Origin of the sequence: Enterococcus montenegrensis (assembly GCF_029983095.1) — a bacterium.
Classification (GTDB): domain Bacteria; phylum Bacillota; class Bacilli; order Lactobacillales; family Enterococcaceae; genus Enterococcus_C; species Enterococcus_C montenegrensis.
The window spans coordinates 345,419-403,089 of the sequence record NZ_CP120467.1; the positions used below are offsets into that span (position 1 = coordinate 345,419).

A 57,671-nucleotide genomic window follows, 5' to 3' on the forward strand; every position below is an offset into this window, starting at 1 on the left:
TCAGTAAAAATGCAAGCCAACGATTTCTTAAAAGTAGATACATTAATCGTTATCGGGTTAGGTTTAGTCGCATTTGTGATGGACTCTGTCGGTGGTGTGTTGTTTGCCAAAGTGTTGAACTTGTTTAGAAAAGAAAAAGTAAACCCTATGATTGGTGCTGCTGGTATTTCTGCATTCCCAATGTCAAGTCGTGTTATTCAAAAAATGGCGACAGAAGAAGATCCGCAAAACTTTATTTTGATGCATGCAGCTGGTGCCAACGTTTCAGGTCAGATTGCTTCTGTTATCGCAGGCGGCCTGTTATTAGCGCTATTAACATAATAATTACAGGTTGAATAGCTTGATAACAAAAGGAGGATAACCATGTTTGAAGATTTAAAAATTGCGTTTGAACTATTAGGTTTTGGTTGGGGCGGCGTTTTTGTCGTAATCTTAATCATTTACGCAGCCTCACAATTATTGGCGAAATTATTTCCGCCAAAATAAAAAAATAATCGGGTGAGAAAAGATGTTAACACTAAAAAGGCTCTGGTTGATCCAAGATGTAAAAGACCATAATCAGTGGAGTGAATTTTTACAAGCCGGTGGGCTGCACCCTGCTGAAGATGCGACGTATACTGTAGGAATTTATGATGGTGAAGAATTAATAGCGACCGGATCTCTGTCAGACAATATCATTAAGTATTTATTAGTATGCAAAAGATATCAATCTGAAAACTTGTTGACACAAATTATTGTTCATTTAATTGAACGCTTGCATGAAGAGGATATTTTTCACTACTTTGTTTACACTGCACCGGATAAAGAAGTTATTTTTCGTTCTTTAGGATTCAAAAAAATCATGAATACTAAAGAAGTATTGTTTATGGAACAAGGAGAACCTAGTTTTGACGACTATTTAAATTATATTGCTCGTTTTGATCATCCAGGTGAAAACGGTAGTATCGTGATGAATGCTAATCCGTTTACCTTAGGCCATAAATACTTGGTGGAACAAGCACGTAAAGTTTGTGATCATGTCTATGTTTTTGTTGTCTCAGAAGAAAAATCAGAATTTTCCAGTCCTGAACGCTTCGCTTTAGTTAAAAACGGCTTAAAAGAGTTTGAAGATGTGACGGTTTTACCGGCCAGAGATTATATGGTGTCATCTTTAACATTCCCAGCCTATTTCTTAAAAGATCGTGCCGAGTTAAATGTTGCTAGCGTTCAAGCCCGTTTAGATGCAACCCTTTTTAAAGAACGTATCGCACCTGTATTGCATATTAAAAAGCGCTTTGTTGGAGAGGAACCTTATTCAAAAGTAACCAATGTTTACAATGAAGCGATGAAAGAAGTATTTCGTCCGGATCTGTCACTGACTATCTTGCCTCGTTTGGCAATTGAAGGTGAAATCGTCAGCGCAACCAAAGTACGACAAGCACTCCAAGATCACAATGAGCCACTTGTCCAATCCTTCGTTCCGGACACTGTTTTAGCTTACTTGAAAGAGAAAAATAAAATTTGAGGTGAAAATTGTGGAAATCAAAAAAAGTGCAGTAGCTGGTACTGTGGAGTCAAGTGACATTATGGTTACTGTCGCTCCAAACCAAGAAGAAAAAATTGCAATTGCGTTAGATAGTAGTGTTGAGAAACAATATGGACAAGAAATTCGTGATTTGATTGAAAACACATTAAAACGCTTGGATGTAACAGCTGCTAAGATAACAGCAGTCGACAAAGGTGCATTGGATTGTACCATTCAAGCGCGGACATTGACCGCGGTTTACCGTGCGAGTGAAGTCGCAGAATACGACTGGAAGGAGATCGACTCATGGAACGCTTAAGAAGAACGATGATGTTTGTACCTGGTGCTAATGCCGCAATGTTGAGAGATGCGCCTTTATATGGTGCTGATTCAATTATGTTTGACTTAGAAGATGCTGTTTCTTTAAAAGAAAAAGACTCAGCTCGGACTTTGGTTCACTTTGCTTTAAAAACATTTGATTACAGCGGTGTGGAAACCGTAGTCCGAATTAACAGTTTGGATACAGTAGGTGCACAAGATATTGCTGCAATGGTCTTAGCTGGCGTCAATGTTATCCGTTTGCCAAAAACTGAAACAGCACAAGATATTGTGGATGTGGATGTTGAAATTACAAAAGTAGAAGAAGCAAATGGAATTGTCGTTGGGACTACTAAAATGATGGCAGCGATTGAATCAGCTGAAGGCGTCTTAAATGCCCGGGAAATTGCGAAAGCATCTACTCGCTTAATCGGGATTGCCCTTGGTGCAGAAGACTATGTAACCAACATGAAGACGCGCCGCTATCCAGATGGACAAGAATTGTTCTTTGCCCGTAGTTTCATTCTTCATTCTGCAAGAGCAGCCGGCATTGCCGCAATCGATACAGTTTATTCAGATGTCGATAATGAAGCAGGTTTCTTAAAAGAAGTTGAAATGATTAAACAACTTGGTTTTGATGGAAAATCAGTGATTAATCCGCGCCAAATTCCACTTGTCAATAAAGTATATGCACCGACTGAAAAAGAAATTCAAAACGCAAAAGAAGTAATTTGGGGAATCAGAGAAGCCGAAGCCAAAGGATCTGGCGTTATTTCAGTTAACGGAAAAATGGTAGATAAACCTATCGTGGAACGGGCAGAACGTGTCATTGCTTTAGCAAAAGCTGCCAAGTTGATTTCCGAGGAGGATATTTAAAATGACAACAAATAAATTAGGTCGCGAAATTCCAACACAATTTGCTGAACAATATGGTGTTTTTGAAGGTGAATTAGCAAATATCAAAGAATACCAAGAATCAAGTCGTAAGATTAAACCTGTTAAACCAAGAGACACGAAACTATTAGGGAGTATTCGTGAAGCGATTGAAAAAACGGGCTTAAAAGACGGCATGACAATTTCATTCCACCATCATTTCCGTGAAGGTGACTTTGTTATGAATATGGTTTTAGAAGAAATTGCTAAAATGGGGATTAAAAATTTATCCATTGCACCAAGTTCTATTGCCAATGTTCATGCACCATTAATTGATCATATTAAAAACGGCGTGGTCACCAATATTACGTCAAGTGGTTTGCGGGACAAAGTCGGCGCAGCCATCTCAGAAGGAATTATGGAAAACCCGGTTGTGATTCGTTCCCACGGTGGGCGTGCCCGGGCGATTGCCACAGGAGATGTCCACATTGACGTTGCCTTTTTAGGCGCGCCAAGTTCAGATGAATACGGCAATGCCAATGGTACGGTTGGTAAAGCAACGTGTGGTTCTTTAGGCTATGCTATGATTGATGCTAAATATGCTGATCAAGTCGTTATCATTACCGATACTTTAATGCCTTATCCAAATACACCAATCAGCATTCCTCAAACAGATGTTGATTATGTAGTAGAAGTAGACGCCATTGGCGATCCAAACGGAATTGCAAAAGGTGCAACCCGTTTTACTAAAAATCCAAAAGAATTATTAATTGCCGAATATGCAGCAAAAGTGATTACAAATTCACCTTATTACAAAGAAGGTTTTTCTTTCCAAACAGGTACAGGTGGCGCAGCTTTAGCGGTTTCACGTTTTATGCGCGAAGCAATGATTAAAGATGGTATTAAAGCCAGCTTTGCTTTAGGTGGAATCACCAATGCGATGGTGGAACTATTAGAAGAAGGACTTGTGGAAAAAATTATCGATGTGCAAGATTTTGATCATCCTTCTGCTATTTCATTAGGCAAAAATGCAAATCACTATGAAATTGATGCTAATATGTATGCTTCACCATTAAGTAAAGGTGCTGTGATTAATCAACTTGATACAGCAATTTTATCTGCTTTAGAAATTGATACAAACTTTAATGTAAATGTTATTACAGGTTCTGATGGGGTTATCCGTGGCGCTTCAGGGGGACACTCAGATACTTCAATGGCTTGCAAAATGAGCTTGGTTATTGCACCGATTATTCGTGGTCGGATTGCAACAATTGTCGATCAAGTAAATACGGTTGTTACGCCAGGTTCAAGTATTGATGTCGTGGTAACAGAAGTTGGGATTGCTATCAATCCAGCGCGCCAAGACTTGATTGAACACTTCAAAAAACTAGATGTACCACAATTTACGATTGAAGAATTAAAAGAAAAAGCATATAGCATCGTAGGAGAACCGCAACCAATTCAATACGGCGATAAAGTCGTAGCTTTAATTGAATACCGCGATGGCTCAATCATCGATGTGGTCAAAAATGTCTAATTATTTTCAAGGTGAAACTGTTGCGCTATCCGAAATGTTAGCTGCTCGTGAACAAAGAGTTGCATTACAACATGAACTTTTAAAAAAATGTGCTAACGCAAGCTTGCTTTCAGCAACAATGAATATTCCAGGGCCGGTTAAAAATACGCCGGCTTTGGAAAAAACATTTATCACTTTGGTCGAGACAGTTCGCAAAGAATTAAAAGATTTCTTTATCATTGAAACAAATTATTTTTCCCGTAAAACTGGTTTGGAGTTTTTACTTTTAGCAGAGATATCCCCGGAGCTGTTAAAACGAAAAATGATTGAAATCGAAGAAAAACACCCACAAGGCCGCTTGGTTGATTTAGATGTTTTGTGGCTAAAAGATGGTAAAATGCAGTCAATTAGTCGGCAAGATTTAGGCTTTCCTGCTAGAAAATGCCTCATTTGCAATAAAGACGCCAAGGTTTGTGGTCGGGCTAGAACGCATACAATTGAAGAAATGCAAGCAAAAATTGCAAGTATAATAGAAGATAGAAAGGAGTAGGGAGATGACCAAACAAATTCGCTTTATGGAAACAGTTTTGCGAGACGGCCAACAAAGTCAAATCGCAACGCGGATGTCCACTGAAGATATGTTACCAATCATCAAAACGATGGATGAAGCTGGCTTTCATTCATTGGAGATGTGGGGAGGCGCAACATTTGATTCTTGTCTACGGTTTTTAAATGAAGACCCGTGGGAAAGATTGCGCAAAATCCGCCAAGAAGTCAAAAATACGAAATTACAAATGCTATTACGTGGTCAAAATCTACTCGGCTACAAAAATTATGCAGATGACGTTGTACGTGAATTCGTCATGAAATCTGTTGAAAATGGAATCGATATCGTGCGGGTTTTTGACGCTTTAAATGATACCCGTAATTTACGAACTTCAATTGAAGCATGTAAAGAAGCTGGCGGTCATTGTCAAACAGCGATTTCTTACACAACTAGCGATTTTCATACCGTCGATTATTTTGTTTCTTTAGCCAAAGAAATGGCAGAACTAGGTGCAGATTCAATCTGTATTAAAGATATGGCAGGAGTTTTAACTCCTGCGACTGGTTTTGAATTGGTGAGCCGCATTAAAGATAGTATTGCTTTACCATTGGAAGTTCATACCCATGCAACCAGTGGAATCTCAGAAATGACCTACTTAAAGGTAGCAGAAGCTGGAGCGGATATTATCGATACTGCAATTTCATCATTTTCAGGTGGGACGAGCCAACCGGCGACAGAATCTGTTGCTATCGCTTTATCAGGTCTTGGTTTTGATACCGGTCTTAAAATGGATAAATTGGAAGAAATCGCAAATTATTTCAATCCAATTCGCGATCACTTCCGCAATGAAGGAATACTAAATCCTAAAGTAAAAGATACAGAGCCAAAAACTTTAATTTATCAAGTTCCCGGTGGTATGTTATCTAACTTATTAAGTCAATTGACTGAACAAGGCAATGCAGATAAGTATGATGAAGTTTTAGCTGAAGTGCCAAAAGTGCGGGCAGATTTAGGTTTCCCACCACTTGTAACACCACTATCACAAATGGTCGGTACGCAAGCATTAATGAATATTTTGGCTGGTGAACGCTACAAAATGGTACCAAACGAAATCAAAGATTATGTTCGTGGCCTATACGGTAAACCACCAGTTGCTATTAAAGAAGATATCAAAGAAAAAATTATCGGGGATGAACCAGTTATCACAAAACGTCCTGCAGATTTACTAGCACCACAATTACCAGGTTTTGAAGAAGAAATCAAAGAGTACGCAAAATCAATCGAAGACGTGTTAAGTTACGCTGTCTTCCCACAACAAGCAAAAGATTTCTTAGGACGCCGTGAAGATCCATTTTATGACGTACCACTTCAAACTGTAAACGTAAAGATTGACGTACAATAAGAAAAAAAGTTAATGACTCTTTTAAAGTTCAATTTTTAATCGAAGTAGTAAAAGCTGTAAAAATCAGTAATGATTTTTACAGCTTTTTTTGTGATGAGATTGGAGTCCAATCACCAAAAAATGATTTTATCATCAAAATTTATGATTGAATGCAAATTTTGATGATAATTATTTTTTTAAATGATTGAGCTTTTTGAATACTTAAGTAATATTGTAAGTGCTTACAATTGATTGCGGCCGGAATTAATTGTTTAGTGATGGATTAGTTAAATAATAGCTGAAGTGAGGTTAGGAAATTGAAAAACTCAAAAATGAAAAAAATCGCTTTGTTTACTTCTTTATTAGTAGTTCCGTTTTTAGTTGTTGGATGTGGAAATGATGCAAAGGAAAGTTCTGCCAGTAAAGATGGAAAAACAGAAATTAAAATTACTTGGCGCAATACCGGGGATCATGATAAGATGCAGAAATTTTTAGAAGAAGAATTTATTCCGAAATTTGAAAAAGATAATCCAGATATTAAAGTGACGCCATCTTCTATTACTGCAAGTGAGGGTGATTATTTTTCTAAAGTTGCTTTATCGATGCAATCAGAGAGTACTGCTCCAGATATTGTTGCAGAGGATTCTTTCATGCTAAACTCGGATGCCAATGCCGGCTATTTGACAGCTTTAGATGACTACGTAGCAAAATGGGACGATTGGAGTAATTATACTGAGAATTTGAAAGCAGGATCTATTGCTCAAGATGGTAAATTATATGCTATTCCAGGAACATCAGACTCCAGAGGAATTTGGTTTAATAAAAATGTATTTAAAAAAGCGGGTTTACCTGAAGACTGGCAACCAAAAACATGGGAAGATATTGTAGCTGCAGCAGAAAAAGTGAAAGAGACGCAACCAAAAGTAATTCCTTTTGGTATGGGAGTAGCAAAAGCAAACGGTGAGTCTGTTTCTATGCAAACTTTTGAAATGTTGTTATATGGAACAAAAGACCAATTATTTGATTCAGAAACCCGAAAATGGGACGTGAATAGCCAAGGTATTTTGGACTCATTAAACTTTATTGATGAAATTTATAATCAGAAAAAATTAGGACCATCCTTATCAATTGCTATTAATAGTAACTACGGTTCAGTAATGTTCCAAGAAAAATTTCCTAAAGATGAGGTAGCTATGCTTTTGGATGGATTCTGGAGTCAGGGAAATTGGACTGAATCAGGAGCAACTCCAGTTGAAAACATGACCGAGCGTTTTGGATTTGCTGCTATGCCAACCCAAAATGGCGATGCACCAGGAACTACTACAATGTCTGGTGGTTGGACATGGGCAATTCCTGCAAAAGCTAAAAATAAAGAAGCATCATGGAAAGTTATACAAGCATTAGGTGGTAAAGAAGAACAAGCCAAGCGTGCAATTGCAGAAGGGAATTTAACAGTACGTGATGATTCCGCTGAATTACCAGAATACAAAGATCAACCGTTCATTGCTGAAGCTACTAGTTTCTTAAAGAATGCGCATTTCCGTCCAGCTGACGATAAGTATCCAAACGTATCTGTCGAAATTCAAAACATGGTGGAATCTGTGGCGACAGGTTCAAAAACGCCAGAACAAGCAGCAAAAGACTATGCAACCAATGTGACACGGATTGTAGGAGAAGAGAATATTAAAAAATAATATATGGGCGGCTTTACAGCCGCCTTTTACTTAAGTAGGTGAAAAATATGGAAAACGGATTAATTGAACCATCAAAACATGAAAATAAAAGAAAACCACTATCTGATAACTTGAAGTCAATTTTCTTTTTATTACCAAGTTGGGTTTTGTTGTTAATCTTCTTTATTGGTCCGATGATTTTAACTTTTATTTTTTCTTTTACAAATCTAGCGTTAACAGGTGCTGAAGCAAGTCAATTGCAATTTATTGGTTTTGAAAACTTTACACGCATGTTTCAAGATCCAGAGTTTCGAACTAGTGTCTGGAATACAATCATTTTTGTATTTTTTTCAGCAGTATTAGGCCAATGCTTTTTAGGATTTCTGATTGCCTTTTTAATGCGAGAAAAAAATAAAACGTTTCGAAGAGTAATTGGTTTGATTATTATTGCTGCTTGGGTCACGCCAGAGGTTGTTGTCTCATTTTGTTGGGTGGCATTTCTTAGTGAAAGTGGCACAGCCAATTGGGTATTGGGATTATTAAATATCGAGCCAATAGCATGGTTGTTCACTTTTCCGATGGCTAGTGTAATTATTGCAAATATTTGGCGAGGCACTGCTTTTTCAATGATGGTCTTTCAATCGGCGTTAGATGATATTCCAAAAGAAGTAGAAGAAGCAGCTATTATGGATGGTGCTTCACGCTGGAAAATTGTGACCAAAATTACAATTCCAATGGTAAAAGGTACAATTGCAACAAACTTGATGTTGGTAACCTTACAGACTTTAGGCGTATTTACCTTGATTTATACAATGACTGGTGGTGGCCCTGGGGTAAGCACGGCTACTTTGCCTGTATTTATGTATAAACAAGCATTTGTGAGTTATCAATTAGGATATGGAACGGCTATTTCCTTAGTTCTCTTAGTAATTGGAGCAATAGCAAGTCTTATTTACATGAAAACTTTGAAAGTGAAAGTGTAGGTGAATGAAATGGTTAAAAGAAGTTATCAAATTGAAACGGCAATCCATTATATCATTCTAACTTTATTAGGAATTTTATTTTTACTTCCGTTATTATGGATGCTTTTTGCATCTGTGGATACAGGTGCAATTCAGGCATTGAAGATGCCTAAAAGTTTTACCTTAGAAAATTTTATTTCAATTATTACTGATGGCGGATTAGTTCGTTCTTTTGGCATTGGTCTATTGATTTCAGGCTGCCAAGCATTATTGGTAGTGGGGCTTTGTGTATTGGCTGCCTATCCACTTTCGCGTTATAAGCTTCGCTATAAAAAATCATTTATGATGACGATTTTATTTATGACGTCTTTGCCAATGACAGCGGTTATTGTACCGGTTTTTCAAATGTTCTTATACTTAAAATTTCAAGATTCACTAATAGCACTTACGTTCTTTCTAACGGCTTCATCACTGCCATATGGAATTTGGATGATGAAAAATTTTATGGACTCAGTCCCGCTAGATCTGGAGGAATCGGCATGGATTGACGGTGCGTCTACTTGGCAAGGAATAAAAAAAGTTGTTGCACCACTGATGTTACCTGGAATTTTTACAGTTGGGATATTTACTTTTTCTGGAAGTTGGGGGAACTTTTTTGTACCGTATATTCTAATCCAGTCTCCAGATAAAATGCCTGCGTCAGTTTCAATTTTTCAATTTTTTGGTAACTTTGGCATGGTTAATTATGGCCGACTGGCGGCCTTTTCAGTTTTATATTCTTTACCAGTTGTAATTTTATATGCTATTTCACAGAACTTCATGTCTAAAGGATTTAGTATGGGAGGAGCAACAAAAGGATGATGAATTTTACATTTGTAGAAGAAAAGCTGCGTAACCGAATTGATAGTTTAAAAGAGCTCCGCTATCAGAGCAAGGTAGAGATTACGAATTGGTTTATTAAAGAAGATGTCACAAAAGAAGAAAAATATCCACCAGTAGATTTTAATGATTGGCAAACGTTCAAATTAGGAGATCAGTGGAGTGGGCGAGATTTTTATCTATGGATTCAGCAAGTGGTGAAGATTCCTGATGGTGGACGATTACTGTTTCTTTTTGATTTTGGCCGAACAGGCGGTGGGTATAATTCTGGGTTTGAGTCGCTTCTTTTTATCAATGGCAAACCTTACCAAGGTGTAGATAGTAATCATCAAGAGGTTTTTTTAGATGAGGCGTTATACGGAAAAGAAGTCACAGTATCCTTGCGGTTGTGGTCTGGTCTTGAAGGTGGCGGACCAGAAAAAATTCAACGGCATGAATTCAAAAAAGCGGAGTTAGTAGTGTTAGACGAACAAACAGATGGATTATACTATCTGTCAGATGTTGTCTTGAATACTATTTTGGAATTAAGTGATAATGACCCAATCAGATATCAATTATTAGATGTGTTAAATCGAGCATTTACGAAGGTTGATTGGTCTTACCCTGGTAGTAATGCATTTTATACTTCAATTGAACAAGCGGAAACTTATCTATCTGAAAAAATTGATGAAATTGAGAAAGATGATAATGTTGAGATTACGGCGATTGGCCATACTCACATTGATGTAGCCTGGTTGTGGCGGTTAAAGCATACACGAGAAAAAGCAGCTCGAAGCTTTTCTACCGTGTTACGCTTAATGGAGAAATATCCAGACTATATTTTTTTACAAACTCAGCCTCAACTATATAAGTATATGAAAAATGATTATCCTGAGATATATCAGAAAATTAAGGAACGTGTTGCAGAGGGTCGTTGGGAAGTTGACGGAGCGATGTGGTTAGAATCAGATTGTAATATTCCCAGTGGTGAATCATTGACGCGACAAATTTTACACGGTTCAAAATTTATTAAAGAAGAATTTGGTCAAGAAGTGAACTATTTATGGTTGCCAGATGTTTTTGGTTACTCATGGGCGTTGCCACAGATTTTAAAGAAAAGTGGCATTGATACTTTTATGACTACAAAAATTAGCTGGAATCAATTTAATCGGATGCCTCACGATACTTTTATTTGGAAGGGAATGGATGGTAGTGAGATCTTAACGCACTTTATTACAACACCAGAGCCCAAACCGCATGCCAGTTGGGCATCTGAATGGTTTTATACGTATAATGGCCTTCTAGAGCCAGAAACAGTTTTGGGAGCTTACAGAGGATACAGGGATAAAGACATTAATTCTAGTCTTTTGATTTCTTATGGACATGGAGATGGTGGCGGTGGTGTTACGCGAGACATGTTGGAAAAACGTAGACAAATGGATCGAGTGGCAGGCCTGCCAAAAGTTAAAACAGGAAGAGCAAAAGAATTCTTTGAAGAATTACAAAAAACTTTTAGTGAGACAGATCATTATGTTCATAAATGGGATGGAGAACTATATTTAGAATACCATCGCGGAACATATACTTCGCAAGGTTACGTGAAAAAAATGAATCGAAAAACAGAGCTTGCATTACGCGAATTGGAAATTTTGTACACATTCGCAGAGTCTAAAGGCTATGATTATCCTAAAGAAAAACTTTTTGAACTCTGGGAGATTTTATTGCGAAATCAATTTCACGATATCATTCCTGGCTCCTCCATTAAAGAAGTTTACCAAGATCATAAAGAAGAATTTATTATGGTCAAAAAGAAAATTCAGAATTTATATCAGCAATTAAACAAGAAAACAGATAAATTACTGCTCGTTAACACTGCTGCTTGGTTAAGAGATACACTTGTTTGTATTCCATTGCAAAGCGCAGATAGCTACCAAGATGAACAAGGAAATATTTTTTCTACAGTCAAAACAAAGGATAAAAAGTATATTTATGTTCCAGACTTACCAGCGCTTTCTGATAGACTTTTAACACCAATTGATGAGGTAGTCGCAACAGAGCACGTAACTGGAGTCGTGAAAGAAAATTATGTTGAAACTCCCCATTATGTTTTGAAATGGAATGAGGATGGTCACTTTACAAGTCTCTATGATAAAGATTTTGAGCGTGAAGTATTAAAAGGAAAAGGCAATCAGTTGCAAATTTTTGAAGATAAGCCTAAGGACTTTGACGCGTGGGATATTGATATTTTTTATCAAGAAAAGATGATGGAGATACCGTTTACAAGTTTTGAGTTGACTGAAAATAACGAGTTTTTTGTAGAAATTACTTTTGATGCAAAAATTGGTAAATCTGAACTTACTCAAAAAGTACGTCTTTATGCGAATTCAAGACGAATAGATTTTATTACAGATGTGGATTGGGTGGAGCGACAACGGCTATTGAAAGTAGCGTTTGAAGTAGATGTACGTGCTGTAGAAGCAACCTATGATATTCAATATGGAAATGTTAAGCGACCTACCCATTGGAATACCAGTTGGGATATGGCTAAATTTGAAACAGTTGGGCACCAGTGGGCGGATTTATCTGAAAGAAATTATGGTGTCAGCTTAATGAATGATTGTAAATATGGTTATGATATTAAAGGGAATATAATGCGATTATCTCTATTAAAAGGTGGTATATATCCTGATCCAGAAGCTGATCAGGGGCATCATCGTTTCACTTACAGTATTTTTCCTCATAGTGGGGATTGTATTTCAGGAGGAACGGTTAGAGAGGCGTGGGAAATCAACAATCCTATTACCGTCTTAAATCAAGATGATCATTTGCTACCAGCACTACAGTTATCTGTTGAAGGTGGCGTTGCAATTGATGCAATAAAAAAAGCTGAAAATGGAAAAGGCTTTATTTTACGAGTACATGATTATTCTGGCGGTCGTAGTAAATTTGAAATTTTGGGAATGAAGGATGTTAATTGGAATCCGACGAATTTATTAGAACTAGATGAATCTGATTGTAGTAAAGGGCATGTAGCTTTTGAAATATCACCATATGAAGTAAAAACAACTCGAATATACTGATAAAGTGACAACGGTATAAAAATGAATCGAAAAATAAATTTATTATTTAATTTTTGATGAATGATTTATGAAACCGTTGTCTTTTTGTCTTTTTTTAGCATAAAAACTGTGCCATAATTCAATGGGGGTGTCAAATGAGGAATACAATATACAAAAAGATTTTTTTCTCTTTTTCCATCATTATTGTTTTATATACAGTTTTATTACTTTTTGTTTTTATTTCCAAAGAATTGAGCCGTCAGCGTTATGAGTCTGCCGTTGAGGTAGAGTTCTATTTGGAAAGAGAAGGTGCACGGATTGATTCACAGATTGAGACGGCAATTGATTCAACACAAATGTTAGCCGACAATAAAAAGATCCAAGAATTAGCCAATGTAAAACAAAATAATTATGCATTATTTTCAGATATCTTCGACCAAATGAAAGATAATCTTTTTTCAGGCTATCAGTTAGGTTATAATCTCGGAATCACACAAGGGATAAATCAAAAAGTTGTAGGATTGAATGGTTATTTTGATTTTGATGATTATTTAAGTTTTATTGGGATACCCAAGGACAATCCTGAAATTCAAGAATTTTTTAATGATGATGATCGGTATAGAATTCGTATTATTACCGTAAATCAAAGTATTTATCTACTAAGAAAAATTTATCAAGCAGATAATCCCGCTTCGTTATATTTTATTGTAAATTGGGATAAGCAGCGCCTTCACGCACAAGAAAATATTAATGAGTTAGGAAAGTTATATTTTCAAGATTCAGAGGCGAGCCAAAAGAACCTTGGAGATGGGATTAGTATATTATCTTCTTTAGTTCCGATAAAGCCACAAAAATCGAATCTAATTGGACATAAAGTAGAGTCAGATAATTCTATTTTTTGGAAGTTTTCCAACATCGTTCCTTCGTTGGCTTATGTCTATATTGTGCCGCAAAAGAACTTAAGTCGTTTACCCTTAGATACTGTGTGGGTTATTGTCGCTGTTCTAGTTGCCTCTTTGTTGTTGGGTTCATTACTGACGCTATATTTTAGTCGAACAAATTATCGTCCTTATCGCAAAATAATCTCAGAAATTCAACATGATGATAGCGGTAGTGTAAACGTGGAAATTCTCTTGAAAAAAATTGAAGATTTAAAAACGGGTCGTGCGGACTATGATCGCTTTCAAGCATCAAATATTGAAGACATTAGAGAAATGTTTTTCAAAAATGTTTTACTGGGGAAATATCCACCTAATGATCTTCAAAGAATCGCTTCTAGTGTGGGGTTAGAGTCACTAAAATCAGGTGGTTTAATTGCAATTTTAACGATTAAGGGACGTTCAACAGATGAAGAGAACTTAAAAGAAAGAGAGCTGCTAAAAGCACGACAAAGGATTATTGAATATGGGACAGATACGAAAAATATTAAGTTATACGTCCAACCGATTGATTCCGGACGATTTGCTTTAATTTATTCTACGAAAGAACAAGCGGGGGTCTTAAGGAGAATTGAAGATTTACGTAACCTCTTGGCAAATAATCTTCATTTAGAAAGTCAGTTTTTCCTATCAGTTCCATTTGATACGATTACAGATTTTGCATCGGTTTTTAGAGACGTTTTTAGTTTAAATACAGACAGCTTATTTAAACCTGAACAAATTATTATTAATCGTTCTCTAGATAAAGGCAATGACTTTGTTTACTCTGTTGAAGCTGAGCAGAGACTTGTTCATCTTGTTAAAGCGCGAAAAATTGAGGAAGCACGTAATCTGGTTGAGAATATTTTACGAACAAATTACATTGAAAAAAGACTTACGACCCACGCGTTAGAAGATTTAAAGCAGTCTTTAATTAATACAATAAAACGAATTACGCAATTGTTGGGTGTAGATTTTGCTGATTTCTATACGAATAATCAAACACTATTTGAACAGCTAATTAGTACAGATTCCAAAGAGCTCTATAGAGTGTTTTTGACATTATTCCAAGAAGTATTTACTGCTGCCAAAGAGAGCGAAGAAGAGGCGCAAGATATTATAAAACGTGTGCTGGAATATATTGATATAAATTATAAAGAGGATCTATCTCTATCTGATTTAGCTGAAAACTTTAAATTAACAGAATCCTATTTGTCTCGTCTAATTAAAGAAGGAACAGGGATTACATTCAAGAGTTATTTGAATCAATTGAAAGTAAATTATGCGAAAAAATTATTAATGGAGAAAAAAATGAAAGTTAATGAAGTTGCTGAGTCTGTAGGAGTCAAAAATGTCAACACATTCATTCGCATGTTTAAGCAATATGAAGGTGTCACACCAGGCAAATATCAAACTTATGGCAATGAAGAAAAATAAAAGTAAATATCACTGTGTCGTAAAAAAATATTATTTGTAGAAAGAAATTCTTTGATTTTGTTACCGATCGATAGAAAGTAACGAGAATTAAAAATAGGAGCGTAAGTATGGAAATAAGTGAATTTAATAGTATTACAGAGCAGCATTTAACCTTGTTATTAGAGGCTGATCCGGCAGAAAAAATAGTGAGAGACTATACAAAACGAGGGACAGCTTTTGAATTGCGACAAGAAGGGAAATTGGCAGGGGTTATCGTGTTATTGCCGACACGGCCGGAAACCGTTGAAATCATGAACGTAGCAGTTGCCAAACCATTTCGTAGACAAAAATTAGCACAAACGCTGTTAGGCCATGCTCTTTGGTGGAGTAAGAAAAATGGTTTTCGAACAGTTGAAATTGGTACCGGATCAACTGGGATGGAACAACTTTATCTGTATCAAAAATGTGGCTTTCGGATGACCCATATTGAGCGTGACTTTTTTGTGCGCCATTATCCTGAAGAAATTATTGAAAATGGTCTGGTATTAAAAGATATGGTCCGTCTGGCCCAAGATATAGAGTAAAAGGAGAGTTTAGTATTGTTAGATAAATCAATTCCTTATAAAGAAGTTTGGATGAAACGTAAACTGACGCTGCCGATTTTAGCGGTAGCTTTGCCAAAGGGATTTTCATTTCAATTTTATCAAGTTGGTGATGAAAAAACGTGGAGTGAAATTGAAACGAGTGTTTTAGAATTTGAAAATACAACCGAAGCAATGCGCTATTTCAAACGTACCTTTGCACCCTACAAAGAAAAATTAGCGCAGCAGATGTTGTTTGTGGTCGATCCCAATGGTAAAAAAGTTGCAACCTGTACGGCGTGGCAAAAAGAAATTCAAGGGCGAAGTTATCCTTTATTTCATTGGTTGGCAGTTGATCCTAATTATCAAGGACTAGGACTGGCAAAAGCGTTGGTGGCACGGATATTGCAAGTTTTTCAAACCATGATGCCAGAAGAAGCGACAATTTATCTGCATACACAAACATGGAGTCACGATGCTATTGGCTTGTATGAAAAATTTGCCTTTTCCTTAATGGCAGAAAATCTTGATGGCACAGTTAATGATGATTACCCAGCGGTTATAGAAATATTAAATCGTTTAAGAAAATAGACGTTTTCGTTTTTTATATAGAAATTTTAAGCTACAAAAAAAGAAGAACAGGTAAGGAGGAAAGAAAATGAGGGAATTGACGTTTGTTAAAAGTGCTGAAGAGGACAAAGTATGCCGAGTTTTAGAAAATAAAAAGGAAGTTTATTTTTTGTCAGAGGTTTTGACCTTGCCTACACGTAAAAGATACCGACTGTATAACACTGATGGGCAAGAATTAGGGGAAATAAAGCGCAAACGCTATAGCATGGGGTATGTCGACTTACCACGGCTGTTTTTGAAACTAAGAGCCTATAATGAAATTAGTATCGTCAAGGATATGAAAAATTTCCGTACGAGTTATGAAATTAAAGGAGAAAGTTTAGCACTTACGGGAACATTTTTAGGAGATAGCTTTGCTATCATTAAAGGTGTAGAAAAAATTGCAACAGTGCAAGTTGGCAAAGAAAAAGAAGCCTATACTTTTACAGTTCAAGTGTTAAAAGAGAACTTTGAAACCTTGATTGTCGGTTTTGTAACCCTCTTAATCTTTGTATATGACCATGAGAATGTTAAATTAGAGCAAAGGGAGTAACATGCATTAGCGACATATGATTTAGCAGTGGCAGAAAAAAGCATTTTGTTGCATTTTTTTTCTGCAATAAAAGATAAACTGCCACACAAAAAAACAGGAACTGCCTACTTTTTGTAAGGCAGTTCCTGTTTTTTTCTGACGCAATAGTTAGGGGGCTAGTGCGTACTTTTGAAATGTTTCATTTCAAATACCAGCTCTTTAAAAAAATGCAAGAATCAGTCTCTGATAAAGAGCATCAAAATACAAATTTCTGAGATTTTGCAAAAGAGCTAATCGGTATTTTCTGCATTTATAATTATCTACTCAAGGCATGACGAAGTACTTGTTTTTGCCAAGCATTTTCGTAATGAGCCAATTGTTCATGGTAGCTGCGACTTCCTTTTTGAATCCGGACTTGCATGAATTTGATCAAGAGTAAAAATGCGGTGATGATACTAAATAAAATAATAAATTGTAACATCTTCCTCACCTCCTGAAACTAGTTTAGCGTCTTTTAGTTTTATCCAGATAGGACATATGTCATAATGAAAGTGATTGGAGGCGGATACATTGCAAAAAAAGTCGCTAAATGTTAAACAAGAACAAATTTTGGCAGAATGGAATTTAGCAAAAGACCATTTACGAGGGTGTGAGTTGTGGCAATTTGAACAAAGAGAAACCATCATTACCCAAGGTGCGTTGTTGGATCGCTTGCTTTTTGTTTTATCCGGCAAAGCGAAAGTTTGTACCTTAGCTGATAATGGCAAAAATTTGGTTTTAGCCTACTATATTTCTGAAGGTATTATTGGCGATATGGAGTTTGCTATGAGAAAAGATGAGGCGGAAACGACAATGGTGGCATTGTCTGATTTTCAGTGTATTGCCCTGCCGATTTTGCCCAATGAAGCTTACTTGCGACAGAATAGTCTTTTTATGAACACAATGGCACAAGGCTTGGCCGAAAAACTACAGCTTAGTTCGGAAAATTTTTTATCGGCGGCTTTTTATCCAGGAAAACAGCGTCTATGTGATTATATCCTGCAATCGGCATATAAAAATTTCTTTAGCGATAATCTAACCGATGTGGCGGCGACAATTGGAATGAGCTACCGTCATATGTTTCGTTTGCTAAATGATTTAATAACAACTGGCGTTTTGACAAAGGTTGGCAATGGCTATGAAATTTTACAGCCGGACCAATTGCAGCGTTTTGCGAAAGGATATTTATAGTGGGACATATGTCCTAGTGATAGAAAAATTTTAGCGAGCTTTTAAAAGCGCATTGATTGTCCTCAAGTTACATTCCAGCTAAAATAAAAGCAAAGAAAAAAGATGGAGGCGTTAGGATGGACTTGGAATTAGCGGTAAAACTTACAGAGGATTTAAGAGAAATCTATTGGGAAAAATGGCAAAGCCACTTGTATTTTGTACCAACAAAGAAGATTTTGCCTAAAGTGGAGCGGGGAATTTATATAACGACAGAAGAAAGACAGGTTAAGACAATAGAACTTACGGCTCCAAAGTCAGTTACCCAGCCAACTATTGTCATTGAGGTGCCTTGGGAAATCGAGCCAGTGCTTTTATTGCAACATTTAGTAAATGTTTGGAAAGAAAATGGCTTAGAAGTCATCACGAAAGCCCCGACTGAAAAAATTCCAAGTAATCAATATGATAACCTTGCAACATTTCAGTTGGATCTTTTTTCTGTCTTTAATTTTTTAGGCTATCCAATGGCCAAAGTGAAGAAAAAACCGGCCAAAGCACAACACCGCTGGAATAAAAAAGTCAGTGACATCACGTTTCACATTAACCATGAAGGCGCTACAGGAGAGGCAATTTGGCGTAAGCGTAATGAATTAGTCTTATTAAAAGGAGCGAAATTAAAAGCCGAAGCACCTTTGAATAAAGATGGTAGCGTAGGCTTTGCGGTACGATTTGCCAATCAATTACGGGATGAAAATGCGGATAAGGTGAAAGACTTTACGACGATTGCAGATATTGTTTTTAAAAGTGTGAATGAGTTGGGCAATTTTTTATATTTTGCCGGTACCAATAGTTGGTTGGTGCTAAAAGATGATGAGGGCAACACCATTGATAGCTATACAGTGGTGAAATAGCTCAGAAAGGACAGTTATGTCAGAAAAAATTTTTACCATGCCTGTTGCTAAAGTATATCCCTTATATGTAAAAAAAGCAGAGCGCAAAGGCCGCAGTAAAGCTGAAGTGGATGAAATTATCATGTGGCTGACGGGCTTTGACAAAGAACAATTAGCTAGGGAGATACAAAATGATACCGATTTTGAAAACTTCTTTTTAAAAGCGCCACAACTTAATCCAGCAGCAACTTCCATTAAAGGTGTGGTTTGTGGCGTACGGGTGGAAGAAATAAAAGACCCTTTGATGCAAAAAATTCGCTATTTAGATAAGTTAGTTGATGAGCTGGCAAAAGGTAAAGCGATGGATAAAATTTTACGTAGCAATTGAGGAAAGCAAACCTTTTTAACCAGATAACTATTTATATCCAATGTATTGTGTTAAATTTCATGCAGTAAACATAGTCTGGGACATAACTTTTTGAGTTATGTCCCAGACTATTCGTATCTGAATAAACGGTGGAATCAGCAGCAACTCCTCGGAGTTAGACGCTTCTGTTCCAACCTCTTTTTTTGCTATACTAAAAAAATACTTTAGTCTAAGGCGGGGATAGGATGAAAATTGCAATTTTAGGTTATTCTGGTAGCGGTAAGTCGACTTTAGCCGCCTATTTAGGCAAGCAGTATGGTATTAGTTACCTGCATTTAGATCAAGTGCAGTTCACTGACAACTGGCAAACGCGTCCAGAAACTGTTGCCAAAGAGATTGTCGAAGATTTTATGGGAAAACCAGATTGGATTATTGACGGCAATTATACCCGTTATTATCAAGCAGAACGTTTGAAACAGGCAGACCAAATTGTACTCTTATTATTTCCCTGTTATGCCGCTCTTTGGCGGATATTTAAACGAACAGTGCGTTATCATGGTAAATCTAGACCGGATATGGCAGCTAACTCTCCAGAACATTTTAGTTGGGAATTTTTCTGGTGGATTATCTGGAAAGGACGAACTTCGAATGTGAGAAAGCACTATCAAACCATTCAAAACCAATACCCACAAAAGGTTATCGTTATTAAAAATCAGCAGCAATTAAATGCTTTTTATCGCCGGCCAGAAAATAGTGACTGACAATCATAGTTTGAATGTAATCGTCTAGAGTTAATTCAAACTATGATTTGTCACGATTTCAATGATTTATTTTTCTGGTGGATAAGTAAATCCGGGCAGCTGCCCACTTTGACTGGTGAGGGGAAAGACATCTACTTTAGTTACAGTGGCGCTTTTTACCGCGTCATCTGTTAAAATCTTTTCTAATTCAAAGGCGGGTAAATATAGGGTTACGCCATATATTTTGAGGCCATTTTTGTTCACATCTGCTAAAACATTTTTTAACGTCGCAGCTTGAATTTTACTAGGGTCTTGTGCTAGAAAGCTCTCGTTTTTGATTAAGTATTGCAGTAATGATTTAAAATGGGTGGTTTGGCGTTTTTCTTCTGACCATTGATTTTGCTTTGTGTCAGCTAGGTGGCTAACCAATAAGGGAAAATCATCATTTAATTGCTTTTCATTTTTAATGCCGACGCCAATACCCGAAAAGCCGCCAGCAGGATTAAACCCTACGACAACAGGGTTATTCGTGTCATCAATTGTCTTTTGTGAAGGGCGCACAGCCTGCCACAATGTATTCACGTTATTAGTATTGAGTTTTAGCCACTCTTGGTAGGCGCTAATACTTTTATCTGCTTTAAAAACAAGATTGACATTTACATAGGTGCTTTTTGGCAGAGGCTTGATATTTTCTCTCAGATTGCTTTTTGCAAGAGCGGTATCAGCTTTGACAACTTTTGTGTCAGCTAGTTGGTTTGAAGGGAGCATTTCTTGGCTAAATGTGGGCGTGAAATAATGAAAGTCAGAATTATTCAAGTAAAGTTTATTCCGCTTAATTTCAAATGTCTTAGTACCGATTGTTTGGTTGCTGTATTTAGAGCGATAGGTTTCGTTGATTTGATAAGTTCCAATTCCTGTTTGTTCCATCGTCAAATCCGTCATGTCATAATCTGGGATTGTCAATTCATTATAAATTTGGCGATCGAAAATATACTGGTTACCTTCTACATAGGCGTTTTGACCAGTTGGATTATAAAAGAATTGATTCAAAACTTTGGGTACTGCTAAAAATAGTAGGATCGTCACAAGAACCGCACTAAAAACAAGCAGTATTCCCCGACGATGATTTTTTTGTTGTATTTTTTTTTGCACTTTTTCAAAATCAAAATTTTGTTGGGTCATCTTGTAACATCTCCTTTAATTGCTTGCGACTGCGATACAGACGGGTCTTTACTTGTCCAAGGGATAAATTTGTAAGTGCAGCAATTTCTTTTATTGGCCAATCGAGAAAGTAAAATAAATAGAGCAGCTCTTGTTGGTCTTGCGGCAAGGTATCTAGTGCGTGATAGAGCTGTATTTTTTCCTCAGTTTGTAACAGCTGCTCCAAAGGTGAAAAATCAGAATCAGAAATTGTCTGTGCCGTCGTTTTTGTTAAGGGGATAATGTGCCAACGCTTTTTCTTACGGGTAATATCGATATAATGATTTTTGATCACACGTAACAACCAAAATTTTACCCTTTCTTCTGGTAAAGTAGCAAAAGCGTCTAAAAGTTTAAAAAAAGCATCACTTACTAAATCTTCTGCGAGCGTTACATCTTTTGTCAGGCTCAAACTATAAAGCCAGCATTCTTTGGCGTAGCGCTCATATAAAATTGCCAATTCTGACTTCATCTTTTTCACCCCTTCATTATAAATACGTTTTTTCTTAGCTTTGGTTACAGTTTTTCTTTAATTTTAACATTTCTATTAACTTTTATTGAAAGTGCTTTTTTGAAGAGGGAATAAAGGTATAAAAATGGGATGTTTGTTACACTTATTTAAGTAGCAACCTTAAAATAAGTTTTTTTTGTGAAGGGGCGAGTAAGTATGACGGGAAAAATTGCGGCAGTAGGATTTTATGAAGGATTACCACTAAGTGATCCCAATAGTTTTCAAGATATAATGGTGCCACGTCCCCAGCCGTTAGCCAATGATCTATTAGTTGCAGTTAGGGCGGTTTCTGTGAATCCAGTCGATACCAAATTGCGACAAAATGCTCAAAAGACGTTAACGCCACAAATTTTAGGCTTTGATGCAGTTGGAGAGGTAGTGGCGACAGGGGCAAATGTCCACGATCTTCAAGTGGGCGACAGAGTGTATTATGCAGGGACAAAAAAGCGTGCTGGTAGTAATCAAGCATTGCAATTGGTTGATCGCCGTATTTGTGCCTTAGCTCCTAAAACATTGACTGAAGCAAAGGCTGCCGCCATGCCGTTAACAACGTTGACTGCCTATGAACTATTATTTGAAAAATTTGGTTTAGTGGCAGAAAAAAATGCTAATGAGGGTAAGAAGATTTTAATTATTAATAGCGCAGGCGGGGTGGGTTCAATTATGAGTCAACTGGCGCACTGGGCCGGCTTAAGTGTTTATGGTACGAGCAGTCCGCATAATTTTGAATGGCTGCGCTATAATTACGTCGATTATCCGATTGATTATCACGGTGATCTGGAACAAAATTTACAAGCGACTGGCACAAATAAGTTTGATTATATCGCCGTACTCTACGCCATTACCCCTTATTTTGAAGCCGTTAGTAGCTTAATTGCGCCCTTAGGACATGTTGGCGCCATTGTAGAGGTGAAAGAGGCACTGCCATTAGTTGCATGGAAAAATTTATCGGTTAGTTTTGATTGGGAATACATGTTTACTAAAACGGATTTCAACCAAGAAATTGAAAGTCAAGGGAAAATTTTAGCTCACGTGGCGCAATTGATTGATGAAGGAGAGCTTCACACAACGTTAACCAAAACAATTTCTGGCGGAATTAATGCAAAAAATTTGAAAAAAGCGACTGCGTTAGTTGAAAAAGGACATATGATAGGTAAAGTCGTCGTAACGGGACCTTTTTAGAACGTTATTTTAAATTCTTTAAAATAGGAATTCGCATTTTTTAAAATTTGTCTTCTTGTTTTATAATATTAGTGTCTTAGTAATAAATGTAATGGGTTACATTTTTTAAGACAGTTTTTTTTAGTTTGCTTTTAGTAAATTTGAAAATATTCAGATATGAAACTGTTGTTATAATTTGAAGATGATATGGTGGATGCTATTAGAATTTTTTTTAGGTTGCGTGGGGTTAAAAACGGAGGATACATCATGGAACAAAGAAAAATAATTGGAAAGATTCTCCAAGTTGTGGTCGCGATTATTTTGGGCTTTGTTGCCTATTGGGTGTTAATAGTATTAACAGGAGGAACGACACTTTAAAAGCGTGAAGTGAGGGATTAAAAATGGGGAAAGTACAGCGGTATTTTGGATTAACGTTACTCGGTTTTTTACTCGTGTATTTTTTTGATTTTCATGATTGGCGTCTTTTTTTATTTTTGGGACTTCCGGCTACGTTGACGGGATATTATTTGGCGGCCTATCATCAGCGAGAATTTGCTAAGCAGTGAGAATAGATACGACAGCTTCGTTTTTTAACGCTAGCGTGGCTACGCAAAAATAAAAAATGGAATGGTGAAAAGTTAAGGTAAAATGGGATTTTCCTTAACTTTGAGCAATTCCATTTTTTTTATGCTGTCTTTCCCATATAATGAGCATGAAACTAACTAAAAGGAAGCTGCTTATGAAAACATTTAAAGAATTATTGCATCAAGAAGCGGTACAACCCTATCTTTGGCAAGCCCGCTATGGTGTCGAAAAAGAAAGTCAACGGATTACAGCAGAGGGCACCTTGGCCAAAACAGATCATCCCTCAGTCTTAGGTAATCGTGCGTATCACCCGTATATTCAAACTGATTTTTCCGAAACCCAATTGGAATTAGTCACACCTGTAGCTGAAACAGCAAGTGAATTGATGCGATGGTTAGCGGCTATTCACGACGTTACCTATCGTTCAATGTCGCAGGCAGAATTTATGTGGCCAATGAGCATGCCACCTCGTTTACCGGCAAAAGATGAAGACATCATTATTGCGAAATTAGACACTTTTGAAGATATTTTATACCGTCGTTATTTGGCTAAAGCTTATGGTAAAAGAAAACAAATGGTCTCAGGCATTCATTTCAACTTCGAATTTGGCGCAGATTTGTTACAAAATTTATTTGCAAGTCAAAGTGAATACCCAGATTTTACTGACTTTAAAACGGCAGTCTACTTGAAAGTTACGCGTAATTATTTGCGTTATCGCTGGTTTTTAACCTATTTATTTGGTGCTACACCAACGAGTAACGAAGGCTATTTTGTGGCAGAAGATGCACCAAATGAACCTGTGCGTAGTATCCGCAACAGTCGCTTTGGTTATACCAATCACAATGATGTGCATGTTTCTTATGAAAGTTTAGCAAAATATTTAGCCGATATTGCACAGATGGTGGAAAGCGGTAAACTTTCAGAAGAAAAAGAGTTTTATGCGCCAGTGCGCCTGCGGGGTGGGCAAAAAGTTTCAGACTTAGCGCAAACTGGTATTCGTTATATTGAACTACGCAATATTGACTTAAATCCCTTTACGCCCTTTGGCATTAGCCAAGAGCAAGTGGAATTTTTCCATGCCTTTATGTTGTATATGCTTTATTTACCCGAAGAGGCAGCCGCGGATGAATGGGTAGCAAAAGGAGATGAAATTAATAATTTTGTGGCCTTGGAGCGACCTGATCGCGTGACCGATTATGTCGAAGAAGGAATGGACTTGGTGGCCGGACTTAAGGCTATGGTGAAAAAATTGCAGCTACCATTACCAACGGACTTTTTTACTTTTGTTGAAAATGCTTTTGTAGATCCTAGCGAAACTTTTGCGGCACGTTTGTATGCAGCTACAAAAGAAAATCCTATAAACTGGGGACGCGAGATCGCCAAAGAAAACCAAGCAAAAGCGTGGGCGAAACCCTATCAATTGGCTGGTTTTGCTGATATGGAATTATCAACCCAAATCATGATGTTTGATGCAATTCAAAAAGGTGTCCAAGTTACTGTTTTGGACGAGCAGGATCAGTTTTTACAATTACGTTTTGCTGGGCGCACCGAATATGTCAAAAATGCGAATATGACCAGTAAAGATAGTTATGTTGTACCGTTAATGATGGCCAATAAGACGGTGACAAAAAAAGTTTTAGCTAAAGCGGGCTTTCGCGTACCGCAAGGAATGGAGTTTATGGATATCGATGCGGCACTGCTTGCTTATCCGAAATTTGCTAAAAGTGGCTTTGTGGTCAAACCGAAATCTACCAATTATGGTTTGGGAATATCCATTTTTAAAAACGGTGCCAGTCTAGAAGATTTCAAAGAAGCCTTAACAATTGCCTTTGCTGAGGACACAGCTGTTTTAGTAGAGGAATTTATGGCAGGAACTGAATATCGTTTCTTTGTTTTAGACGGTGAGGTTAAAGCCATCATGTTGCGAGTACCTGCAAATATTGTCGGTGATGGAAAGCATACCATTGCCCAATTAGTGGCTGCAAAAAATCAAGATCCGCTGAGAGGAACACAGCATCGTTCGCCGCTAGAATTAATCCAGTTAGGCGAGCTTGAAAAATTAATGCTAAAAGAACAAGGCTACACAACCAACAGCGTTCCAGGAGTTGGTGTAACGGTTTATTTGCGGGAAAATTCTAACGTTAGCACAGGTGGGGATTCTATCGATGTGACCGATGACTTTGCAGCAGATTATAAAAAAGTTGCAGCAGATGCGGTAACAGCCTTGGGTGCTAAAATTTCCGGGATTGATTTAATTATTCCGGACAAAGAAAAACCCGCCAATAAAGAAAAAGCCTATGGCATTATAGAAGCCAATTTTAATCCCGCCATGCACATGCATGTCTATCCCTTTGGCGGAAAAAGCCGGCGTTTGACCATGGACGTGTTGCGATTTTTATATCCTGAGATCAATTAAATTAAAAAAGTCAGATACGCTGCGTAATTTTAGCGACAGCGTATCTGACTTTTTATTTTTTAATATTCAAAACTTTTAATTTCAATGGTTTGCTTGGTTTCTTCCACTTTTAAGCCAGTCGTAGCTTCCCACCAGTTTTTCATTTCTTTCTCGTAAGTTGTAGGAAAAGCATCGACAATTTCTAGTAAGCTTTTATTATTGATTTTGGCATAAGGAAAATTCAAGGTTAAATTGTACTTCAGCTCCGTTAACAAACTGTAATATTGGAACATTAGGTAATTCATTTCATCTGGATCATCACAAGATAAAACTTTTGGTGCACGGTCCAGCATAAAGCCGAAACTGCGCATCATAAACATAATTCCATCCAAATGATCAGGTTGAATATAAGAAGCATCCTTCAAAATATCAATATGCGTATCAAGGGCTTCTAGTAATTCCGTTTTTAAAGCAGTGTACTCTGGTTGTGTCATAGCAATCCCTCCTAATTAAGCTGTTTTAAATGATTGAGTTATCAAATCATTTAAAACTCATTTTTGTCAGCAGATCATCAGCTGTCTCATCGCTTTAATTTTGATTTTAATGAAATAAGCGCTCAAAAAAGCCGGTTTTTTTCTCCGGTTTTTGTTCTGTTTTTTCTTCATTTTCTTCAGGATATTTTTTTTCCACATCAATTACCGGCTCGTTGACGGCTTCTTTAGCAACTAATAGCAAACCAAAGCTGTCGGGATTAGCATCTACAAAATCATTCACGACTGTAAATTTTGCATTGTTTTTAGTGGCCAGTTGAATATATTCGCCTTGTAGACTTTCTGGCATTTGGCCATTTAAAAGAATCGTGGCATCTTCATGTTTTTTTAATTCAGTTAAAAAACTGTCTTTATCAGTGGGATTTTTCATTTGCGCAATGGTCATGCTTAAGTAGCAGCGTTCACGAAATGTTCCCATATATTTATGTTGTTCATCAGGATTAACTAACGGCGTACCATAGCGCCCCTTATCCAAGTGCTGTTGTAATTCGTCTGTCATCTCGTCTCCCCCAATAATTCTGATAAGCTAATTATAGCATGTTTGAAAGAAAAGGTAAGAAAATGCTTGCATTCTGATTATTTGCAGGATTTCATTGGAAATCGCCTTTTTTTCTGAAAATGAAAGGGGTATACTAATTGTTAGTAGATGAACAACAAAGAAGAAAGAAGGCGACTGTTTTGGAAAACTTAGGGGAAAAAATGCTGTTACCGTTGATTATTTTATTTTTATTGGTTAGTACATATATCGACAGCCTTTCTCTTTTTCAAATCATTGGGGGAATTTTGCTGGTGATTTTAATACCAGCTGGCTTGAAATTTTTAAAAGTGCGCCAGATGGAGCGTTCATAATTACAAAAAAGCACGTCACCAATCTGAAGCTTGGGGGTTGTTTACACCAGTTCTCCTAAGCCTATTTAGATTTGTGACGTGTTTTTTATTTGCTTGTAGTTTATGGTCTATGCTTATTTCAGTTGTCGATTTGGAGGTAGCGTTGGTATTTTTACTATTTTAAAGCTTTTTTTGTACTATAATAAAAAGAAAAGGACGAAGAAGGGATTTTTGTGAAACGAATTTTAATAAATGGTAAAATTTTTACCGGTGAAAAATTTGTCTCTGCCATGGAGATAACAGATGAGACAATTAGTTGGCTTGGGGATAGTCAAACCGCACGCAAACGTGCTGCTGATGAAGTAGTGGATTTAAAAGGGCGGTTGACCTTACCGAGTTTTTGGGATGTCCATACTCATCCGTTGTGGATTTCAGAAACATTAGGTAGTGTTGCTTGTACGCCACCAAATGTTTTCAGTATTGAAGAGATGATTGCAGCTTTAAGAAATTCCCCTCAAGTAGGCAAAAAAGATGCGTGGATTGAAGGTTGGGGGTATGATGAATCAAAACTTGCAGAATCCCGCACGCCAACACGTCACGATTTAGACAAGGTATCCACTACCCAACCCGTTTATGTCTTGCGTTCAGATTGTCATTCTTGTGCAGTTAACTCTGTGGCGCTAAAATTAGCCGGCATTACAAAAGAGACTCCCGATCCTTTTGGGGGCATGATTGGACATTTTGAAAATGGTGAACCCAATGGCGTAATGTTGGAAAATGGCGCCAGTAAATTAATTAAAGCAGTCAAAGAAAAGGACACCTTTGAAAATGTCGTCAAACGCACCTTGAAATTGGCCGCACATTATCGTAGTCGTGGTATCGGTGTGATTAGTGACATGATTAGTTTGGTTGCGCCATTTGATTATGCTGAAATTTATTCAGAAGCAGCTCGTCGCACCTTGGAACAAGAAGTCTATTTGTATTACTCCATTGATGAAATTAAACGCTTCAATTTGACTAAATTACCGCAACCTACCCATCCCCACGTGCATGTTGCAGGAATTAAATTGTTTATGGATGGGACGATTTCCAATCGAACTGCCAGAGTTAAAAAACCTTATAAAAATGCGACTACCACCGGATTTTCCATTAATACTGCTAAAGACTTACAACTGGCATATAAATTTGCAAAAGAAAATAACTGTCAAATTGCGATCCATGCGATGGGGGATGCCGCAATTCAGCTGATTTTGGATACTTATGGTGATTTACAACCGTGGTTATCTGATCGTCCTTCGGTCAGAATTGAACACGCAACATTACTAGATGATAAAATATTAAAACAATTTCGGGATGCAAAAATGAATTTTGCCTTTGTTACACAAATTATTTTCTTGTACGCTGAATATGCTGCTTATTTTCAAAATTTAGATGAAAAACGTTTGAAGGAATGTTATCCCCTAGCTTCCATGTTACAAAGTGGGGTGCCGACAGCATTATCTTCTGATGCTCCTGCGACCGCTTGGATTAAACCAGATGATGTTTTTGCCAGTCTTGCTTGTGCGGTTACACGTCTTGGCGCAAATGGGGAGGATTTAAATCATAAAGAGGCAATCGATCTGGTTACTGCCTTAAGCATGTATACAAAAGCTGCAGCAGGTATGGTAGAAACAGCGCAAACAGCGATGCTTACAGTTGGTCAAAGTGCTGACATCATTGTTCTTTCCCAAGACTTATTTAACGTCGATCCGCAGCAGTGGCAAAAGACAACAATTGAAAAAATGTATCTCCGGGGAAAAGAACTAAACGCATAAAAACAAATGAAATAGAGGTGTAAAATGGAAGAATTCGTTAATATTCCTTTGATATTCGCTGAAAATACCGTATTGGAGACCAATCGTTTACGATTACGACCGCTTAAAATAACGGATGCAAAAGATATGTATGAATACGCAAGTGACGAAGAAACAACCCGCTATGTTTTTCAAACCCATCGCAGTTTAGAAGATAGTAAATTTGCTATTGCCAACTATTTTATGGCAGATCCCCTAGGCAAGTATGCCATTGAGGAAAAAAAGAGCGGTAAAATGATTGGCACAATCGATCTACGGGTGGAAGCTAATTATGGTCGAGGCGAGCTAGGGTATACGTTAAATAAAGCTTATTGGGGGCAAGGTTTAATGCCAGAAGCGGCTTTTGCTTTACTCGTTTTAGGTTTTGATAAAATGAAGTTAGTCGCAATTAGTGCCTATCATAATTTGGAAAATGCTAAATCTGGGCGTGTGATGGAAAAGATAGGGATGAAAAAAGTTACCGAAATCAAAAGTAGTCGCCTATGGAAAGGCGAGCTAATTGATGAGGCTTTGTATCTGATTACTGCTGCCGATTGGCAAAAACGCGTCATGTAAGCTGGGCTAGTAAAATATACAATAGTTAAAAAAACAGATACTTTGAAAGGAAATGATAATATGAAACTTTCAATTGATACTGAAGTTGTGAAATTAATCCGTGATAAAATGCAGCCAGGTGATTTAGTTTACCTCGATTTTGAAGATGGAGATGGCCCTTTTGCTAACACCGCTCTTAGCTGTCGCTTGGATTTAAGTTTTCGGATCATTATCACGCCAGCTGATTATCCTGCGGTGGGACTAAATGTCTACAACGAGACCTTAATAACAGATATTGGACCGCTAAAAATTAAAAAAAGCTCCGAACGGTATTTGGAAGAAAATACGCGTCTAGTGGTAAATCAAACACTCCAGACATTGCAATTAAAAGGAGATAGTGGAATTTTAGCGAATAATATTCCTATCTTACGAATTGATAAAGTGATTGCAGGTGGTAATGATGGGAAAATTAGCGGTTGTTAGTGATCTTCATGCAGATATCAATCGTTTTACAACGGAAGATTTAGCACAGTTATTGTCCGTTTTAAAAGAAAAAAAAGCAGATCGGCTCCATTTTGCCGGTGATTTGGCCAACAAAGTGGAAAAAGCACAAGCAATTGTCGCCTATTTTGAGCAATACTTACCGACTACTTTTAATTGGGGCAATCATGAAATGGCAGATTTAACTGCTGCGGAAATTGAAGATTACCCCAATCCAGCTTTTTTAAATCAGAAAGCTTTAGCTTTAAATCAAAAAACAGTTTTAGTGGGCTATAATGGGTGGTATGACTATCGTTTTTCAACGCTAAAAGATAAAGAAAAAATCGAAGCGATCAAGCGTCTTTATTGGTATGACCGCGTGATTAAACGAGAAGAAAGTGATCAAAAAGTAGATGCGCAATTGCAAAAACGTTTAAAAAAATTATTGGATGCTTTAAAAAAAGCCGATAAAAAAGTCATTTTAGCAACGCATTTTGTTCCTAAAAAGGAATTTATTGTCTATCAAACAGATCCCAAATTAAAACGTTGGAACGAGCTAAACGCTTTTTTGGGTTCAGAAAAATTAGGGGAGCTTTTAGATCACTATGATAATCTTGAACAAGTGGTTTTTGGCCATACCCATCGTCGCTTTGATGATAAAAAAATAAATGGGACACGCTATAGCTGCCGTCCTTTTGGCTACTTTTTTGAATGGCAGCTGACACGAGAGTTTGTTTTAGAAAATCAATTAGTGGAAGAATACAACCCGATGAAATTGCGAGGCGTATTAAAAGCTCATGAAGCCCAGTTTAAAGAATATCAAAAGCAACATTTAAAAAGCGAATTTGAACAAGCCGTCACCATGATTGACTATTAAAAAAGTAGTACCAAAACACCTGATAAAGGGCCTTTTGGTACTACTTTTTATTTGTTGCAATGATTCAAGTAAGATTATAAAAATAAACCTTTGTATAATAAAATTGCGACGATACTTGCTAAAATTGGTGCTAAAACGGGTACCCAGGCATAGTCCCACTGGGAAGAACCTTTATATTTTAAAGGTAAAATACTGTGAAGAATTCGAGGCCCTAAATCACGAGCAGGGTTTAAACCAGGCCCGGTTGGTCCGCCTAATGACGCAACCAAGGTCCAAACTAGAAAACCTAAAGCAAAATGAGCAGTTCCTAAATTATTTTGGAAAAATGGTGCTTTGGTAATTCCGATCGCTCCAAAGAATAAAATAAATGAACCAAAAAACTCATTTACAAAACCGTTTAATTTTGAACCAACACTGTTAATCGTTGAAAATGTTCCCAAAACATGATTGGTATCTTCTGTTTGATCGTAGTATGGTTTATAACACGCTACGACGATTAATTGTCCCACAATGGCACCAAGCATTTGCGCTACGATATATGGCAAAACTTCGCTCCAAGGGAACATGCCGGCAACAGCTAAACCAATTGAAAAAGCTGGGTTGATATGGTTACCGCTGATAGAGCCAAACATCATGGCAGGGATCATAACCCCACACCCATAACCAACAGCAATTAACATCCAGTCACTGCCGTACCCTTTTGTTCCTTTCAAGTCGACGTTTGCAACAGCGCCGTTACCTAGCATAATTAAAAAAGCTGTACCGACAAATTCGGCTGCTAGGCGTGTCATTAGTGAATAATCCAAATAAAAAACCTCCTCAAATTTTTGTTTGCGTTTAAAATAAGTGCAAAAAAGTAAGCTAAAAAACTCAAACATTACTATAAAAACAGATTTTATTTAAAAAGACAAATGATAACACTTCTGATAATTTCTGAAAAAATGCTGTTACATTATTATTAAGATTATTACAATTATTTTAATAGTAATCATAGAAAGTGTTTTCTATTGCGTCATATCAAGGGTTTTGCTAGAATAAAAGACAAGGATTGAATAACATCCTAATTATTTTATTCCGAGTAGGAGGAATTATTAATGAACAAAGCAGATTTAATTTCAGCTGTTGCTGAAAAATCAGGGGTTACAAAAAAAGACGCGACTGCTGTCTTGGCTGCCATCATCGATACTGTTGAAACAACATTGAAGTCAGAAGAAAGCGTACAAATTATGGGCTTTGGTACTTTTGAAACACGTAAACGTGCTGCACGTAAAGGTCGCAACCCACAAACTGGTGAAGAAATTGAAATTCCAGCATCTGTTACACCAGCTTTTAAACCAGGCAAACAATTAAAAGACGCTGTAAAATAAAAAAATGCCGTGATGAAAATCACGGCATTTTTTTTGCTATTATTTGCTAGAAGCAAAATAACGTTGAGGCAAGCGACGCAAAATGAAGATACCCAAAACACCACAAGCAACAGCCTTGATGATTCCTGGTAAGATAAAGGGAATAAAGCCAGTTTTAAGCGCGGCTAAAAATTCCATACCGGTGCCAAATTTCAACCAAGCAGTACCAAAAAAAAGTGTCACCATGGCACCGACGATATTTGCAATAACTGCCCAAAAATAATTTTTTTGCGTGGCTTCTAAAATAGAGCCGGTTACTAAGCCGTTGAAGATAAAACCGATCAAAAAACCACCCGTTGGTCCGAAAAGTACACCAAATCCAGCGCTACCGCCAGCAAAAACGGGTACACCGATTAGACCTAAGATAAGGTAGATGGTAATCGCCCAAGTTCCGGTTTTCGTTCCTAAAATGGTGACGGTTAAGCCAATGATGAAGGTTTGTAAAGTCAAGGGGATTAAACCCAAAGGTATTGTTACTTGGGATAAAATAGAAATGATCCCTGCAAAAATTGCTGCTAATAATTGTTCCCGTAAAGAAATACGCATTTTTTTCACTCACTTTCGTTAACTCCATTTACAAATGGTTAACAAGATTATATTTCTTGGTTAACGAAAAGTAAAGTGTTTTTTGAAATAGTTAACCAAAAAAATTTAAAATATTGTATGATAGTAAAGAATTCGCTTAAAAAAAGAATTAGAGGAGAAATTATGAAGCAGTTGAAAAAGCAGATGCTGGTAGTTTTTGGTATTGTAGCGCTAGCACTACTCTTATTATCCTTTTATAAACCAGCGGGGAAAGCAGAAAGTGTTAAAGAAGATTTTGCCAGTTCAAAACATTATTCAGAAAAGGAAATTCAGGCGGCTGCAGAAGTTGTAAAAGGTGGCTTTTCTGAAGTCTTTAAAAATTGCCGCTTAGATACATTATCGTATCAAGAAAAATTACAAAAATATGCCCGTCTAAAAAGTGAAAAAGAAGTTGCCCCAAAAACAGAATATTTATTGTTGACCAGTACCCTTTACGTGGGTCCAGCTGGGTATGAAAATTTACGTCCCAATACTTTTTACCGCGATTGGTGTTGGTATTTAAAGCGAATTGATAAAGGTGAGTGGCAATTGTATTACTTTGGAAATCTGGAATAAATTTCGCTTTAAAATAGAAGTGTGATTCATTAGAAATGTGCAGTCGTCTTTTGACGACTGTTTTTTTTATTTAATCCGATACTACAAAAAGTTGTTTTATGAAACTATGAATACGATAGGCATGCAAGCATTAATCTAACTCTAGATACGTACACACACATTAGCGATGAAGCGGATCGGTTAGCTGTAGAAAATCTCATGGATTATGTTGATAATAAGTAAATTCTAAAAAAATCTAAGGTGAAATCGAAGGTAGAATATTTTTTTGACAAATAAAAAACGCAAATCCTTGAAGATAAAGGATTTGCGTACAATGTAATCGTGATTACATTAATTGGTTGTAGAATTCAACGACGAATGATTCGTCAACATCAGGTGTCATTTCTTCACGTTCTGGTAAACGAGTTAATGAACCTTCTAATTTTTCATCATCAAAGCTAACGAAAGCAGGACGTCCGATAGTTGCTTCTAAAGCAGCGCGAACAGCTACGTTGTTTTGAGATTTTTCGCGAACACCGATCACTTGACCAACTTCAACGTGGTATGAAGGGATGTCAACGCGTTTGCCGTCAACCGTGATATGACCATGGTTAACTAATTGACGAGCTTGACGACGAGTAGTAGCCAAACCTAGGCGGTAAACGACGTTATCCAAACGTTGTTCTAACAAGATCATGAAGTTAACACCAAGTTTACCTTCTTTGATTCTGCCAGCTTTAACGAATAAGTTACGGAATTGACGTTCGTTCATGCCGTACATGTGGCGTAATTTTTGTTTTTCAGTTAATTGCAAGCCGTATTCAGATTTTTTGCCGCGGCTGTTAGGGCCGTGTTGACCTGGTGGGAAAGGACGACGAGCTAATTCTTTACCAGTGCCAGATAATGAGATACCTAAACGACGTGATAATTTCCATGATGGTCCAGTATAACGTGACATTTAAAAATTCCTCCAATAAAATAAAATTGTTTTTTGGAGTAAAATAATCCGATGAAAAATTCATATTCGTGCAGTTCATCCTTCAATCTTCACCTTTGCAGCCGCGGTTACACAATTGAACTGGCATGCCAGCGATGGACTGGTGACGAGCTATTATTCTTCTGCTGCATTATTTTACACAAAACTTAGTATACGATAATTTTCTAGCTATAGTCAAGAAAAATTGTTCTACTAGGCTGCTTTTACAAAATGATAGGATATGGGAATAAAAAACGTTGTTTATTTATCCGCATTTTTAGTATAAATAGATTATTTTAGTGAAATAGGATCAAGATGACTTAGACAACGGTCATTTTACATTGGCAAAAAGAGTTATTTTTCTCTTTGAAAACTAACGATATTTGAAAAAAAGATTAAAGATAATCATCGTCTTGTAATTTTGTTACGTACTTTTTCAGAAATTTCCCGAAAGAACTTTACAAAACCGAATTGCCTCTATAAAATAAGTGGGTATTTATAATTATTCACTTAAAGTAGAGGAGAAAAGAGATGAATCCTGTATCACCGTTATTTTCAAAAATTGACACATCGATTGAAAAGAAAGTTGATTTAATCCAAGGAAGTTACTTTCGTTATGCGGTCCGTGCAATTTTAGCTTGTTTATTTTTAGGTTTGGGAACGGCTGTGGCATTTGCAATCGCAATGAAAGGCGAGCATATCGTGCCAGGTTTGGGCAAAATGTTGTATGCCTTCATGTTCAGTTGGTCACTTGTAATGATTTTGTATTTGAATGCCGAACTGGGAACTTCAAATATGTTATACATGACTGTTGGTGTTTATCGTAAACGTTTGAATTTTGGGTTAGCTGCGAAAATTTTATTTTCTTGTATTTTGTTTAACTTGATTGGCGGTTTGGTAGTGGGCTTTTTAATTGCTCAAACAGGGCCATTTCAAGGTTTAGAACCAGATAATTTCTTCTTTACTTCTATTACAGGTAAATTGGAAAAATCAACGATGCAAATTTTGATTGAAGCGATGTTTGCTAATATCGTGGTGAATACAGCGGTTTTAATTAGTATGCGTATGAAAGATGATGCTGGTAAAGTAGCGGCAATTATCTTTATCATTTTTATCTTTGCTTTTTTAGGCTATGAACACGTTATCGCAAACTTCCCAGCTTTTTCATTAGCTTATTTTGCTTCTGGTGGAGCAATTGAAGGTATGACAGCAGGTACTGTTTTTCATAATCTTATTTTTGCTTTAATCGGGAATTATATTGGTGGAGGCTTGGTGATGGGCTTAGGCTTTGCTTGGTTAAACAATTCGAAATCCATTTATGTTGACTAATTTTTAACAGTTGTAACAAAACTTTTGATTGGCAAATCTTTGCAAAGAAGATTTGCGTGAGATAAGTTTTGTTACAGCTTTTTTTTGTGACAAACTTTAAGTAGTAATAGTCTTTTGAGGTGTAATTTAGTTTGTCTTTTGTTATGTAATCTGATTTTGAAAAATGAAACCTTGCTTGTTTTTCTAATAACTTTTACAATTGACGTTGATAAGAAAGAAAACGCTGCAAATTCATAAGGAGATTTTATGTCACGATTAACTTTTGTTCCTAATCCAAGTCAAGCTATTCCCATGGCTAAATATATGAAAAATAAATTTCCTTTTTTGGGTATTCCAAAACCACTACGCGCTAAGGCGCAAAAAGAACTTTTAAAGGCAAGTCGCCAATGGTCTACAGCCACATTGCAAGAAGAAATTTTTTATTATTATCAGCAAGACGCACGAGAATACCAGTATTTAGCGATTGATTTGTTTAATAAAAATGTTTTGCGGCTTGAATTGTCTGAGTTAAGAGCTTATTTGCCACTAGTGGCGCAAAAAGAGTGGTGGGACAGCATTGATGCGTGGCGTAAAGGGTTTAATGATTACATTAAGGCCTATCCTAAAAGCTTAGCAGAAGTGTTCAGCTGGTTTTATCAGGCAGAAGATTTTTGGTTGCGCAGGATGAGTATTAATCTGCAATTGCAAAGTAAAACTGCGACAGATTTGGTTTTACTAGAAAAAGCGATCTTGTGGGATCTGAGTACGCCAGAATTTTTCATTCAAAAAGCTATTGGTTGGTCATTGCGGGAATATAGCAAAACAGATCCAGTTTATGTAACACAATTTATTGCCCAGAATAATTTAAGTCCGCTTGCTGCAAGAGAAGGCAGCAAGCAGCTAAAGAAAGCGAGTAAAAAATGAAGCGAAAATTAATTGCCTTTGATATTGATGGAACATTGTTGAACAGTCAAAAAGAAGCCTTACCCAATACAATAAAAGCCTTGGAAAAATTGCGCAATAATGGCCATTTGGTCATGGTTGCTACCGGTCGTAGTCGTTTTTTGGCCCAACCGGTCTTGAAAAAATTGGCTTTTCATAACTATGTGGTTTGCAATGGTTCAGCCGCTTTTTTAGACCACAAACAGGTTTATAAGCATTTATTGGATGAAGCGCAACTAACAGCGCTAATTTCTGAACTGGATGAATTAAGAGTCGATACCGCTTTTATTGGGATGGATGCAATGGGTCGCCATAGTGATTTTAATGTTTCCGTCATGGACGAAGCGATGCGCTCTTTTGGCTCTCATGTGCCAGAATTTGATCCTGATTTTAAAAACCAACAAGAAGTGTATCAAGCGTTAGCTTTTTACGACGCTAATTATGAAGGCCGTTTTGATGAAAAATATCCGGCGTTGCGTTTTGTTCGTTGGCATGAAAAATGTGTGGATATAATTCCAGAAAATGGTTCAAAAGCTGCCACAATCCTCCATTTGGGAAGAACTCTCGGCATAAAACAAGAAGATATTATTACGTTTGGCGATGGCCAAAATGATAAAGAAATGTTGGCTGCAGCTGGAATCGGTGTGGCGATGGGAAATGCTGAAGATGATGTGAAAGATGTTGCATCTATTGTAACTGCTTCAAATGATGAAGACGGGATTTTTAAAGCCTTACAAGAATTAGCTTTAATTTAAATAATTTGGAGGTGGAAAAGATGAAAATCGCACTAATTGCACACGATCGCAAAAAAGATTTGATGGTACAAATGACAACGGCTTACCGAGATATTTTAGCGCAACATGAACTGTTTGCGACTGGAACTACAGGTCAGAAAATTGCAGAAGCAACGGGCCTTTCAGTCCATCGCTACAAGTCGGGTCCTTTAGGTGGCGACCAACAAATCGGCGCAATGCTTGCGGCTGATGACTTAGACATGGTGATCTTTTTGCGCGATCCACTTGCCGCGCAACCCCATGAACCAGACGTAACAGCTTTGATTCGGTTGTGTGATGTGTACGAGATTCCCCTCGCCACCAACATTGGTACCGCTGAAATATTAATTCGTGGCTTAGCACTAGGACTAGCTGATTTTCGTGAAATCATCCACGAAAACGATCAACGGCCACTTTCATTTTAATGATGTATTAAATGTGCTTTGTCGATCGACAAGGCACTTTTTTTTACTATCAGAAATTAACAGGAATAAACGAATTTTATCGGCAACAAACAACGATATTTTTTTAATTTTGGCATCCGGTTTAAAATATTTTGTTCTTATGGTGCAAAAGCTAAAGGAGTGCGCGCGCTCTTTTTTATTACCGTTAGTTAACGCTAGTGATGGACACTTTTTTTTCCTTGGAAAAACCACTATAATGGAACAAGACATTTAAGAGAAGAGGAAAATTTGTGCGGGTATTATTTATTGGAGATGTTGTTGGAACACTAGGTAGAGAAACGATTACGGCGTATTTGCCCAAGTTAAAGAAAAAGTATCGTCCGCAAGTAACGATCGCAAACGGGGAGAATGCCGCCGGGGGTCGGGGGATTACAGGCAAAATTTATAAAAAATTTTTGCAAGATGGTGTGGATGTCGTAACACTAGGAAATCACACCTGGGATAATCGCGAAATATTTGAATTTATCGGGGATGCTAAAAAAATGATTCGCCCAGCTAACTTTCCTGCTAAAGCACCCGGTGTGGGGATGGTTTTTGTTAAAGTAAATGAAATTGAGCTAGCAGTAATCAATTTGCAAGCCCGGGCATTTATGACAGCGATTGATGATCCTTTTACGAAAGCAGATGAATTAGTAGCAGCAGCCCGAAAGCGGACACCGTATATTTTTGTCGATTTTCATGGGGAAACGACTAGCGAAAAACAGGCTATGGGCTGGTATTTAGATGGTAAGGTTTCGGCTGTCGTCGGAACCCATACCCACGTGCAAACAAATGATGGGCGTATTTTACCAAAAGGAACAGCATTTTTAAGTGATGTCGGCATGACAGGACCTTATGACGGAATTTTAGGCATGAAAAAAGAAGGGGTCATTGAACGCTTTATCACAGCTTTGCCACAACGCTTTGAAGTGGTAGAAGAAGGAAGAAGTATCCTATCTGCCTGTGTGATTGACATTGATGAAAAAAATGGTCATGCCAAAAAAATAGAGACGATTCAAATTTCAGCAGATCGTCCATTTTATGAATAGGAAGAAAAAATGGAAAACTTTGAACCAGAAGTAACGGCCGCATTAAATGAATTAGTTCAGGCACTAGCAGAAAATGAAGTTGTCAAAGACTATCGCCAAATTGCAGCAAAAGTGGCAAATAATCCCCGCTTAAAAGAACTGGAAGAAAAAATTAAAGCAGCGCAAAAAGAGGCGGTACAATACGATCATTATGACAAGCCAGAAGCACAAAAAGCCGCAATTTCAGCAGCGGATGAATATACTAAAGAATATGAAAATCATCCGTTGGTCATTTCTTATCGCGAAAAACTGGCACTAGCTAATGATTTACTGCATTTTATTACGGAAAATATCTCCCAAGATGTGAATCAAACCTTAGAGAGTCACAACGAACAGGAAAAAACAGAAAATTAGTCTAGAAAATTTTTAAGCTAAAGCTAATAAGTGAAGTAAAAAAATAAATTTTACCCTGGTACAAAACAGTTAGTGTGAGCTACTGAATAACTAAAGGAGGAGCTTTCATGCCTCAAAAGACTAAAAATACACCCATGATGGAACAATATTTAAGTATTAAGGCAAACTATCAAGATGCTTTCTTATTTTACCGTTTAGGAGACTTTTATGAAATGTTTTACGAGGATGCGATTAAAGCTGCTCAAATTTTAGAGCTGACTTTAACCAGCCGTAATCGTAATGCAGATGATCCAATTCCCATGTGTGGCGTCCCGTATCATGCGGCTCAAGGCTATATTGATACGTTAATTGAACAAGGATACAAAGTTGCTATTTGTGAACAAGTAGAAGATCCCAAAACTGCTAAGGGTATGGTAAAAAGAGAAGTTGTCCAATTGGTCACGCCGGGGACAGTCATGGATGCAAAAGGATTGGCAGCAAAAGACAATAATTTTTTGACCGCTTTGAATTTTGACGGTGATACGTATGGATTTGCATACGTGGATTTAAGTACAGGTGAGTTGAAGGCCGCAATACTGCCAGATGAAGAAGCTGTTTTAAACGAAGCCAGTGCTTTGCAAACAAAAGAAATTGTGTTTACCAGTGAAATTACAGAAGAGTTAAAAAAGACGTTGCAAGAACGGTTAAATCTCGTCTTTTCTAGTCAAATGGAAATGACGGATAATGCTGAATTTCAATTTTTAACCAGTGAATTAAAAGAAGCAACTGAAAAAGAAGTTACGGGTAAGTTATTATGCTACTTGGCAGAGACCCAAAAGCGTAGCTTAGCCCATATTCAAAAAGCAGAAAGCTATCAACCAGATCACTACTTAAAGATGGATTACTATTCGAAGTTTAACTTGGAGTTGGCACAATCGATTCGGACGGGTAAAAAACAAGGTACGCTATTGTGGCTTTTAGATGAAACCAAGACAGCCATGGGGGGCCGCTTGTTAAAACAGTGGTTAGATCGTCCCTTAATTCAAAACAAACAAATCACGCTGCGTCAAGAGATGGTGCAGTCTTTATTAGACAGCTATTTTGAGCGGGCTGATTTACAAGCAGCCTTAACCAAAGTGTATGACTTAGAACGCCTAGCCGGTCGGGTAGCTTTTGGCAATGTGAATGGGCGTGATTTACTACAACTAAAAACATCGCTCATGCAAGTTCCGCAAATTCGTAATCTTTTAAGCGGGATTAATAATGGTGCGTGGAATGATCTGCTACTTGATTTAGAACCGATGGATGATTTAGTTGCTTTAATTGAACAAGCTATTAATGAAGAGGCCCCTTTAGCCATTACAGAAGGCAATGTCATTAAAGACGGTTTTAACGCGCAACTGGACCAATATCGCTTGGCCATGCGTAACGGCAAACAATGGTTAGCTGAGTTAGAGGCAAGTGAGCGAGAAGCTACTGGAATTAAAAATTTGAAAGTCGGCTTTAACCGCGTCTTTGGCTATTATATTGAAATTACCAAAGCTAACTTAGCTAATTTAGCAGAAGGCCGTTATGAACGAAAGCAAACCTTAGCCAATGCGGAACGTTTTATTACCCCAGAATTAAAAAAATTGGAAACGCAAATTTTAGAAGCTGAAGAAAAATCAGTGGATTTAGAATACCAGCTCTTTTTAGCCGTACGAGAAGAAATCAAAAAGGCAATCAGCCGCTTGCAAAAATTAGCCAAAGCAATTAGTGCCACCGATGTGTTGCAAAGTTTTGCCACAATTGCGGAGCGCTATCAATATGTGCGGCCAGCTATGAATAATAGACAAGAATTAGCGATTAAAGAAGGACGACATCCCGTTGTGGAAAAAGTTTTGGGGCATCAAGAATATATCCCAAATTCCATTATAATGGATCGTGAAACGTTAATTCTTTTAATCACCGGACCGAATATGTCAGGTAAGAGTACCTACATGCGGCAGTTAGCATTGACTGTCATTATGGCTCAGATGGGAAGTTTTGTACCAGCCCAAAGTGCCAATCTGCCAATTTTTGATCGTATTTTTACCCGCATTGGTGCAAGTGACGATTTAATTGCTGGTCAAAGTACCTTCATGGTGGAAATGATGGAAGCCAATCAAGCGTTACGGCATGCCACACCGAATAGTTTAATTTTATTTGATGAATTGGGGCGCGGCACAGCAACCTATGACGGGATGGCACTGGCGCAAGCTATTATTGAATATATTCACAAAGTAGTAAAAGCCAAGACCCTTTTTTCAACCCACTACCACGAATTAACTGTTTTAGATGAAGCATTGCCCCAGTTGCGTAATGTTCACGTAGGCGCGGTGGAAAAAGATGGTGAAGTTGTTTTCTTGCATAAAATGATGGAAGGGGCTGCTGATAAGAGTTACGGTATTCATGTGGCCAAAATTGCGGGCTTGCCAACGGATTTACTGGAACGGGCCGCAACGATTTTACAGCATTTGGAAACACAAGAGACCACCGTTACCACACCTGTGCCAAAAGTGTCAGAAGAAGTCGAGCAAATTTCATTATTCCAAGAAGTTTCCACAGAAGAATTAGGTGTCATTGATACGTTGAAAAAATTAGATTTATTGGATACAACGCCACGAGAAGCGTTAAATATTTTATACGAGTTGCAAAAACGAATTTAGAAAAGGAGGCAGACGATGGGTAAAATTCAAGAGTTATCTGAACGTCTTGCCAATCAAATTGCTGCTGGTGAAGTGGTGGAACGCCCTGCATCAGTGGTGAAAGAATTAGTTGAAAATGCGATTGATGCAGGATCTAGTCAAATTGATATTTTAGTCGAGGAAGCTGGGCTAAAAAAAATTCAAGTAACAGATAATGGTGAAGGTATTGCCGAAGATGATGTGGAAAATGCTTTTAAACGCCACGCAACAAGTAAAATTCACAGTCGGGATGATTTATTTCGGATTAGAACATTGGGATTTCGTGGTGAAGCACTGCCAAGTATCGCCTCTGTATCTTATGTAACAGTAGAAACAGCGATTCAAGATACTACGCAAGGTTCTTTGTTGCAACTAGAAGGTGGCAAAGTAATCCAACACACAGCGGCGCCATTACGACAAGGAACTAAAATTACAGTTGAAAATTTATTCTTTAATACGCCAGCCCGTTTAAAATATGTCAAAACATTGCAAACGGAATTATCTAATATTGGGGATATCGTCAACCGCTTGGCATTGAGCCATCCAAATATTGCATTTCGTCTTGTTCACGATGGCAATAAAATGCTCACCACTGCGGGTAATGGTGATTTGAAGCAAACGATCGCCGGTATTTTTGGTGTTCAAACTGCGAAAAAGATGTTGGCTATTGATACAAAAGATTTAGATTTTACGGTCACAGGCTTTATTTCTTTACCTGAAGTAACACGGGCTAGCCGTAATTATATTTCAACCATCATTAATGGACGCTATATTAAAAACTTTGCGTTAAATAAAGCCATTATTACCGGTTATGGTTCGAAATTAATGGTTGGACGTTTTCCCATTGCGGTTTTAGAAATTACCATGGACCCGCTATTAGTGGACGTGAATGTCCATCCAACCAAACAAGAAGTTCGTCTATCCAAAGAGCCAGAGTTAACAAAGTTAATTAGTAAAGCAATCAATGAACGGCTGCGGGCAGAAAATCTTATTCCCGATGCGGGAGAAAACTTGGGCTTTAAGAAAAAAATTTCCCGTGATGAACAAGAAAAAACAGAACAATTACAAATGACATTGCCGGCTGCTGAAAAGAAAAACAACGGTTTAACGTTTGATCCTAGTAGCGGCAAATTTGTTTATCGTAATTCACAGTCTGTGGATAAAGCTGTGGATGATTGTGGACAAGTTGAGGAAAGTAGCGCTGAAAATCCCGTGCCAACAGCTGATGAGAAGACAAATGAATTTTATAATAGTTCACAAGTAGCAGAAATTCCAACAGAATTTCCCGTTGCGCCAAGTTATCCCCAACAAGATGAAGATGAACCGGTTTTTATTTCTCCTGTGGATAATAAAATTGAAGATAATCCAACTTTCTCAGCAGAAATTACACCAGAGCGTGAAGTAGAACTATCACCAGCAGAACTTGCCGAAGAATTGCAAAGTGAGTTAGATCACCCAGAATTTAATCTGCAGGATAAAAATGGCAGCCAAGCTTTAAACAAAGCAATCGCAGCTTTAGAAGCTGAAAAACCAGTAGAACGTTTTCCACAATTGGAATACTTTGGACAAATGCACGGCACGTATCTTTTTGCCCAAAGTAGTGATGGCCTGTATATTATTGATCAGCACGCAGCCCAAGAGCGGATTAAATACGAGTATTTCCGTGAAAAAATTGGCGATGTAGGCAACAGCTTGCAAGAATTACTCGTTCCGATTGTGTTGGATTATCCCAATAGTGACGCTATAAAATTGCGGGAGAAAAAAGAAATGCTGCTGGAGGTTGGGATTCAACTAGAAGACTTTGGTGCCAATAGTTTCATTATTCGCGCGCATCCAACGTGGTATCCTGCTGGACAAGAAGAAAGTATCACCCGTGAAATGATTGATATGTTGCTAACGACAGGAAATGTCAGTGTCAAAAAGTTTCGGGAAGCAACAGCGATCATGATGAGCTGTAAGCGATCCATTAAAGCCAACCATCACTTAAATGAATTGCAGGCGCGTGTGTTGCTGCAAGATTTGACGCTATGTGAAAATCCATTTAATTGTCCCCATGGTCGCCCAGTATTGATTCATTTTAGTAATGGTGATATGGAGAAGTTATTCAAGCGCATTCAAGATCCTCACCGTTCACCTATGAGTGGTCTGGAAGATTAAATTTTAAGCTAGCAGGAAGATTGCTTCGGCAGTTTTCCCGCTAGCTTTTTTTAGCCAGATGAAAAAGCGAATGAGAGGGGGATATCTTTTGAAAATACCTCTAAAGTATGAAGTATTTTCTGTTTTTTTCTGGCATAATAAATAAAAGTCTTATTAAGGAAAGAGTGTTGTGAATGATTGTTGATTTTGTTGTTTTAACCGGGTTGTTTGGTATTGGTATTATTGTTGTCAATTTATTAATTGCCCTGATGGAAAAAAACAGTTCTAAAAAAGGATTAGTTGGGTTAACCGTTTTTGAACTGCTTTTCATGGGTATTTTTTTGTATCTTGCACTTCCAAGTAAAAACTTGAGTTCACTTTTATGGTACAACTTGTGGGGCGCATTTGCCGCAATCTTGTTAGCTGGAGGTTTGCTAACCCTTGTAAAAGCGGGGCGTAAAATTCGTCAGAAAACATTAAATGTAACCGGAAAACGGGTGGATGTTTCTTTTGATAAAAAAACTTCTCCTGTGCAGTTGGGAAAATTGTTTGGTAGTGTGGTGGCCCTGATGGTAATTTTATTTGCTGTTTCTAAAATTAGTGCAATTACTTCTATTGACGAAGTTTATTCTTCCATCCATGCTAAAACAGAGGAAAAAGCAGAGGTATTAACTTCTACCAAAGAGATCCCAATTGCAATTGCACCAGATATGGCCAAGCGGAAAATGCTACAAAAATTCTCAGTGATTCCAAACTCCAATATGTTCACCTTAGATGGCATTACTGCCCAGACGATTAATGGGGAATACGTTTATGTGGCAACAGTGGAATACAATGGGTTTTTCAAGTGGCTTAAACTTGGAGAAGTTCCAGGTTATTTCAAAATTAGTGCTACGGATATTAATGCACAGCCAGAATTTGTCAAAGAGCCATTGAAGTACACCCCCTCAGCTTTCTTTAATCAAGATGCCGGACGAAAAATTTATGCTGCGTTTCCCGGATATGCTTCTTATGGCAAAATCAATTTAGAAATTGATGATAAAGGAATTCCTTACTACATTCAAACACTGTATAAAGAATATGGCGTAACCGGACTAATGCATTATGACAATTTCAAAACGGCAGTCTTAAACGCCCAAACAGGAGCAGTTAAGCTTTATGACAGTAAAAAGGCACCAGCTTTTGTGGATGCACCCATTACTTCAGCCGCGGCGAATAGTATGAATGAATTCTTCGGGCGTTATGGGCAAGGCTGGTGGAACCAATTTATTTTTGGGGCCAAAAAAGATGTGAAGGTTCCTACAGATAATGGTATTTATGCCGCTGGTCAAATTACGCCAATGCTTAGTAAAGAAGGGCAATTAAATTATTTCACCGACTTTACCAGTGGCGATGATGATCAAGATTCTGCGTTGGGGTATTCATTAATTAATGCCCGCAGTGGTCAATTGACTTATTACCGTGATTTGGAAGTTGGGATTATGGATAGTGACGGTGCGATTTCCATTGCTGCTAAAATCTATCCAGAAAAGAAATGGGATGCTGAAATGCCTGTTCTTTACAACATTGATGGCGTTCCAACGTGGATTGTTTCGTTGATGGATACCAAAGGAATCTTCAAAAAATATGTCTATATCAATGCGGTGGATAACGATATTGTTGTCGATGCCGAAAATGCGCAAAGCGCACTAGATGCTTATCGGATTGAGCTTGCAACTAAAGGCAGCAATAATAGCAGCACCGATGCGGATTCCTTAGCTGAAAAAAGCGGTATCGTCCAACGTGTGGTTGTGCTAGCAAATGGTAGTAATACTGTTGTATCCTTTATGCTAAAAGACGATAAAACTGTCTATAGCGTCAATTCAAACAACAGTCCCTACGCTATTTTTATTAAAGAAGGCGACAAAGTTACCTTTAAAGCTAACGTGACAGCAGATCAAACTGCGGCCAGCATTCAAGATTTAACAGTAGCGGGAATTGGTGAAATAAAATAAAAAAGAAAAAATCGGGAAATCACTTTTTCCCGATTTTTTCTGGTGGAAATTTTTAAATTTGAAAAACAATTTCTAAAAATCTTGGTCTCATTTTTTTAGGTCTACTCAGTTTCCTCCGCTTTTTTTATCTAGCTCTGGAAACTAGCCCTTCAAGAAATAAGGCAAAATTTTCAAAAATTTGAAAAACAATTTCTAAAAATTCTGTCCTTATTTTTTTAGGTCTATTCAGTTTCCTCCGCTTTTTTTCTTCATGCTTATCAGTTGAAAGTATGAAGGAGTAGTTTTACACTTGGCAGTGGCGTTAGAAGTAAAGATTTATCATTTAGCTATAAAGGTTATTGTAAAGGGCAATTTAAAGGAGGAATTTTTCTTGGCAATTATTTTAGCATCACAATCCCCAAGACGAAAAGAATTGTTAGCGCGTTTGGTAGCGGATTTTAAAGTTGAACCGGCAGATATTGACGAAACGGTAAAAAAAACAGATTTACCCGAAGAATACGTGATTCATATGGCAAAAGAAAAAGCAAAGGTTATTGCAGCTAAACATCCCAATGATTTGGTGATTGCAAGTGATACGATTGTAGTAAATCATGGCAAAATTTTGGGTAAACCTGAATCAAGAGCAGAAGCCTTTACCATGTTAAAGGATATGAGTGGTGGCATGCACCATGTTTATACGGCGGTTGTGATGCGTAAGGGGCATCAAGTTTTGCAAGAATTGGTTCCTGCCAAAGTTTTATTCTTTGAATTAAGTGATGAAGAAATTAATCGGTATCTGGATACAGGAGAGTATGCAGATAAGGCTGGTGCTTACGGTATTCAAGGTCAAGCAAGCCTATTTGTTAAAAAAGTTGATGGTGATTATTATAGTATTGTCGGCTTTCCGGTAGGCGTTGTGAATCAAATGTTGAAAAAAATAAATTAAAAAATGCGCAGCAAGTAGCGGGATAAAAAGTCAGATAAGCCACTGATTTTCGTGCCAATATTTACTGCGTATTTTGTAGGCATAAAATTTCTGCTTTCAGACACAGGGGCGTACTATTTTCTTAAGAGGTGATATTCATGGATAAAGAAGAATTGAAAAAGCAATTAACACCAGAAGAATATGCGGTAACACAAGAAAATGCAACGGAACGGCCCTTTACTGGGAAATACGACGATTTTTATGAACAAGGAATTTATGTGGATGTTGTTAGTGGCGAGGCCCTCTTTGCTTCGACGGATAAATACGATGCTGGCTGTGGCTGGCCTGCTTTTTCAAAACCAATTGAAAAACTAGGTGTCAAAGAAAAAGCAGATTTTTCCCACGGGATGCACCGAGTAGAAGTAAGAAGCAAAGAAGCCAACTCACATTTGGGGCATGTTTTTAGTGATGGGCCACAAGCGTTAGGAGGCCTGCGCTATTGCATTAATTCTGCGGCATTAAAATTTATCCCCAAAGCCAAAATGGAAGCTGCTGGTTACAAAGAATATTTGCCGTTGGTAAAATAGTCAGCTTTTGTCTAGTTCCAAACTATGCTACAATAAGGGGAACGTATGTACAGGAAGGACAAAATAATGTACGAGTATTTAATCGGCAAAATTACGGGGATAACCCCGGCTTATATCGTGTTAGAAAATCAAGGGATTGGCTATCAGATTGCAGTAGGAAACCCTTATCGCTTTCACGAAAATAAAGAAACAAAAGTGTACGTCCAGCAAGTTATCAGAGAAGATGCCCATAGCTTATATGGTTTTAAAACGCTAGCGGAAAAGCAACTTTTTTTACGCTTAATCAGCGTCTCAGGCATTGGTCCAAAGTCGGCTTTGGCGATTATGGCCGGTGAAGAGCATACCGGTATGATCAATGCGATTGAATCAGGGGATGTAACGTATTTAACCAAATTTCCTGGCGTGGGTAAAAAAACGGCCCAACAAATGATCTTGGATTTAAAAGGCAAATTAGGGGACTTATACGACCCACAAATGAATTTGGAACTCTTACCTCATGCAAATGGTAAGATGGCGTTAACAGAGGCAATGGAGGCTTTAGGAGCATTAGGCTATAGTGCCAAAGAAGTCAAAAAAGTTGAAAAAGCTTTGGCGAATGAAGAAATGCAAACGACAGACGAATATTTACGGGCTGCGTTAAAGCTTGTAATGAAAAAATAGAGAGGGGGGAAAACTGTGACAGAAGAGAGAATTGTCTCACCAGAAAAAGAATCTGCAGAACAATTATTAGAAAAATCATTGCGGCCACAATTTTTGTCGCAATATATTGGGCAAGATAAAGTAAAACATGAATTATCTATTTATATTGCGGCGGCAAAAAATAGAGAAGAGTCTTTAGATCACGTCTTGTTGTATGGACCACCAGGATTAGGTAAGACCACTATGGCGATGGTGATCGCCAATGAAATGGCAGTTAATATTCGGACCACTAGCGGCCCTGCGATTGAAAAACCAGGTGATCTTGTCGCAATTTTAAACGAATTAGAACCTGGCGATGTTTTATTTATCGATGAAATTCATCGCTTGCCGCGAGTAGCAGAAGAAATGCTCTACTCGGCGATGGAAGATTTTTATGTGGATATTATGGTAGGACAAGGACCAACAGCTCATCCTGTCCATTTTCCCTTGCCTCCTTTTACCTTAGTGGGGGCAACGACGCGAGCAGGAATGCTTTCGGCACCGTTGCGGGATCGTTTTGGAATTATTAGTCACTTGGAGTATTACGAAGAGACCGATTTAAAAGAAATCGTCTTGCGTTCAGCTGATATTTTTGCTACCGACATTGTGGCAACTGGTGCCCATGAAATTGCCCGGCGTTCTCGTGGCACGCCGCGAATTGCAAATCGTTTGTTAAAGCGTGTGCGCGATTTTGCCCAAGTGGAAGCAGATGGGATTATCGATGATAAAATTGCCGTCAGAGCGTTACGATTATTACAAGTAGATGAAGTAGGACTGGATTATGTCGATCAAAAACTAATCAAAACTATGATTGAGCTTTATGGTGGTGGCCCGGTTGGCTTAAGTACATTAGCGGTAAATATCGGCGAAGAAACTGAGACAGTAGAAGATATGTATGAACCTTTTTTAATTCAAAAGGGATTCTTAAAACGGACGCCGCGGGGACGAATCGCTACCAGCCTGGCTTACGAACATTTTGGTTACCCTTATGAATAATGGAGTGTGTTGGTATGGCTGTTAATCAGACAAAAGTAAAAATTGCGACAGCGTTAATCGAACTGGTGAAAACAACAGATTATAATAAAATCAGCGTGCAAACAATCGCCAGTCAAGCTGGTATTAACCGCCAGACTTTTTATTATCATTTTGCCGACAAAGATGAATTACTACGATTTATTTATTATAGTGAGGCATTAAACTTTTTAACAAGTGACGAGTTGTCTTTGGACAATTGGGAAGAACAGGTTTTACAAATGTTGCGGGCGATTCATTCACGAGGAGATTTCTATCGAAAAACCGTAGCCGATCGAAAAGAAATCCTAATTCGCGAATTTTCACAAATTGTCGGACGTCTTTTTCGTAAATTGTTTGAAGAATTTGATACAGAAAACTATTTGTCAGAATCTGATAAAGACTTTTATGGTCACTTTTTTGCCTATGGCTGTAGTGGTGTCTTGTTAGCTTGGATTGAAGCAGATTATCCAGAGTCCCCCTTAGAAATTGCGACCCAAATGTTTCGGCTGGCAAAAGACGTAGAGCTTTATTCGTATCGGTTATATCAACAAGATGATCAGTAGGAGGTAAAGACATGGCTAGTATTTTATTTGTTTGTTTAGGTAATATTTGTCGCTCGCCAATGGCAGAAGGATTATTGCGACAATATGCTAATGAAAGAGGCTGCAAAATAGAAGTCGATTCTGCTGCGACTAGTAGCTGGGAAATCGGAAATCCACCTCATCTGGGCACCCAAAAAATTTTGAAAGCAGCAGGCGTTGATGTCGCACAAATGTTTTCTCGACAATTAAAAGCTGATGACTTTTACCATTTTGATTATCTTGTGGGCATGGATAAAGAGAATATGGCCGACATTTTAGCTGTGGCACCACCGGATAAAACAGCGCAAGTGGCGTCTTTTATGTCTGTTGTAGCTGGTAAAGAAGATATTTTTATTCCAGATCCTTATTATACAGGTGATTTTAATGAAACAAAAAACCTAGTAAAAATGGGGTTAAAACCATGGTTTGAAATTTTGACTAAGGCTTAGGCAGTCAAAAAAGCTTGTCTTTTTGCGGAAATTTGATAAAATATGCTTACTTATCACAAAGGGGTGGCAGAAATGAAAGAAAAAATGAATGTCAAAAAATTCGGCAATTTCGTGGCCAACACCTCGAATGCCTTATTAAAAGGATTCTTAAGTGACAGTATGGAAGAAGAACTGCAGGCAAAAATTTCAGTGGAGATGGCAGAAACTTTAGTTTTAGCAGCTGAAAAGGAAAGTTTAGTAGTTTTACAGTTGGATATAGCCAAGAATAGTGTTAAATACGAGACCGTGTATGGTTGGATTTTAAATAAGCAGTTAAATCCTAATCATTTAGTCATTAAACCGCAAAATAATGAACAGCAAATGCGGATGATTCCTTTAGAGTCGATTCGTAAAGTCAGTATTTTAGATAAAGAAGGGCAACGCACGAGTATTACTCGCGCATAAGGGCCAAGTAAAATTAGAATAGTCTAGTCAGCTGCGCAACGTTTGTTTGCGTGGTTTTTTTATTTAAAAAAATGCGAAACTAAAAAAAGGGCCCGTCGCTAGGGAGGCGACGGGCAAGGAGTTAAAAATGAAAAAGTGTTAGTTAGGGTTGTTTGTTGGTACACTTATATACTACAAAGTATTTATGAATTTTTTGTGAATCAAAGATACAGAAGTTGGTAAATATCTTTAAAAAAGTATTAAGGAAAAAATACTGGTAACTAAAAACTAAAGTTTCAAATTATAGGCACGAAAGGTATCACCGTGTTTTAAATCACCGTATTGATAGCCGCGTTTAAACCAATCGACGCGCTGCTCAGAAGTGCCATGGGTGAAGCTATCTGGAACAACATACCCTTGAGCTTCTTGCTGTAAGGTATCGTCGCCAATTTGATTGGCAGCATGAATGGCTTCATCAATATCACCAGCTTCTAAGATAGGCTGTCCTTGGTACGTTTTATTTTCGAGATAGCGAGCAAAGCAACCGGCAAAATAATCAGCCTGCAATTCTAAAGCGACGCTGTAACGATTATATTGTTTTTCTGAGAGCTGACTGCGAAGGCGGTCCATTTCTTCAGAGGTGCCAAGTTCGTATTGAACGTGGTGTCCGACTTCATGGGCAATAACATAAGCCATGGCAAAATCACCCGTTGCGCCAAAGCGCTGGGACAATTCTGTTTGAAAACTCAAATCTAGATAGACTTTTTGATCTCCAGGACAATAAAATGGTCCAACCGCAGAAGAAGCTTGGCCGCAAGCCGAGCGCACACTGCCGCTGTATAAAACCAATGTCGGATCTTGATAATCTGGTTGGTGTTGCGCGTATTCTGTTTTTTTGAATTCTGTGTTCCAATAATCTTCCAAGTGGCCAAAAACAACGCTGGCAAATTCTTTTTGATCATCTGTACCAGTGGGCTGTTGGGCAGTAATCGGGCTATTATCAGTTCCTAAAAGTGACCCCAAATCGATATTGCCACCAGAAAAGAATAAAGAGAATAAAACGATTAAAAGTAGGCCAATCCCGCCCCCGCCGATTACACCACCGGATAAACCGCCGGAACTGCTTCTACGGTCTTCGACGTTTTTACTTTGTCGTCCGCCTTTAAAACGCATTAAATCTCCCCCTTAATTGCGCGTCTATTTATTTTTTTCGTTAAAAATCTTGCGTAGACGTTTGTATAAGATGATGTATTGTTCATCGTCTAAACCGTGTTCCCATAAAAAGACGTTTAATTCAGGGTACTGATTTTTTACTAATAAAGAAGAGCTGATAATTAAATCATATTGGTCACGTTTTTGGCTGTTGTATGTTTCAGCGTTAACAAATTGCAAGTCAGACATAAACTGATAAACGCTTTTAACAAGTAGATAATTGTGTTCTAAAGCCACACCAACTTCTACTTTATGCGCTTTTGTAGTTGTATCGTAAAGAGGCATTAAAACTTGCGTAAAGCCATTGACCAAACTGCTAATCGTCGCATTATTAACAAAGCTATTATAAGGTTCTTGTTCACTCATCTCGGTAAAGAAAGTGTGGATTTTAGCTTCCATTTCTCGAATTGGCGATTCAAAAACTTGTTTTGGTCCCAATAGTCGTTGAATAGTTGGAAACCGATATTTAATGACATAATAACCAAAGGTAATATTTAAGAGATTTCCTAGTACCATTGGTTGATCCAAAAGCGCAGGGTTGTCTGAAAATAAGTCAGCTTTGGCAAAATCTAAGAATTTTTCCACCAAGTTATAAACAGGATTTGGTTTTTCGCTGAAGTCTTTAATGGTTTGCGTTAAGGTTGGATCATCTTCTAACGTGTAAAAAGGAATAAAGTGTGCCAAGAAGAAAATAAAGCTAGACTCTGCTTTATTTTGCCGTGACGTCAATTTATTGTCTACTAAAGGATTCAAACGAGAAAAATCATAATAATCGTTATCTTTCATCAAGCAGTCGTAAGCTTTGTCATATTTTACAAAATTACCTTTTTCAATTCGCAATAAGAAAATCGCGGCAAAGTATTTTAATTCCCAACGACCTAAATAAGTACGGGAAAGTGGGAAGTACTCGCCAAAGGCATCGACAATTTTTTCAACTTTTTCTTCGGACACACTAAAAGGCCAAGTAATCCCTCTAGAACCCAACCAGATTAAATGGAATAGGGCCAAGCGTACAAGGCGTTCATCCCCCACCATGCCAGCTTCAGTGTATGTAAAGCGCAAATTAAAAGATTTCAAGAAGTTCTTTAACTTCTCAATCTTACGCGATACTGTCGAGCGACTTGAGAAGTAACGGTCACAGAAATCTTCAATCGTTGGATTTTCTTCATTCATAAAATATAAAATAAATTGAAATGGCACTGAACCTTGTAATAGATAGTAACGGTACTCGTCGATGGTGGCCGTTAAATTAAGACAATCAATTTTGCCAGCCCCGATTAAAAAGCTTTCGTGTTCAGGATGAATCTTACTAATATCTTTATCAATTTCCGTTAAGTCGATGACAGTTTGCTGGTAGTTTAAATCCATTTCTTGGGCCAGCTCTGCAATTGGGTAATTCTGTCGCCCAATAAACATCATTTTGCGGAACAGTTTAAATTTTAACAAGGTTGATGAGTCCATCATCAGCTCTTCATATACCATAAATATCCCTCCGTAATTTGACTCCTTTTCCCTCATTGTATCGTTTTTTTGTCAGACTGTCAGTTATAAGCACACGCAAAAGCGCCGGCTTTTAAAAAGAAGCCAGGCGCTTTTGTTTGTTTATTTTATATTTTGTTTTTAAGAAAATTTACTGCGAATTTTCAACTGGTGCTTTTTTGATGACGGTCCAAATTAAACCTACACCAAAGCCGATGACAGCAGGTAAAATCCAGCCCATTCCCAGTTTGAAAAAGGGAAGGTAATCTGTCGCAAAGTGTAAGAGACTTTGAACCGGAGCTAAATTTTTCAAGAAGGCAGGGGCAGCGTTCAAACCGTCAATGATTGCAGCAAACAAAGTGAAATACGTGGTCAGTCGATACACGCTAGCTCTTTGTTTAAACAAAGGTCCAAGTAAAGCTAATAAAATTAAAGTGATGGCTAACGGATACGTGAACATCAACACCGGTGTTGAAAACTCAATGATCTTCGTTAGTCCAACATTGGCAAATAAGCAGGCTAAAAAACTAGCACCAGTAACAAAAGTTGTATATTTTTGTTGGGGAAATAATGCGACGAATGTTTCCGAAAAAGCCGTAATTAACCCGATTGCAGTTTTTAAACAAGCGATGATAACGATAAAGGCTAGTAAAATACTTCCACCGGTACCAAGATAGTGGCGGGCAATCTCTGCTAAGGCAATGCCCCCATTTTCAGAGATGGCAAATTTACCTAAACTCATGGTTCCCATTAAAGCCAGTAAAGTGTAAATAATACCCATTAAAAGAATGCTGACAAAACCCGATTTAACCGTATCGATGGCAATCGTGCTGGGTTTTTTAACGCCCATATCTTTTAAGGTCGTCACAATAATAATCCCAAAAGCAAGGGAAGCTAAAGCATCTAAGGTGTTGTAGCCTTCAGTAAAGCCTGTTAAAAAGGCGTGATTGGTGTAGTCTGCTTGAATAGGCGTAGCCTGAATACCACCGATAGGGTTTAAAAAGGCTAATAAAATTAAAATTCCTAATAGTAATAAAAACAACGGATTTAAAAATTTACCGACATAATTTAATAATTTTGTTGGCTTGCGGGATAATGCCCAGGCAGCTACAAAAAATAAAATACTAAAGCCTGCTAATGCTAGTGTAGTTTGCTCCTTAGCCAAAAAAGGCGCTAAGCCAATTTCAAAAGAGGTTGTTGCTAACCGAGGTAAAGCAAAAAATGGTCCGATAACTAAGTATAATAAAATAGTAAAAATTTTGGCATAGGTCTTATTGACACGACAAGCTAAATCATAAAGTCCGCTGCTGCGGGATAAACCGATAGCTAAAACACCTAAAAAAGGTAAGCCAATACCAGTAACCAAAAAACCTAAATTCGCGCGAAAGACGTTAGCACCGGCTAGCTGTCCCATGTGCACTGGGAAAATTAAATTTCCCGCTCCAAAAAATAAACCAAATAACATTGAACCGACAAACAAATAATCTTTAAATTGCAGTTTCTTTTCCATTTTCCCACCTCTAAAATTGAGTTTTCTAAAAATAATTGCAAAAGGCTTCGATAAATAAGTCATTTGCTCTTGTGAAAAGATTCTTTAAATGACAAATGTACCGTTTTATAAGTGTTACAAAAATAACAGAAAAGGTCTTGATTTTCAAGAGTTTTCTGAAAGTTTGAATAAAAACGCGCTAAAGCAGGGGATAAAAGGATTACTTGTGCCCATAATCTTTAGGTATGCTAAAATAAGGCGAGGTGAATATTGTGACAAAAGGACGTTTAACGGCTTTTACTGACGGTGTTGTAGCAATCGTCATTACCATTTTAGTATTGGAAATTCGTTTTCCCCAAGCGCCAACTTTAGCATCACTTTTAGCCATGCGGGATGTGTTAACTGCGTATACCATCAGTTTTATTTTTGTCGCGGTTATTTGGGTGACACATCATCGGGTGATGAAGATGACAGAAAAAGTCGATGACCGGGTCATTTGGGCCAATATTTTTTGGCTTTTTTGGTTAACTTTGTGTCCAGCTGTCACGCAGTGGGTGGGAAGTAATCCGGGGATGTTCTGGCCAGCGTTAGCTTATGTGGTGGTGTACACCATGTGGAGCTTTTCATTTGGTATTTTAACAAAGCAAATTTTAAAAGCGAATGATGACAACACCCGGGGAACACAGTTGTTGCGCAATGATCGTCGTAGCAGTTTTTCAATGGTGATTAATCTATTATTAGTGGCAGCCGTTTTTTGGCATCCTACGATTGGGTTGTTTGGTCGTTTTATTGTTTCTGCCATTTGGATTCCTTCTTACGAAACAGCCGCCAAAATTCAAGCAGGATTGCATCTATAAATTTGCAGGGGAATTTTATCCTTTCTGATATAGATAAAAAGCGTTGGTAGTGAAGGGGAATCCTTCATTACCAACGCTTTTTGCAGGTAACAAATAATTGTAACAAAAGGCCCTCATTTTATTTTCGCTCGAATTTAAAATGATAAATGAGCCACAAGATAACAAACCAAACTGGCGTTACCAAGGCTGCAATACGCGTCTCTTTTGATAAAAGTAAAACGACGGCAACAAATAATAAAAAGGCAAAAATTAAGACATTGCTATAAGGGTAAAGGGGCATTTTGAAGTCGTGACTTTTCTTTCCCAGCATACTTTTGCGATATTTCATATGGGTGTAAACCAAGATACCCCAAATAAACAAAAAACAAGTCGTCGCAACACTTGTTACGATGGTGAATACCTCACTGGGCATAAAGTAATTTAAAATGACGGCAATAAAAATGACTAATGCCGAAAAGAAGATGGCATTACCTGGAACTTGATGTTTGGTTAATTTTTCAAAGGGCTTTGGCGCACTGCCTTCTTGAGCTAAAGAGCGTAACATACGGCCGGTACTGTAAATCGCGCTGTTACAAGCAGATGCGGCGGCTGATAAAACGACTACATTAATGACAGTAGCAGCAGCAGTAATACCAATGTCAGAGAAGACTTCAACAAATGGACTTTCACTGGAATTTAAACTATTCCAAGGGTAAATTGCCATAATGACAAACAATGCTCCTAAATAAAATAGAATAATTCGAATAGGGATGTTGTTAATTGCTTCTGGTAAAACTTTTTTCGGATTTTTGGTTTCGCCAGCAACAAGTCCAACCAACTCAATTCCGGCAAAAGCGAAAGTTACCATTTGAAAAGAGAGAATAAAGCCAGAGGCACCTTTTGGAAACCAGCCACCGTGATTCCAGACATTGCTGATTTTAACTGTCCCTGCAGCGGTTTTGTAATGGGTGACAATCATATAGGCGCCTACAATTATTAAAGCAATAATGGCCACCACCTTGATTAAAGCAAACCAAAACTCCAATTCGCCAAATAAAGACACAGCAATCATGTTTAAGGCAACTAGTAAAACTAAGGCAATAATTTCAGGCAGCCACTGGGGGACTTGCGGAAACCAATACCTCACGTAAAGTCCAGTGGCAGTTAAGTCGGCCATGGCAATTGAAATCCAACAAAACCAATAGGTCCAACCGGTTAAAAATGCCCATTTTTTGCCTAAATATTCCGCAACAAAATCTAAAAAAGAGTGTTTGTCCGTATTTGATAAAAGTAACTCGCCTAAAGAGCGCATAATCAAAAAGCAAACGCAGCCGGTAATTAAATAGGCAAATAAAATGGAAGGTCCAGCTAATTGGATCGATTTGCCGGCACCTAAGAAAAGTCCCGTTCCAATCGCGCCTCCGATTGAAATTAATTGGACATGGCGATTTTTTAAACTACGATTTAATTCTTGTGGTTCCATAAATCATTCATCCTTTGTAGGTGAGCACTACACTCACACAAATTTTTAAAAGTTTGAAAAGCATTGGCTCCATTTTAGGATAATTTTCTGAAAATTTCAATGATGGATTTTTAAACCGTTAGATAAAAAGTCTTCGTAAGCCTAATTTGCTTAGTTTCACAGCGCGTTAGTTCGTAAATTTAGCCCCATAATCTTACCATAAGTGATTTATTTAGAAAAAATCTATCGAAAAAAAACACCGGGTAGGTTTTAGAAGATTTATTATCTTCTAAAATCTATCCGGTGTAACAATTATGCGTCTTTGTCTAAAACGCGGTGTAGGAATTTTTTGGTGCGTTCTTCTTTTGGATTTGCAAAGATATCTTCTGGTGAACCTTGTTCAGCGATAA

At 37.7% G+C, this 57,671-nt stretch carries 60 protein-coding genes (2 of these 60 running past the window's edge); 47 read left to right on the forward strand and 13 right to left on the reverse strand.

The genetic code is table 11. The annotated features are described in order from the left end of the window. The 16 genes from P3T75_RS01645 to P3T75_RS01720 form a co-directional block, all read left to right on the forward strand. Positions 1-321, forward strand: the 3' end of a protein-coding gene (locus P3T75_RS01645) for a sodium ion-translocating decarboxylase subunit beta (protein WP_282462040.1). The gene continues 795 nt to the left of window position 1, outside the view; the window shows 321 of its 1,116 coding nt (coding positions 796-1,116); its start codon lies off the left edge, out of view; its stop codon occupies positions 319-321. Positions 322-363: 42 nt separating this feature from the next. Beyond that, positions 364-486: an OadG-related small transporter subunit gene (locus P3T75_RS01650; RefSeq protein ID WP_095006513.1), complete on the forward strand. Its 123-nt coding sequence runs from the start codon at positions 364-366 to the stop codon at positions 484-486. A gap of 22 nt (positions 487-508) precedes the next feature. Continuing rightward, positions 509-1,504 carry a [citrate (pro-3S)-lyase] ligase gene (citC, locus tag P3T75_RS01655; RefSeq protein WP_206903410.1) on the forward strand — a complete coding sequence of 332 codons (996 nt, stop codon included), beginning with the start codon at positions 509-511 and terminating at the stop codon, positions 1,502-1,504. A gap of 10 nt (positions 1,505-1,514) precedes the next feature. After that, the gene (gene citD, locus P3T75_RS01660; RefSeq protein ID WP_282462041.1) at positions 1,515-1,823 is read left to right on the forward strand and encodes a citrate lyase acyl carrier protein; all 309 of its coding nucleotides are present in this window, start codon (positions 1,515-1,517) and stop codon (positions 1,821-1,823) included. Beyond that, entirely contained in the window at positions 1,811-2,698 is an 888-nt protein-coding gene (citE, locus tag P3T75_RS01665) for a citrate (pro-3S)-lyase subunit beta (RefSeq protein ID WP_282462042.1), read from the forward strand. The genes citD and citE overlap by 13 nt, the downstream gene beginning before the upstream one ends. Before the next feature lies 1 nt (position 2,699). Then, positions 2,700-4,232 (forward strand): citrate lyase subunit alpha, encoded by a 1,533-nt coding sequence (gene citF / locus P3T75_RS01670; RefSeq protein WP_282462043.1) that lies wholly within the window; start codon positions 2,700-2,702, stop codon positions 4,230-4,232. Next, positions 4,225-4,761: a citrate lyase holo-[acyl-carrier protein] synthase gene (gene citX / locus P3T75_RS01675; protein WP_206903414.1), complete on the forward strand. Its 537-nt coding sequence runs from the start codon at positions 4,225-4,227 to the stop codon at positions 4,759-4,761. The genes citF and citX overlap by 8 nt, the downstream gene beginning before the upstream one ends. A 4-nt stretch (positions 4,762-4,765) precedes the next feature. Beyond that, positions 4,766-6,160, forward strand: coding sequence for an oxaloacetate decarboxylase subunit alpha (locus P3T75_RS01680; protein WP_206903415.1), 1,395 nt, complete (start codon positions 4,766-4,768; stop codon positions 6,158-6,160). A 311-nt stretch (positions 6,161-6,471) separates the two neighbouring features. Further along, on the forward strand, positions 6,472-7,833 hold the full coding sequence (locus tag P3T75_RS01685) for an extracellular solute-binding protein (RefSeq protein ID WP_282462044.1): 1,362 nt from the start codon (positions 6,472-6,474) through the stop codon (positions 7,831-7,833). A gap of 47 nt (positions 7,834-7,880) precedes the next feature. Further along, entirely contained in the window at positions 7,881-8,795 is a 915-nt protein-coding gene (locus P3T75_RS01690; protein WP_206903416.1) for a carbohydrate ABC transporter permease, read from the forward strand. 9 nt (positions 8,796-8,804) lie between these two features. Then, positions 8,805-9,635 carry a carbohydrate ABC transporter permease gene (locus P3T75_RS01695; RefSeq protein ID WP_206903417.1) on the forward strand — a complete coding sequence of 277 codons (831 nt, stop codon included), beginning with the start codon at positions 8,805-8,807 and terminating at the stop codon, positions 9,633-9,635. Next, complete coding sequence (locus tag P3T75_RS01700; RefSeq protein WP_328517237.1) at positions 9,632-12,712, forward strand: alpha-mannosidase; 3,081 nt, start codon at positions 9,632-9,634, stop codon at positions 12,710-12,712. The genes P3T75_RS01695 and P3T75_RS01700 overlap by 4 nt, the downstream gene beginning before the upstream one ends. 134 nt (positions 12,713-12,846) lie before the next feature. Then, on the forward strand, positions 12,847-15,045 hold the full coding sequence (locus P3T75_RS01705) for a helix-turn-helix transcriptional regulator (RefSeq protein WP_282462045.1): 2,199 nt from the start codon (positions 12,847-12,849) through the stop codon (positions 15,043-15,045). A 107-nt stretch (positions 15,046-15,152) separates the two neighbouring features. Beyond that, entirely contained in the window at positions 15,153-15,608 is a 456-nt protein-coding gene (locus P3T75_RS01710; RefSeq protein ID WP_206903419.1) for a GNAT family N-acetyltransferase, read from the forward strand. Positions 15,609-15,623: 15 nt separating this feature from the next. Beyond that, positions 15,624-16,196 carry a GNAT family N-acetyltransferase gene (locus tag P3T75_RS01715; protein WP_282462046.1) on the forward strand — a complete coding sequence of 191 codons (573 nt, stop codon included), beginning with the start codon at positions 15,624-15,626 and terminating at the stop codon, positions 16,194-16,196. A gap of 67 nt (positions 16,197-16,263) precedes the next feature. Continuing rightward, positions 16,264-16,767, forward strand: coding sequence for an LURP-one-related/scramblase family protein (locus tag P3T75_RS01720; protein ID WP_282462047.1), 504 nt, complete (start codon positions 16,264-16,266; stop codon positions 16,765-16,767). A 295-nt stretch (positions 16,768-17,062) separates the two neighbouring features. Here the strand turns inward: P3T75_RS01720 and P3T75_RS01725 are convergent, their stop codons facing one another. Then, positions 17,063-17,227, reverse strand: a complete 165-nt coding sequence (locus tag P3T75_RS01725) for a hypothetical protein (protein ID WP_206903422.1) — start codon at positions 17,225-17,227, stop codon at positions 17,063-17,065. A gap of 89 nt (positions 17,228-17,316) precedes the next feature. Here P3T75_RS01725 and P3T75_RS01730 point away from each other — a divergent pair, with 89 nt between their 5' ends. From P3T75_RS01730 to P3T75_RS01745, 4 genes are all read left to right on the forward strand, one after another. Further along, the gene (locus P3T75_RS01730) at positions 17,317-17,976 is read left to right on the forward strand and encodes a cyclic nucleotide-binding domain-containing protein (RefSeq protein ID WP_282462048.1); all 660 of its coding nucleotides are present in this window, start codon (positions 17,317-17,319) and stop codon (positions 17,974-17,976) included. Positions 17,977-18,092: 116 nt separating this feature from the next. After that, positions 18,093-18,863, forward strand: coding sequence for a hypothetical protein (locus tag P3T75_RS01735; protein ID WP_282462049.1), 771 nt, complete (start codon positions 18,093-18,095; stop codon positions 18,861-18,863). A gap of 16 nt (positions 18,864-18,879) precedes the next feature. Beyond that, the gene (locus P3T75_RS01740; RefSeq protein ID WP_282462050.1) at positions 18,880-19,230 is read left to right on the forward strand and encodes a DUF2200 domain-containing protein; all 351 of its coding nucleotides are present in this window, start codon (positions 18,880-18,882) and stop codon (positions 19,228-19,230) included. Positions 19,231-19,454: 224 nt separating this feature from the next. Continuing rightward, positions 19,455-19,970: a P-loop NTPase family protein gene (locus tag P3T75_RS01745; protein WP_282462051.1), complete on the forward strand. Its 516-nt coding sequence runs from the start codon at positions 19,455-19,457 to the stop codon at positions 19,968-19,970. Between the two features lie 66 nt (positions 19,971-20,036). Here the strand turns inward: P3T75_RS01745 and P3T75_RS01750 are convergent, their stop codons facing one another. Further along, the gene (locus tag P3T75_RS01750; RefSeq protein WP_282462052.1) at positions 20,037-21,131 is read right to left on the reverse strand and encodes an anti sigma factor C-terminal domain-containing protein; all 1,095 of its coding nucleotides are present in this window, start codon (positions 21,129-21,131) and stop codon (positions 20,037-20,039) included. Beyond that, positions 21,112-21,621, reverse strand: a complete 510-nt coding sequence (locus P3T75_RS01755; RefSeq protein ID WP_282462053.1) for an RNA polymerase sigma factor — start codon at positions 21,619-21,621, stop codon at positions 21,112-21,114. The genes P3T75_RS01750 and P3T75_RS01755 overlap by 20 nt, the downstream gene beginning before the upstream one ends. A 195-nt stretch (positions 21,622-21,816) precedes the next feature. Here P3T75_RS01755 and P3T75_RS01760 point away from each other — a divergent pair, with 195 nt between their 5' ends. The 3 genes from P3T75_RS01760 (at position 21,817) to gshAB (ending at position 25,822) form a co-directional block, all read left to right on the forward strand. Continuing rightward, entirely contained in the window at positions 21,817-22,842 is a 1,026-nt protein-coding gene (locus P3T75_RS01760; RefSeq protein ID WP_282462054.1) for a zinc-binding alcohol dehydrogenase family protein, read from the forward strand. A 380-nt stretch (positions 22,843-23,222) separates the two neighbouring features. Continuing rightward, positions 23,223-23,387: a hypothetical protein gene (locus P3T75_RS01765; protein WP_282462055.1), complete on the forward strand. Its 165-nt coding sequence runs from the start codon at positions 23,223-23,225 to the stop codon at positions 23,385-23,387. A gap of 173 nt (positions 23,388-23,560) precedes the next feature. Next, a complete protein-coding gene (gshAB, locus tag P3T75_RS01770) occupies positions 23,561-25,822 on the forward strand; it encodes a bifunctional glutamate--cysteine ligase GshA/glutathione synthetase GshB (RefSeq protein ID WP_282462056.1) in 2,262 nt (753 codons plus the stop codon). A gap of 59 nt (positions 25,823-25,881) precedes the next feature. Here the strand turns inward: gshAB and P3T75_RS01775 are convergent, their stop codons facing one another. Beyond that, entirely contained in the window at positions 25,882-26,295 is a 414-nt protein-coding gene (locus P3T75_RS01775) for a hypothetical protein (RefSeq protein WP_206903432.1), read from the reverse strand. A gap of 106 nt (positions 26,296-26,401) precedes the next feature. Further along, positions 26,402-26,851 carry a YueI family protein gene (locus tag P3T75_RS01780; RefSeq protein ID WP_206903433.1) on the reverse strand — a complete coding sequence of 150 codons (450 nt, stop codon included), beginning with the start codon at positions 26,849-26,851 and terminating at the stop codon, positions 26,402-26,404. Between the two features lie 137 nt (positions 26,852-26,988). Here P3T75_RS01780 and P3T75_RS01785 point away from each other — a divergent pair, with 137 nt between their 5' ends. The 5 genes from P3T75_RS01785 to P3T75_RS01805 all read left to right on the forward strand — a co-directional run bounded on the left by P3T75_RS01785 (position 26,989) and on the right by P3T75_RS01805 (position 30,924). Next, a complete protein-coding gene (locus P3T75_RS01785) occupies positions 26,989-27,201 on the forward strand; it encodes a hypothetical protein (RefSeq protein ID WP_282462057.1) in 213 nt (70 codons plus the stop codon). 212 nt (positions 27,202-27,413) lie between these two features. Further along, positions 27,414-28,994: an amidohydrolase gene (locus P3T75_RS01790; protein ID WP_282462058.1), complete on the forward strand. Its 1,581-nt coding sequence runs from the start codon at positions 27,414-27,416 to the stop codon at positions 28,992-28,994. A 24-nt stretch (positions 28,995-29,018) separates the two neighbouring features. After that, entirely contained in the window at positions 29,019-29,588 is a 570-nt protein-coding gene (locus P3T75_RS01795; RefSeq protein ID WP_282462059.1) for a GNAT family N-acetyltransferase, read from the forward strand. A gap of 60 nt (positions 29,589-29,648) precedes the next feature. Continuing rightward, positions 29,649-30,050, forward strand: coding sequence for an iron-sulfur cluster biosynthesis family protein (locus P3T75_RS01800; protein WP_282462060.1), 402 nt, complete (start codon positions 29,649-29,651; stop codon positions 30,048-30,050). Continuing rightward, positions 30,028-30,924: a metallophosphoesterase gene (locus tag P3T75_RS01805; RefSeq protein WP_206903437.1), complete on the forward strand. Its 897-nt coding sequence runs from the start codon at positions 30,028-30,030 to the stop codon at positions 30,922-30,924. Before P3T75_RS01800 ends, P3T75_RS01805 begins: the two co-directional genes overlap by 23 nt. A gap of 74 nt (positions 30,925-30,998) precedes the next feature. Here the strand turns inward: P3T75_RS01805 and P3T75_RS01810 are convergent, their stop codons facing one another. Then, positions 30,999-31,730, reverse strand: coding sequence for an MIP/aquaporin family protein (locus P3T75_RS01810; RefSeq protein WP_206903438.1), 732 nt, complete (start codon positions 31,728-31,730; stop codon positions 30,999-31,001). A gap of 288 nt (positions 31,731-32,018) precedes the next feature. Between P3T75_RS01810 and P3T75_RS01815 the strand changes: the two genes are divergently transcribed. Next, positions 32,019-32,291 (forward strand): HU family DNA-binding protein, encoded by a 273-nt coding sequence (locus P3T75_RS01815; protein ID WP_206903439.1) that lies wholly within the window; start codon positions 32,019-32,021, stop codon positions 32,289-32,291. 39 nt (positions 32,292-32,330) lie between these two features. On the opposite strand, the gene P3T75_RS01820 is transcribed toward P3T75_RS01815, so the two are convergent. After that, positions 32,331-32,876 carry a biotin transporter BioY gene (locus P3T75_RS01820; RefSeq protein ID WP_230711207.1) on the reverse strand — a complete coding sequence of 182 codons (546 nt, stop codon included), beginning with the start codon at positions 32,874-32,876 and terminating at the stop codon, positions 32,331-32,333. Positions 32,877-33,038: 162 nt separating this feature from the next. Between P3T75_RS01820 and P3T75_RS01825 the strand changes: the two genes are divergently transcribed. Beyond that, on the forward strand, positions 33,039-33,470 hold the full coding sequence (locus tag P3T75_RS01825) for a hypothetical protein (protein ID WP_206903494.1): 432 nt from the start codon (positions 33,039-33,041) through the stop codon (positions 33,468-33,470). Between the two features lie 325 nt (positions 33,471-33,795). On the opposite strand, the gene rpsD is transcribed toward P3T75_RS01825, so the two are convergent. Then, complete coding sequence (rpsD, locus tag P3T75_RS01830; RefSeq protein WP_230711209.1) at positions 33,796-34,407, reverse strand: 30S ribosomal protein S4; 612 nt, start codon at positions 34,405-34,407, stop codon at positions 33,796-33,798. Positions 34,408-34,956: 549 nt separating this feature from the next. Between rpsD and P3T75_RS01835 the strand changes: the two genes are divergently transcribed. The 16 genes from P3T75_RS01835 to P3T75_RS01910 all read left to right on the forward strand — a co-directional run bounded on the left by P3T75_RS01835 (position 34,957) and on the right by P3T75_RS01910 (position 50,804). Then, a complete protein-coding gene (locus P3T75_RS01835) occupies positions 34,957-35,754 on the forward strand; it encodes a formate/nitrite transporter family protein (RefSeq protein ID WP_206903499.1) in 798 nt (265 codons plus the stop codon). Between the two features lie 246 nt (positions 35,755-36,000). Next, positions 36,001-36,657 (forward strand): DNA alkylation repair protein, encoded by a 657-nt coding sequence (locus tag P3T75_RS01840; RefSeq protein WP_206903500.1) that lies wholly within the window; start codon positions 36,001-36,003, stop codon positions 36,655-36,657. Beyond that, positions 36,654-37,430 (forward strand): Cof-type HAD-IIB family hydrolase, encoded by a 777-nt coding sequence (locus P3T75_RS01845; protein ID WP_282462061.1) that lies wholly within the window; start codon positions 36,654-36,656, stop codon positions 37,428-37,430. The genes P3T75_RS01840 and P3T75_RS01845 overlap by 4 nt, the downstream gene beginning before the upstream one ends. A gap of 20 nt (positions 37,431-37,450) precedes the next feature. Then, positions 37,451-37,873: a methylglyoxal synthase gene (gene mgsA, locus P3T75_RS01850; protein WP_206903502.1), complete on the forward strand. Its 423-nt coding sequence runs from the start codon at positions 37,451-37,453 to the stop codon at positions 37,871-37,873. Positions 37,874-38,142: 269 nt separating this feature from the next. After that, entirely contained in the window at positions 38,143-38,940 is a 798-nt protein-coding gene (locus tag P3T75_RS01855) for a TIGR00282 family metallophosphoesterase (RefSeq protein ID WP_230711213.1), read from the forward strand. A 9-nt stretch (positions 38,941-38,949) separates the two neighbouring features. Continuing rightward, entirely contained in the window at positions 38,950-39,333 is a 384-nt protein-coding gene (locus tag P3T75_RS01860) for a YlbF family regulator (RefSeq protein WP_282462062.1), read from the forward strand. A gap of 107 nt (positions 39,334-39,440) precedes the next feature. After that, positions 39,441-41,999 carry a DNA mismatch repair protein MutS gene (mutS, locus tag P3T75_RS01865; RefSeq protein WP_282462063.1) on the forward strand — a complete coding sequence of 853 codons (2,559 nt, stop codon included), beginning with the start codon at positions 39,441-39,443 and terminating at the stop codon, positions 41,997-41,999. A 15-nt stretch (positions 42,000-42,014) separates the two neighbouring features. After that, complete coding sequence (gene mutL, locus P3T75_RS01870; RefSeq protein WP_282462064.1) at positions 42,015-44,174, forward strand: DNA mismatch repair endonuclease MutL; 2,160 nt, start codon at positions 42,015-42,017, stop codon at positions 44,172-44,174. Between the two features lie 173 nt (positions 44,175-44,347). After that, positions 44,348-46,147: a DUF3488 domain-containing protein gene (locus tag P3T75_RS01875; RefSeq protein WP_282462065.1), complete on the forward strand. Its 1,800-nt coding sequence runs from the start codon at positions 44,348-44,350 to the stop codon at positions 46,145-46,147. Between the two features lie 370 nt (positions 46,148-46,517). Further along, a complete protein-coding gene (locus P3T75_RS01880) occupies positions 46,518-47,072 on the forward strand; it encodes a Maf family protein (protein ID WP_206903508.1) in 555 nt (184 codons plus the stop codon). A 137-nt stretch (positions 47,073-47,209) separates the two neighbouring features. Next, a complete protein-coding gene (msrB, locus tag P3T75_RS01885; protein WP_282462066.1) occupies positions 47,210-47,638 on the forward strand; it encodes a peptide-methionine (R)-S-oxide reductase MsrB in 429 nt (142 codons plus the stop codon). Positions 47,639-47,704: 66 nt separating this feature from the next. Further along, a complete protein-coding gene (gene ruvA, locus P3T75_RS01890) occupies positions 47,705-48,298 on the forward strand; it encodes a Holliday junction branch migration protein RuvA (RefSeq protein ID WP_206903510.1) in 594 nt (197 codons plus the stop codon). A 15-nt stretch (positions 48,299-48,313) separates the two neighbouring features. Then, positions 48,314-49,312: a Holliday junction branch migration DNA helicase RuvB gene (ruvB, locus tag P3T75_RS01895; RefSeq protein ID WP_282462067.1), complete on the forward strand. Its 999-nt coding sequence runs from the start codon at positions 48,314-48,316 to the stop codon at positions 49,310-49,312. Positions 49,313-49,326: 14 nt separating this feature from the next. Beyond that, a complete protein-coding gene (locus P3T75_RS01900; RefSeq protein ID WP_206903512.1) occupies positions 49,327-49,893 on the forward strand; it encodes a TetR/AcrR family transcriptional regulator in 567 nt (188 codons plus the stop codon). A gap of 11 nt (positions 49,894-49,904) precedes the next feature. Next, the gene (locus tag P3T75_RS01905) at positions 49,905-50,360 is read left to right on the forward strand and encodes a low molecular weight protein-tyrosine-phosphatase (protein ID WP_282462068.1); all 456 of its coding nucleotides are present in this window, start codon (positions 49,905-49,907) and stop codon (positions 50,358-50,360) included. A gap of 72 nt (positions 50,361-50,432) precedes the next feature. Then, positions 50,433-50,804, forward strand: coding sequence for a hypothetical protein (locus tag P3T75_RS01910; RefSeq protein ID WP_206903514.1), 372 nt, complete (start codon positions 50,433-50,435; stop codon positions 50,802-50,804). A 267-nt stretch (positions 50,805-51,071) separates the two neighbouring features. On the opposite strand, the gene ypfJ is transcribed toward P3T75_RS01910, so the two are convergent. The 3 genes from ypfJ to brnQ form a co-directional block, all read right to left on the reverse strand. After that, on the reverse strand, positions 51,072-51,956 hold the full coding sequence (gene ypfJ, locus P3T75_RS01915; RefSeq protein WP_206903515.1) for a KPN_02809 family neutral zinc metallopeptidase: 885 nt from the start codon (positions 51,954-51,956) through the stop codon (positions 51,072-51,074). A gap of 24 nt (positions 51,957-51,980) precedes the next feature. Beyond that, entirely contained in the window at positions 51,981-53,477 is a 1,497-nt protein-coding gene (locus P3T75_RS01920; RefSeq protein ID WP_282462069.1) for a helix-turn-helix domain-containing protein, read from the reverse strand. 148 nt (positions 53,478-53,625) lie between these two features. Next, positions 53,626-54,984, reverse strand: a complete 1,359-nt coding sequence (gene brnQ, locus P3T75_RS01925) for a branched-chain amino acid transport system II carrier protein (protein ID WP_206903517.1) — start codon at positions 54,982-54,984, stop codon at positions 53,626-53,628. 251 nt (positions 54,985-55,235) lie between these two features. On the opposite strand from brnQ, the gene P3T75_RS01930 reads away from it, so the two are divergent. Further along, a complete protein-coding gene (locus tag P3T75_RS01930) occupies positions 55,236-55,820 on the forward strand; it encodes a TMEM175 family protein (protein ID WP_206903518.1) in 585 nt (194 codons plus the stop codon). Positions 55,821-55,938: 118 nt separating this feature from the next. Here the strand turns inward: P3T75_RS01930 and P3T75_RS01935 are convergent, their stop codons facing one another. Beyond that, a complete protein-coding gene (locus tag P3T75_RS01935; protein ID WP_230711223.1) occupies positions 55,939-57,282 on the reverse strand; it encodes an amino acid permease in 1,344 nt (447 codons plus the stop codon). Between the two features lie 291 nt (positions 57,283-57,573). After that, positions 57,574-57,671 carry the 3' end of an amino acid ABC transporter ATP-binding protein gene (locus P3T75_RS01940; RefSeq protein ID WP_230711224.1) on the reverse strand. The gene runs 649 nt beyond the window's last position, so only the last 98 of its 747 coding nucleotides appear in the window; the start codon falls outside the window, past its right edge; its stop codon occupies positions 57,574-57,576.

What these genes read in the sequence shown, in the direction of transcription:
- P3T75_RS01835 (WP_206903499.1), top strand. Translation starts at nt 34,957, where the DNA reads ATGAATCCTGTATCACCGTTATTTTCAAAAATTGACACATCGATTGAA.
- P3T75_RS01725 (WP_206903422.1), bottom strand. Translation starts at nt 17,227, where the DNA reads ATGTTACAATTTATTATTTTATTTAGTATCATCACCGCATTTTTACTC.
- P3T75_RS01710 (WP_206903419.1), top strand. Translation starts at nt 15,153, where the DNA reads ATGGAAATAAGTGAATTTAATAGTATTACAGAGCAGCATTTAACCTTG.
- P3T75_RS01820 (WP_230711207.1), bottom strand. Translation starts at nt 32,876, where the DNA reads ATGCGTATTTCTTTACGGGAACAATTATTAGCAGCAATTTTTGCAGGG.
- citE (WP_282462042.1), top strand. Translation starts at nt 1,811, where the DNA reads ATGGAACGCTTAAGAAGAACGATGATGTTTGTACCTGGTGCTAATGCC.
- P3T75_RS01805 (WP_206903437.1), top strand. Translation starts at nt 30,028, where the DNA reads ATGGGAAAATTAGCGGTTGTTAGTGATCTTCATGCAGATATCAATCGT.
- P3T75_RS01680 (WP_206903415.1), top strand. Translation starts at nt 4,766, where the DNA reads ATGACCAAACAAATTCGCTTTATGGAAACAGTTTTGCGAGACGGCCAA.
- ypfJ (WP_206903515.1), bottom strand. Translation starts at nt 51,956, where the DNA reads ATGCGTTTTAAAGGCGGACGACAAAGTAAAAACGTCGAAGACCGTAGA.
- P3T75_RS01905 (WP_282462068.1), top strand. Translation starts at nt 49,905, where the DNA reads ATGGCTAGTATTTTATTTGTTTGTTTAGGTAATATTTGTCGCTCGCCA.
- P3T75_RS01775 (WP_206903432.1), bottom strand. Translation starts at nt 26,295, where the DNA reads ATGACACAACCAGAGTACACTGCTTTAAAAACGGAATTACTAGAAGCC.
- P3T75_RS01800 (WP_282462060.1), top strand. Translation starts at nt 29,649, where the DNA reads ATGAAACTTTCAATTGATACTGAAGTTGTGAAATTAATCCGTGATAAA.
- P3T75_RS01875 (WP_282462065.1), top strand. Translation starts at nt 44,348, where the DNA reads ATGATTGTTGATTTTGTTGTTTTAACCGGGTTGTTTGGTATTGGTATT.
- rpsD (WP_230711209.1), bottom strand. Translation starts at nt 34,407, where the DNA reads ATGTCACGTTATACTGGACCATCATGGAAATTATCACGTCGTTTAGGT.
- P3T75_RS01695 (WP_206903417.1), top strand. Translation starts at nt 8,805, where the DNA reads ATGGTTAAAAGAAGTTATCAAATTGAAACGGCAATCCATTATATCATT.
- ruvA (WP_206903510.1), top strand. Translation starts at nt 47,705, where the DNA reads ATGTACGAGTATTTAATCGGCAAAATTACGGGGATAACCCCGGCTTAT.
- P3T75_RS01765 (WP_282462055.1), top strand. Translation starts at nt 23,223, where the DNA reads ATGGGGAAAGTACAGCGGTATTTTGGATTAACGTTACTCGGTTTTTTA.
- P3T75_RS01650 (WP_095006513.1), top strand. Translation starts at nt 364, where the DNA reads ATGTTTGAAGATTTAAAAATTGCGTTTGAACTATTAGGTTTTGGTTGG.
- P3T75_RS01745 (WP_282462051.1), top strand. Translation starts at nt 19,455, where the DNA reads ATGAAAATTGCAATTTTAGGTTATTCTGGTAGCGGTAAGTCGACTTTA.
- brnQ (WP_206903517.1), bottom strand. Translation starts at nt 54,984, where the DNA reads ATGGAAAAGAAACTGCAATTTAAAGATTATTTGTTTGTCGGTTCAATG.
- P3T75_RS01760 (WP_282462054.1), top strand. Translation starts at nt 21,817, where the DNA reads ATGACGGGAAAAATTGCGGCAGTAGGATTTTATGAAGGATTACCACTA.
- P3T75_RS01910 (WP_206903514.1), top strand. Translation starts at nt 50,433, where the DNA reads ATGAAAGAAAAAATGAATGTCAAAAAATTCGGCAATTTCGTGGCCAAC.
- P3T75_RS01825 (WP_206903494.1), top strand. Translation starts at nt 33,039, where the DNA reads ATGAAGCAGTTGAAAAAGCAGATGCTGGTAGTTTTTGGTATTGTAGCG.
- P3T75_RS01755 (WP_282462053.1), bottom strand. Translation starts at nt 21,621, where the DNA reads ATGAAGTCAGAATTGGCAATTTTATATGAGCGCTACGCCAAAGAATGC.
- P3T75_RS01705 (WP_282462045.1), top strand. Translation starts at nt 12,847, where the DNA reads ATGAGGAATACAATATACAAAAAGATTTTTTTCTCTTTTTCCATCATT.
- P3T75_RS01815 (WP_206903439.1), top strand. Translation starts at nt 32,019, where the DNA reads ATGAACAAAGCAGATTTAATTTCAGCTGTTGCTGAAAAATCAGGGGTT.
- P3T75_RS01685 (WP_282462044.1), top strand. Translation starts at nt 6,472, where the DNA reads ATGAAAAAAATCGCTTTGTTTACTTCTTTATTAGTAGTTCCGTTTTTA.
- P3T75_RS01845 (WP_282462061.1), top strand. Translation starts at nt 36,654, where the DNA reads ATGAAGCGAAAATTAATTGCCTTTGATATTGATGGAACATTGTTGAAC.
- P3T75_RS01740 (WP_282462050.1), top strand. Translation starts at nt 18,880, where the DNA reads ATGTCAGAAAAAATTTTTACCATGCCTGTTGCTAAAGTATATCCCTTA.
- P3T75_RS01720 (WP_282462047.1), top strand. Translation starts at nt 16,264, where the DNA reads ATGAGGGAATTGACGTTTGTTAAAAGTGCTGAAGAGGACAAAGTATGC.
- gshAB (WP_282462056.1), top strand. Translation starts at nt 23,561, where the DNA reads ATGAAAACATTTAAAGAATTATTGCATCAAGAAGCGGTACAACCCTAT.
- msrB (WP_282462066.1), top strand. Translation starts at nt 47,210, where the DNA reads ATGGATAAAGAAGAATTGAAAAAGCAATTAACACCAGAAGAATATGCG.
- P3T75_RS01700 (WP_328517237.1), top strand. Translation starts at nt 9,632, where the DNA reads ATGATGAATTTTACATTTGTAGAAGAAAAGCTGCGTAACCGAATTGAT.
- citC (WP_206903410.1), top strand. Translation starts at nt 509, where the DNA reads ATGTTAACACTAAAAAGGCTCTGGTTGATCCAAGATGTAAAAGACCAT.
- P3T75_RS01840 (WP_206903500.1), top strand. Translation starts at nt 36,001, where the DNA reads ATGTCACGATTAACTTTTGTTCCTAATCCAAGTCAAGCTATTCCCATG.
- P3T75_RS01920 (WP_282462069.1), bottom strand. Translation starts at nt 53,477, where the DNA reads ATGGTATATGAAGAGCTGATGATGGACTCATCAACCTTGTTAAAATTT.
- P3T75_RS01900 (WP_206903512.1), top strand. Translation starts at nt 49,327, where the DNA reads ATGGCTGTTAATCAGACAAAAGTAAAAATTGCGACAGCGTTAATCGAA.
- P3T75_RS01795 (WP_282462059.1), top strand. Translation starts at nt 29,019, where the DNA reads ATGGAAGAATTCGTTAATATTCCTTTGATATTCGCTGAAAATACCGTA.
- mutS (WP_282462063.1), top strand. Translation starts at nt 39,441, where the DNA reads ATGCCTCAAAAGACTAAAAATACACCCATGATGGAACAATATTTAAGT.
- citF (WP_282462043.1), top strand. Translation starts at nt 2,700, where the DNA reads ATGACAACAAATAAATTAGGTCGCGAAATTCCAACACAATTTGCTGAA.
- mutL (WP_282462064.1), top strand. Translation starts at nt 42,015, where the DNA reads ATGGGTAAAATTCAAGAGTTATCTGAACGTCTTGCCAATCAAATTGCT.
- mgsA (WP_206903502.1), top strand. Translation starts at nt 37,451, where the DNA reads ATGAAAATCGCACTAATTGCACACGATCGCAAAAAAGATTTGATGGTA.
- citX (WP_206903414.1), top strand. Translation starts at nt 4,225, where the DNA reads ATGTCTAATTATTTTCAAGGTGAAACTGTTGCGCTATCCGAAATGTTA.
- P3T75_RS01735 (WP_282462049.1), top strand. Translation starts at nt 18,093, where the DNA reads ATGGACTTGGAATTAGCGGTAAAACTTACAGAGGATTTAAGAGAAATC.
- P3T75_RS01750 (WP_282462052.1), bottom strand. Translation starts at nt 21,131, where the DNA reads ATGACCCAACAAAATTTTGATTTTGAAAAAGTGCAAAAAAAAATACAA.
- P3T75_RS01690 (WP_206903416.1), top strand. Translation starts at nt 7,881, where the DNA reads ATGGAAAACGGATTAATTGAACCATCAAAACATGAAAATAAAAGAAAA.
- P3T75_RS01935 (WP_230711223.1), bottom strand. Translation starts at nt 57,282, where the DNA reads ATGGAACCACAAGAATTAAATCGTAGTTTAAAAAATCGCCATGTCCAA.
- P3T75_RS01780 (WP_206903433.1), bottom strand. Translation starts at nt 26,851, where the DNA reads ATGACAGACGAATTACAACAGCACTTGGATAAGGGGCGCTATGGTACG.
- P3T75_RS01860 (WP_282462062.1), top strand. Translation starts at nt 38,950, where the DNA reads ATGGAAAACTTTGAACCAGAAGTAACGGCCGCATTAAATGAATTAGTT.